Origin of the sequence: Qipengyuania huizhouensis, assembly GCF_019711635.1 — a bacterium.
Taxonomy (GTDB): Bacteria; Pseudomonadota; Alphaproteobacteria; order Sphingomonadales; family Sphingomonadaceae; genus Qipengyuania; species Qipengyuania huizhouensis.
The window spans coordinates 1-55,847 of the sequence record NZ_JAIGNT010000015.1; the positions used below are offsets into that span (position 1 = coordinate 1).

Annotated in this window: 58 protein-coding genes and 2 tRNA genes (1 of these 60 running past the window's edge); 26 read left to right on the top strand and 34 right to left on the bottom strand. The window is 60.2% G+C overall.

Annotated features, from left to right (window positions below; genetic code table 11):
* Positions 1-84 precede the first annotated feature (84 nt).
* Positions 85-882: a crotonase/enoyl-CoA hydratase family protein gene (locus K3180_RS11455; protein WP_221541010.1), complete on the bottom strand. Its 798-nt coding sequence runs from the start codon at positions 880-882 to the stop codon at positions 85-87.
* Between the two features lie 12 nt (positions 883-894).
* Positions 895-2,079, bottom strand: coding sequence for an LL-diaminopimelate aminotransferase (locus tag K3180_RS11460; RefSeq protein ID WP_221541013.1), 1,185 nt, complete (start codon positions 2,077-2,079; stop codon positions 895-897).
* Between the two features lie 138 nt (positions 2,080-2,217).
* On the opposite strand from K3180_RS11460, the gene K3180_RS11465 reads away from it, so the two are divergent.
* From K3180_RS11465 to K3180_RS11495, 7 genes are all read left to right on the top strand, one after another.
* Positions 2,218-4,095, top strand: a complete 1,878-nt coding sequence (locus tag K3180_RS11465) for a PHA/PHB synthase family protein (protein WP_221541137.1) — start codon at positions 2,218-2,220, stop codon at positions 4,093-4,095.
* 118 nt (positions 4,096-4,213) lie between these two features.
* Entirely contained in the window at positions 4,214-5,038 is an 825-nt protein-coding gene (locus K3180_RS11470; protein WP_221541015.1) for a phasin family protein, read from the top strand.
* Positions 5,039-5,250: 212 nt separating this feature from the next.
* Positions 5,251-5,613 (top strand): ATP-dependent Clp protease adapter ClpS, encoded by a 363-nt coding sequence (gene clpS / locus K3180_RS11475; RefSeq protein ID WP_247710514.1) that lies wholly within the window; start codon positions 5,251-5,253, stop codon positions 5,611-5,613.
* 83 nt (positions 5,614-5,696) lie between these two features.
* Complete coding sequence (locus tag K3180_RS11480) at positions 5,697-6,917, top strand: LptF/LptG family permease (RefSeq protein WP_221541017.1); 1,221 nt, start codon at positions 5,697-5,699, stop codon at positions 6,915-6,917.
* The gene (gene lptG / locus K3180_RS11485; RefSeq protein WP_221541019.1) at positions 6,917-8,014 is read left to right on the top strand and encodes an LPS export ABC transporter permease LptG; all 1,098 of its coding nucleotides are present in this window, start codon (positions 6,917-6,919) and stop codon (positions 8,012-8,014) included. The genes K3180_RS11480 and lptG overlap by 1 nt, the downstream gene beginning before the upstream one ends.
* Complete coding sequence (locus K3180_RS11490; protein WP_221541022.1) at positions 8,011-8,529, top strand: GNAT family N-acetyltransferase; 519 nt, start codon at positions 8,011-8,013, stop codon at positions 8,527-8,529. Before lptG ends, K3180_RS11490 begins: the two co-directional genes overlap by 4 nt.
* A 68-nt stretch (positions 8,530-8,597) precedes the next feature.
* On the top strand, positions 8,598-8,855 hold the full coding sequence (locus K3180_RS11495; protein ID WP_221541023.1) for a hypothetical protein: 258 nt from the start codon (positions 8,598-8,600) through the stop codon (positions 8,853-8,855).
* Positions 8,856-8,938: 83 nt separating this feature from the next.
* Here the strand turns inward: K3180_RS11495 and K3180_RS11500 are convergent, their stop codons facing one another.
* On the bottom strand, positions 8,939-10,030 hold the full coding sequence (locus tag K3180_RS11500; RefSeq protein ID WP_221541025.1) for a fatty acid desaturase family protein: 1,092 nt from the start codon (positions 10,028-10,030) through the stop codon (positions 8,939-8,941).
* Between the two features lie 147 nt (positions 10,031-10,177).
* Between K3180_RS11500 and K3180_RS11505 the strand changes: the two genes are divergently transcribed.
* Positions 10,178-11,344: an N-acetyltransferase gene (locus K3180_RS11505; RefSeq protein WP_345719472.1), complete on the top strand. Its 1,167-nt coding sequence runs from the start codon at positions 10,178-10,180 to the stop codon at positions 11,342-11,344.
* A 131-nt stretch (positions 11,345-11,475) separates the two neighbouring features.
* Positions 11,476-11,904 carry a response regulator gene (locus K3180_RS11510; RefSeq protein ID WP_221541027.1) on the top strand — a complete coding sequence of 143 codons (429 nt, stop codon included), beginning with the start codon at positions 11,476-11,478 and terminating at the stop codon, positions 11,902-11,904.
* 247 nt (positions 11,905-12,151) lie between these two features.
* Here the strand turns inward: K3180_RS11510 and K3180_RS11515 are convergent, their stop codons facing one another.
* Positions 12,152-12,898, bottom strand: a complete 747-nt coding sequence (locus tag K3180_RS11515; RefSeq protein WP_221541030.1) for a Crp/Fnr family transcriptional regulator — start codon at positions 12,896-12,898, stop codon at positions 12,152-12,154.
* A gap of 152 nt (positions 12,899-13,050) precedes the next feature.
* On the opposite strand from K3180_RS11515, the gene K3180_RS11520 reads away from it, so the two are divergent.
* On the top strand, positions 13,051-13,842 hold the full coding sequence (locus tag K3180_RS11520) for a response regulator (RefSeq protein WP_221541032.1): 792 nt from the start codon (positions 13,051-13,053) through the stop codon (positions 13,840-13,842).
* 168 nt (positions 13,843-14,010) lie between these two features.
* On the opposite strand, the gene K3180_RS11525 is transcribed toward K3180_RS11520, so the two are convergent.
* On the bottom strand, positions 14,011-15,642 hold the full coding sequence (locus tag K3180_RS11525) for a CHASE domain-containing protein (protein WP_345719473.1): 1,632 nt from the start codon (positions 15,640-15,642) through the stop codon (positions 14,011-14,013).
* A 262-nt stretch (positions 15,643-15,904) separates the two neighbouring features.
* Between K3180_RS11525 and K3180_RS11530 the strand changes: the two genes are divergently transcribed.
* The 3 genes from K3180_RS11530 to K3180_RS11540 are packed head-to-tail and all read left to right on the top strand — an operon-like array spanning position 15,905 to position 17,925.
* Positions 15,905-16,087, top strand: a complete 183-nt coding sequence (locus K3180_RS11530) for a NepR family anti-sigma factor (RefSeq protein WP_221541035.1) — start codon at positions 15,905-15,907, stop codon at positions 16,085-16,087.
* On the top strand, positions 16,087-16,695 hold the full coding sequence (locus K3180_RS11535) for a sigma-70 family RNA polymerase sigma factor (RefSeq protein ID WP_221541036.1): 609 nt from the start codon (positions 16,087-16,089) through the stop codon (positions 16,693-16,695). The genes K3180_RS11530 and K3180_RS11535 overlap by 1 nt, the downstream gene beginning before the upstream one ends.
* A gap of 54 nt (positions 16,696-16,749) precedes the next feature.
* Positions 16,750-17,925, top strand: coding sequence for an AI-2E family transporter (locus tag K3180_RS11540; protein WP_221541038.1), 1,176 nt, complete (start codon positions 16,750-16,752; stop codon positions 17,923-17,925).
* A 57-nt stretch (positions 17,926-17,982) separates the two neighbouring features.
* On the opposite strand, the gene K3180_RS11545 is transcribed toward K3180_RS11540, so the two are convergent.
* Positions 17,983-18,594: a superoxide dismutase gene (locus K3180_RS11545; RefSeq protein WP_221541039.1), complete on the bottom strand. Its 612-nt coding sequence runs from the start codon at positions 18,592-18,594 to the stop codon at positions 17,983-17,985.
* Between the two features lie 172 nt (positions 18,595-18,766).
* Between K3180_RS11545 and glmM the strand changes: the two genes are divergently transcribed.
* Genes glmM through thiD form a run of 3 tightly spaced genes read left to right on the top strand, consistent with a single transcriptional unit; the run spans position 18,767 to position 21,146 of the window.
* On the top strand, positions 18,767-20,104 hold the full coding sequence (gene glmM / locus K3180_RS11550) for a phosphoglucosamine mutase (protein WP_221541041.1): 1,338 nt from the start codon (positions 18,767-18,769) through the stop codon (positions 20,102-20,104).
* Complete coding sequence (locus K3180_RS11555; RefSeq protein WP_221541043.1) at positions 20,104-20,328, top strand: DUF1272 domain-containing protein; 225 nt, start codon at positions 20,104-20,106, stop codon at positions 20,326-20,328. Before glmM ends, K3180_RS11555 begins: the two co-directional genes overlap by 1 nt.
* Positions 20,325-21,146 (top strand): bifunctional hydroxymethylpyrimidine kinase/phosphomethylpyrimidine kinase, encoded by an 822-nt coding sequence (gene thiD / locus K3180_RS11560; protein ID WP_221541045.1) that lies wholly within the window; start codon positions 20,325-20,327, stop codon positions 21,144-21,146. The genes K3180_RS11555 and thiD overlap by 4 nt, the downstream gene beginning before the upstream one ends.
* On the opposite strand, the gene K3180_RS11565 is transcribed toward thiD, so the two are convergent.
* A complete protein-coding gene (locus K3180_RS11565; protein ID WP_221541046.1) occupies positions 21,143-22,033 on the bottom strand; it encodes an LOG family protein in 891 nt (296 codons plus the stop codon). The genes thiD and K3180_RS11565 overlap by 4 nt on opposite strands.
* Positions 22,034-22,086: 53 nt before the next feature.
* Positions 22,087-22,162, bottom strand: a tRNA-Trp gene (locus K3180_RS11570).
* An 86-nt stretch (positions 22,163-22,248) separates the two neighbouring features.
* Between K3180_RS11570 and aat the strand changes: the two genes are divergently transcribed.
* Positions 22,249-22,932, top strand: a complete 684-nt coding sequence (aat, locus tag K3180_RS11575) for a leucyl/phenylalanyl-tRNA--protein transferase (protein WP_221541048.1) — start codon at positions 22,249-22,251, stop codon at positions 22,930-22,932.
* Here aat and K3180_RS11580 read toward each other — a convergent pair.
* The 4 genes from K3180_RS11580 to K3180_RS11595 all read right to left on the bottom strand — a co-directional run bounded on the left by K3180_RS11580 (position 22,881) and on the right by K3180_RS11595 (position 24,853).
* The gene (locus K3180_RS11580) at positions 22,881-23,366 is read right to left on the bottom strand and encodes a DUF2155 domain-containing protein (protein WP_221541050.1); all 486 of its coding nucleotides are present in this window, start codon (positions 23,364-23,366) and stop codon (positions 22,881-22,883) included. The two genes, aat and K3180_RS11580, sit on opposite strands and share 52 nt — an antisense overlap.
* A gap of 2 nt (positions 23,367-23,368) precedes the next feature.
* Positions 23,369-23,764: an NADH:ubiquinone oxidoreductase subunit NDUFA12 gene (locus K3180_RS11585; RefSeq protein ID WP_221541052.1), complete on the bottom strand. Its 396-nt coding sequence runs from the start codon at positions 23,762-23,764 to the stop codon at positions 23,369-23,371.
* Between the two features lie 40 nt (positions 23,765-23,804).
* Positions 23,805-24,155: a DUF192 domain-containing protein gene (locus tag K3180_RS11590; protein WP_345719474.1), complete on the bottom strand. Its 351-nt coding sequence runs from the start codon at positions 24,153-24,155 to the stop codon at positions 23,805-23,807.
* 119 nt (positions 24,156-24,274) lie between these two features.
* Entirely contained in the window at positions 24,275-24,853 is a 579-nt protein-coding gene (locus tag K3180_RS11595) for a regulatory protein RecX (RefSeq protein WP_221541056.1), read from the bottom strand.
* A 129-nt stretch (positions 24,854-24,982) separates the two neighbouring features.
* Here K3180_RS11595 and K3180_RS11600 point away from each other — a divergent pair, with 129 nt between their 5' ends.
* From K3180_RS11600 to K3180_RS11615, 4 genes are all read left to right on the top strand, one after another.
* Entirely contained in the window at positions 24,983-26,716 is a 1,734-nt protein-coding gene (locus K3180_RS11600) for a fatty acyl-AMP ligase (protein WP_221541058.1), read from the top strand.
* A gap of 294 nt (positions 26,717-27,010) precedes the next feature.
* Positions 27,011-28,258, top strand: a complete 1,248-nt coding sequence (locus K3180_RS11605; RefSeq protein WP_221541059.1) for a toxic anion resistance protein — start codon at positions 27,011-27,013, stop codon at positions 28,256-28,258.
* Positions 28,259-28,260: 2 nt separating this feature from the next.
* Positions 28,261-29,019, top strand: a complete 759-nt coding sequence (locus K3180_RS11610) for a hypothetical protein (RefSeq protein WP_221541061.1) — start codon at positions 28,261-28,263, stop codon at positions 29,017-29,019.
* The gene (locus K3180_RS11615; protein WP_221541063.1) at positions 29,019-29,321 is read left to right on the top strand and encodes a polyhydroxyalkanoic acid system family protein; all 303 of its coding nucleotides are present in this window, start codon (positions 29,019-29,021) and stop codon (positions 29,319-29,321) included. Before K3180_RS11610 ends, K3180_RS11615 begins: the two co-directional genes overlap by 1 nt.
* 65 nt (positions 29,322-29,386) lie before the next feature.
* On the opposite strand, the gene K3180_RS11620 is transcribed toward K3180_RS11615, so the two are convergent.
* The 6 genes from K3180_RS11620 to K3180_RS11645 all read right to left on the bottom strand — a co-directional run bounded on the left by K3180_RS11620 (position 29,387) and on the right by K3180_RS11645 (position 37,149).
* Positions 29,387-29,956, bottom strand: a complete 570-nt coding sequence (locus tag K3180_RS11620) for a class I mannose-6-phosphate isomerase (RefSeq protein ID WP_221541065.1) — start codon at positions 29,954-29,956, stop codon at positions 29,387-29,389.
* Positions 29,957-30,192: 236 nt separating this feature from the next.
* The gene (locus K3180_RS11625) at positions 30,193-31,215 is read right to left on the bottom strand and encodes a mannose-1-phosphate guanylyltransferase (protein WP_345719475.1); all 1,023 of its coding nucleotides are present in this window, start codon (positions 31,213-31,215) and stop codon (positions 30,193-30,195) included.
* A 58-nt stretch (positions 31,216-31,273) separates the two neighbouring features.
* Complete coding sequence (locus tag K3180_RS11630) at positions 31,274-31,999, bottom strand: energy transducer TonB (protein WP_221541069.1); 726 nt, start codon at positions 31,997-31,999, stop codon at positions 31,274-31,276.
* Positions 32,000-32,095: 96 nt separating this feature from the next.
* Entirely contained in the window at positions 32,096-34,603 is a 2,508-nt protein-coding gene (locus tag K3180_RS11635; RefSeq protein ID WP_221541071.1) for a TonB-dependent receptor, read from the bottom strand.
* Positions 34,604-34,846: 243 nt separating this feature from the next.
* Positions 34,847-35,788 carry an isopenicillin N synthase family dioxygenase gene (locus tag K3180_RS11640; RefSeq protein ID WP_221541073.1) on the bottom strand — a complete coding sequence of 314 codons (942 nt, stop codon included), beginning with the start codon at positions 35,786-35,788 and terminating at the stop codon, positions 34,847-34,849.
* A 14-nt stretch (positions 35,789-35,802) separates the two neighbouring features.
* Positions 35,803-37,149 carry a NupC/NupG family nucleoside CNT transporter gene (locus tag K3180_RS11645; RefSeq protein ID WP_221541075.1) on the bottom strand — a complete coding sequence of 449 codons (1,347 nt, stop codon included), beginning with the start codon at positions 37,147-37,149 and terminating at the stop codon, positions 35,803-35,805.
* A 147-nt stretch (positions 37,150-37,296) separates the two neighbouring features.
* Between K3180_RS11645 and K3180_RS11650 the strand changes: the two genes are divergently transcribed.
* Positions 37,297-37,986, top strand: a complete 690-nt coding sequence (locus tag K3180_RS11650) for a queuosine precursor transporter (RefSeq protein WP_221541077.1) — start codon at positions 37,297-37,299, stop codon at positions 37,984-37,986.
* Here K3180_RS11650 and K3180_RS11655 read toward each other — a convergent pair.
* The 3 genes from K3180_RS11655 to K3180_RS11665 all read right to left on the bottom strand — a co-directional run bounded on the left by K3180_RS11655 (position 37,983) and on the right by K3180_RS11665 (position 40,942).
* Complete coding sequence (locus K3180_RS11655) at positions 37,983-38,498, bottom strand: DUF421 domain-containing protein (protein WP_221541079.1); 516 nt, start codon at positions 38,496-38,498, stop codon at positions 37,983-37,985. The genes K3180_RS11650 and K3180_RS11655 overlap by 4 nt on opposite strands.
* 27 nt (positions 38,499-38,525) lie before the next feature.
* On the bottom strand, positions 38,526-39,383 hold the full coding sequence (locus tag K3180_RS11660) for a radical SAM protein (RefSeq protein ID WP_345719476.1): 858 nt from the start codon (positions 39,381-39,383) through the stop codon (positions 38,526-38,528).
* A 143-nt stretch (positions 39,384-39,526) separates the two neighbouring features.
* Positions 39,527-40,942, bottom strand: coding sequence for a dihydrolipoyl dehydrogenase family protein (locus K3180_RS11665; RefSeq protein WP_221541083.1), 1,416 nt, complete (start codon positions 40,940-40,942; stop codon positions 39,527-39,529).
* A 74-nt stretch (positions 40,943-41,016) separates the two neighbouring features.
* Between K3180_RS11665 and K3180_RS11670 the strand changes: the two genes are divergently transcribed.
* Entirely contained in the window at positions 41,017-42,030 is a 1,014-nt protein-coding gene (locus K3180_RS11670) for an SDR family oxidoreductase (protein ID WP_345719477.1), read from the top strand.
* Here K3180_RS11670 and K3180_RS11675 read toward each other — a convergent pair.
* The 7 genes from K3180_RS11675 to K3180_RS11705 all read right to left on the bottom strand — a co-directional run bounded on the left by K3180_RS11675 (position 42,027) and on the right by K3180_RS11705 (position 46,186).
* A complete protein-coding gene (locus K3180_RS11675) occupies positions 42,027-42,749 on the bottom strand; it encodes a glycosyltransferase (protein ID WP_221541086.1) in 723 nt (240 codons plus the stop codon). The two genes, K3180_RS11670 and K3180_RS11675, sit on opposite strands and share 4 nt — an antisense overlap.
* Positions 42,746-43,321, bottom strand: a complete 576-nt coding sequence (locus K3180_RS11680) for a TIGR04282 family arsenosugar biosynthesis glycosyltransferase (RefSeq protein ID WP_221541088.1) — start codon at positions 43,319-43,321, stop codon at positions 42,746-42,748. The genes K3180_RS11675 and K3180_RS11680 overlap by 4 nt, the downstream gene beginning before the upstream one ends.
* A 56-nt stretch (positions 43,322-43,377) precedes the next feature.
* Positions 43,378-43,453, bottom strand: a tRNA-Lys gene (locus tag K3180_RS11685).
* A 66-nt stretch (positions 43,454-43,519) separates the two neighbouring features.
* Entirely contained in the window at positions 43,520-43,996 is a 477-nt protein-coding gene (folK, locus tag K3180_RS11690; protein ID WP_345719478.1) for a 2-amino-4-hydroxy-6-hydroxymethyldihydropteridine diphosphokinase, read from the bottom strand.
* Complete coding sequence (locus tag K3180_RS11695) at positions 43,993-44,430, bottom strand: hypothetical protein (RefSeq protein ID WP_221541090.1); 438 nt, start codon at positions 44,428-44,430, stop codon at positions 43,993-43,995. Before K3180_RS11695 ends, folK begins: the two co-directional genes overlap by 4 nt.
* 2 nt (positions 44,431-44,432) lie before the next feature.
* Complete coding sequence (gene aguB / locus K3180_RS11700) at positions 44,433-45,296, bottom strand: N-carbamoylputrescine amidase (RefSeq protein WP_221541092.1); 864 nt, start codon at positions 45,294-45,296, stop codon at positions 44,433-44,435.
* A gap of 38 nt (positions 45,297-45,334) precedes the next feature.
* Positions 45,335-46,186: a class I SAM-dependent methyltransferase gene (locus tag K3180_RS11705; protein ID WP_221541094.1), complete on the bottom strand. Its 852-nt coding sequence runs from the start codon at positions 46,184-46,186 to the stop codon at positions 45,335-45,337.
* A gap of 106 nt (positions 46,187-46,292) precedes the next feature.
* Between K3180_RS11705 and msrA the strand changes: the two genes are divergently transcribed.
* On the top strand, positions 46,293-46,829 hold the full coding sequence (gene msrA, locus K3180_RS11710; protein ID WP_221541097.1) for a peptide-methionine (S)-S-oxide reductase MsrA: 537 nt from the start codon (positions 46,293-46,295) through the stop codon (positions 46,827-46,829).
* 57 nt (positions 46,830-46,886) lie between these two features.
* On the opposite strand, the gene K3180_RS11715 is transcribed toward msrA, so the two are convergent.
* Both K3180_RS11715 and K3180_RS11720 read right to left on the bottom strand, forming a co-directional pair.
* The gene (locus tag K3180_RS11715; protein ID WP_345719479.1) at positions 46,887-47,756 is read right to left on the bottom strand and encodes an OmpA family protein; all 870 of its coding nucleotides are present in this window, start codon (positions 47,754-47,756) and stop codon (positions 46,887-46,889) included.
* Positions 47,757-48,017: 261 nt separating this feature from the next.
* A complete protein-coding gene (locus tag K3180_RS11720; protein WP_221541099.1) occupies positions 48,018-49,253 on the bottom strand; it encodes an RsmB/NOP family class I SAM-dependent RNA methyltransferase in 1,236 nt (411 codons plus the stop codon).
* A gap of 57 nt (positions 49,254-49,310) precedes the next feature.
* On the opposite strand from K3180_RS11720, the gene K3180_RS11725 reads away from it, so the two are divergent.
* Positions 49,311-49,469: a DUF1674 domain-containing protein gene (locus K3180_RS11725; RefSeq protein WP_221541100.1), complete on the top strand. Its 159-nt coding sequence runs from the start codon at positions 49,311-49,313 to the stop codon at positions 49,467-49,469.
* On the opposite strand, the gene K3180_RS11730 is transcribed toward K3180_RS11725, so the two are convergent.
* The 4 genes from K3180_RS11730 to K3180_RS11745 are packed head-to-tail and all read right to left on the bottom strand — an operon-like array spanning position 49,466 to position 55,150.
* Positions 49,466-50,854, bottom strand: a complete 1,389-nt coding sequence (locus K3180_RS11730) for a cytochrome P450 (RefSeq protein ID WP_221541102.1) — start codon at positions 50,852-50,854, stop codon at positions 49,466-49,468. The genes K3180_RS11725 and K3180_RS11730 overlap by 4 nt on opposite strands.
* A gap of 35 nt (positions 50,855-50,889) precedes the next feature.
* A complete protein-coding gene (hemH, locus tag K3180_RS11735; protein WP_221541104.1) occupies positions 50,890-51,918 on the bottom strand; it encodes a ferrochelatase in 1,029 nt (342 codons plus the stop codon).
* Complete coding sequence (locus K3180_RS11740) at positions 51,915-54,206, bottom strand: molybdopterin cofactor-binding domain-containing protein (RefSeq protein WP_221541106.1); 2,292 nt, start codon at positions 54,204-54,206, stop codon at positions 51,915-51,917. The genes hemH and K3180_RS11740 overlap by 4 nt, the downstream gene beginning before the upstream one ends.
* Positions 54,185-55,150, bottom strand: coding sequence for a P-loop NTPase (locus K3180_RS11745; protein ID WP_425594527.1), 966 nt, complete (start codon positions 55,148-55,150; stop codon positions 54,185-54,187). The genes K3180_RS11740 and K3180_RS11745 overlap by 22 nt, the downstream gene beginning before the upstream one ends.
* A gap of 117 nt (positions 55,151-55,267) precedes the next feature.
* Here K3180_RS11745 and hflK point away from each other — a divergent pair, with 117 nt between their 5' ends.
* Positions 55,268-55,847 carry the 5' portion of a protease modulator HflK gene (hflK, locus tag K3180_RS11750; protein WP_247710515.1) on the top strand. The gene runs 542 nt beyond the window's last position, so the window shows 580 of its 1,122 coding nt (coding positions 1-580); its start codon is at positions 55,268-55,270; its stop codon lies off the right edge, out of view.

Here is a 55,847-nt window from a genome sequence, read left to right on the forward strand (position 1 = left end):
CTCAACAAGCTAAGCTCAGTTCAAATTATCCCTTGCCAACGGAGAGCCGTCCACACAGGCGTCGTTAGCCGACATTCCCGCCGCTTACCCGTCGATGAAGTTCGCCGCCCGTTTCTGCATTCCCGCCATCACCGCCTCGATCTGGTTCGGCGTGCGGATCACCGCGGCCTGTTCGACGCTTTCGGCCATCAGGATGTCGTCGCCCGATTGTTCGAGCATCGCTTCGGAAAGGCGTTTCGCTCCGCGGATCGCTTCGGGATTTCGGTTGGCGATCTCGTTGGCGATCTCGCTTGCCTTACCCAGCGGATCTTCGGTGACGTGCGTGGCGAGGCCGAGGCTGAGCGCCTCCTGCCCGGAGAATTCACGGTTGGTATAGACCAGTTCGCGCAAGTGATCGTCGCGCACCAACCCGCGCCAGAGGTGGTAGCCACCCATGTCGGGCACCAGCCCCCACTTCATTTCCATAATCGCCATGCGCGTTGCAGGGTGGATCACGCGAATGTCGGCACCGCTGGCGATCTGCAGCCCTCCACCGAAACACACGCCGTGGACCGCCGCGATCACCGGCACGGGGCATTTGCGCCAGGTCATGGCGACTTCCTGGAACAGGTTGGCATTGCCGTGGGTGCGCTCGGTCAGCGGCTTGCGCTCATCATCGGGCGCGGCGGTGAAGTTCGACAGGTCGAGCCCGGCGCAGAAGGCCCGCCCTTCGCCCGCCAGCACCACGGCGCGCAGGCCCTTCATCGTCCTTAGCTCCTCGCCTGCGGCGATAATCGCCTCGAACTGCGCCGGATCGAGCGCATTCATCTTGTCGGGGCGGTTGAAGCGGACCTGTGCGACGCCATTGTCGGCAAGGTCGATCGTGACGCGGTCGGTGCTCATCGCTTTCTCCAGTTACCGTGCATGCTCGGCGAGGAATTTCTTCACGTTTCGGGCGGCCTGGCGGATGCGTTGCTCGTTCTCAACCATGGCGATGCGGACATAGCCTTCGCCCTCTTCGCCATAGCCCACGCCTGCCGCCACGGCGACGCCGGCGTGCTCGAGCAATTGCTTGGAAAATTCGAGGCTGCCCATGTCTTCGAACCCCGGCGGCAGGGGCGCCCAGGCGAACATGCTGGCAGCCGGAACGGGAATTTCCCAGCCTGCGCGGCCAAAACTTTCGACCATCACGTCACGCCGGTGCTGGTAACGCTGCCGGTTCTGCTCGACCACGTCTTGCGGACCGTTGAGCGCGGCGCAGGCGGCGGCCTGGATCGGGGTGAAGGCGCCGTAGTCGAGATAGGATTTGACCCGCGTAAGCGCCGAAATCAGTTGCCGGTTGCCGACTGCAAAGCCCATACGCCAGCCGGCCATCGAGTATGTCTTTGACATGGAGGTAAACTCGACCGCGACCTCCTTCGCCCCCTCGGCCTGCAGGATCGAGGGCGTCGGTCTGCCGTCATAATAGAGTTCCGAATAGGCAAGATCGGACATGATCCAGACCTTGTTTTCGCGCGCCCAGTCGACCAGCCGCTGGTAGAATTCGGCATCGACCACCTCTGCAGTGGGGTTGCTAGGGTAATTCACCACCAGCACGGTAGGGCGCGGCACGGTATAGGCCATGGCGCTGTCGAGCGCGCGCCAGTAGCGCTCGTCGGGCGTCGTCGGCACGCTGCGGATCGTGGCGCCGGCAATGATGAAGCCGAAGGTGTGGATCGGGTAGCTCGGGCTCGGCGCCAGCACCACGTCACCCGGTGCGGTGATCGCCGTGGCCATCGAGGACAGCCCCTCTTTCGACCCCATGGTCACGACGACTTCGCTTTCCGGATCGAGATCGACGCCGAAACGGGTCTGGTAATACTTCGCCTGGGCCTTGCGCAGGCCCGGAATGCCCTTGGACTGCGAATATCCATGCGCGCTGGGCTTGCCCGCCACTTCGCACAATTTGTCGATCACATGCTGCGGCGGGGGCTGGTCGGGATTGCCCATGCCGAGATCGATTATGTCGCGCCCAGCCCGTCGCGCCGCGTGCCGCATCGCGTTGACCTCTGCAATCACATAGGGAGGCAGGCGTTTGATGCGGTAGAATTCGTCGGACATTTAGGCTCCGTGGCGCATTGGTTAGGTCATACTGATTACCTATTCAGGCGGCAGGCGCAAACGGGATAGATGCGCAGGCTTGCGGATTCTTCTAGGTCCGTGACAAACAGCGCTTGGCCCACGCGCGAAGGAACGATGATGACCGAAACGCCCGATCCATTCACCAACCTCTACGAGCACCCGGCCAAACTGGTGCGTGCGATGTTCGCGCCGATGACGGGCGCGATCGATCCTTCCGCGATGACGGGCGCCGCCATGACGCCGGAAGATGTGCAGGCCTGGGCGGAGACGAACACCAGGCTGCAGGCGCTGTGGGCCGAATATCAGGCGGAGCAGATGAGCAATCCGCAGGCGCTGGTGCCGTATTTCGATCCGGCGCGCTGGATGGCGCTTGCTACCGACTGGTACCGGCAGATGCCACTCGCGCAGACGGAACAGCAGCAGGCACTGTGGGACGAAGGCATGAAGTTGTGGCAGGACGTGCTGGGTCAGTACGGCCTGGGTCCCAAAGCCTCGGACAAGTCCGGTGACGATATCGAACTGCCGCGCAAGGACCGGCGGTTCGCCGACGAGAAATGGCGCGCGCATCCTGCCTATGCATTGATCCACCAGACCTATCTTTTCCTTGCCGAGCGCGTCGGCGAGATGGTCGACCGGATGGAAGGGCTAAGCCCTCACCAGCGCGACCAGCTGCGCTTTACCACCAAGGCCATCACCGAGGCGGCAAGCCCGGCGAATTTTCCCCTCCTGAATCCGGTGGTGATGGAACGCACCATGGAGACGCGTGGCCGGAACCTGGTGAAAGGCATGGAGCATCTCCTGGCCGATATGCGGCGCGGGCAGCTTTCGCACACCGATGCATCGGCTTTCACGCTGGGCGAGAATATCGCCACCACTCCGGGCAAGGTCGTGCATGAAACCCCGCTGTACCAGCTGATCCAGTACACCCCGACCACCGAGAAGGTGCTGGCGACCCCGCTGGTGATCTTCCCGCCCTGGATCAACCGGTTCTACATTCTCGACCTCAACGAGAAGAAGAGCTTCGTGAAATGGGCTGTCGAACAGGGCGTGACCGTGTTCATGGTCAGCTGGAAATCGGCCGATGCGAGCATGAAGGATGTGGTATGGGACGATTATGTCCGCGCGCAGATAGATGCGATCGACCATATCCGCGCGCGTCTCGACGTGCCGAACGTTCATATGATCGGATATTGTGTCGCTGGCACTACGCTGGCCGCCACGCTGGCACTGCTTCACCGGCGGGGAGAAGAGGATAAAATCAAGAGCGCGACCTTTTTCACCGCGCAGGTCGACTTCGAGAAGGCGGGCGAACTGCTCAACTTCGTCGACGACCAGCAATTGGGTGCCATCAAGGCATTGTCCCCCGATGGCTATCTGGACGGACGCTATATGGCGGCGACGTTCAACCTGCTGCGCGGGACGGACCTGATCTGGAACTACGTCGTCAACAACTACTTGTTGGGCGAAGACTATCCGGCTTTCGACCTGCTCCACTGGAACGGCGATGTCACCAACCTGCCTGCCAAATGGCACGAGCAGTATCTGCGCGATCTTTACAGGGACAATCGCCTGGTGGAGGCCGATGCGCTGAGCATCGACAATACGCCGATCGACCTGGGGCTGGTGAAAACGCCCACCTATGTGCAGGCGGGCAAGGAAGACCATATCGCCCCCGCCGAAAGCGTGTGGCGCCTCAAGGACCATTTCACCGGGCCGATAAGATTCGTGCTCGCCGGGTCGGGTCATATCGCAGGCGTCGTGAACCCGCCTACCTCCGGCAAGTACCAGTACTGGACCAATGACGGCGAGCCTCGCAGCCTTGCCGAATTCCGTGAAGGTGCCGAAGAACATCCCGGTAGCTGGTGGCCCGACTGGATCGACTGGCTGCGCGAACAGGACGGCGAGACCGTCGCCGCCAGCGGCAAGCGGAAGCCCGGCGGCAAGGGTGACAAGGTGATAGAGGATGCACCCGGGCGCTATGTGGCGACCCGGTAAATCCAGATAACACTCTGGAATTCGGCACATTTTCCGCCTATGTTGCAGCGCACAAAAAATCCTTGACTTCGCACCTGCAATGCCTATTTTGTGCACTGCAACAAAAGCGAGGTTTCCCATGGCCGAGAGCCAGACCAAAATCGATGCCGCTGCAGAGAAGGCTTATGCCGAGGCTGCCGCCAAGAAGACGTCCGAGGTTAGCGCCAAGGCTGTCGAGAAGGCCGTGGACGCTGATAAGACTGCACCCGTGAAGACGGACGCGGTCGCCAAGGCGGTTGCCGCTCCTGCCGAAAAGCCCGCCGCCAAGGCGGCTCCGGCTAAGGCGAAGAAGGTCGCCGCCAAGAAAGTGCCGGCAAAGAAGAAGCCGGTTGCCAAGAAGGCAGCACCGAAAAAGACAGCCCCGAAAAAAATTGCCGCGAAGAAGGCTGTTCCGGCCAAAAAGGCCGCCACCAAGACCTCGAAGACCCCGATCATCAAATTGAAGGATACCATCATGGCCACCGCCAAGAACGCCAAGACCACCGATTACACCGCCAAGGCGAAGGAAATGGCTGCAGACCTGCAGACCCGCGCCAAGGCAGCTTACGACAAGGGCAGCGAAATCACCCAGGACGCAGTCGAATTCCAGAAGGGCAACATCGAAGCTCTGATCGAATCGGGCAAGATTCTCGCCTCGGGCGTGCAGGACATGGGCCGCACCTATGTCGAAGAAGCCAAGTCGGCCGCCGAAACCGTCCAGGGCGATGTGAAGAAGTTCGCCGCGATCAAGTCGCCGACCGAGCTCTTCCAGCTGCAGGGCGAAATCGCGCGCCGCAACTTCGACGCCATGGTTTCGACTACCTCGAAGAACACCGAAGCCATGCTCAAGCTGGCCAACGAAGCCTTCGCTCCGCTGTCGAGCCGCATGAGCCTCGCCGCAGAAAAGATCCGCAAGGCCGCATAACCAATACGAACTTCAACCCGCCGGGCATCTCTCTCCTCTCTCCCTTGCCCGGCAGTTGGAAACGGCGGGTCGGATGGCACAATCGTGTCGTCCGGCCCGTTTGCTTTTAGGGGGCGCTCGATCGTCTCTTGACGTTTTCTTGACCCTGATCAGCCATTGCCTGTCGCTCACCGCTTGCGATTTTGGACAGGCTTACGATATTGGCGCCTGCGATGACCCACCCCACACGTCTCCAATCGATCCGCGCCGGGAAAGGCGATGACGATACTCGCGAAGGCGACGGCCAGGTCGGCATCGCCACCAAGACGCGCGCCAAACCCAAGAAACCCAGCCAGTACAAGGTGCTGCTGCTGAACGACGATTACACTCCGATGGAATTCGTCGTCATCGTGCTGAAGCGCTTTTTCCGCATGGATATGGAAGAGGCCACGCGCGTGATGCTCCACGTTCACCAGAAGGGCGTCGGCGTCTGCGGCATCTTCCCCTACGAAGTTGCCGAAACCAAGGTAAACCAGGTGATGGATTTCGCCCGCCAGAACCAGCACCCGCTCCAGTGCACACTGGAGAAGGCGTAAAGCCATCAGCGCAGCTAGGACATGACGCATTGGGATTTTCGCGCTAGGGCCTTTGGCCAAGCGACCCAAAGTCCGGAAACCGAGTGCTTAATTTCCTTCCCGCAATCGACCGCTACATCTTCCGGCTGGTGATCGTACCCATGCTGGGCGTGTTCGCGCTGGCGGCCTCGCTGCTGGTGCTGGACAAGATGCTGCGGCTCCTCGATTTCGTAGCCGTCGAAGGCGGCCCGGTAGGCGTGGTATTCAAGATGCTGGCCACGCTCCTGCCCGAATATGCCAGTCTCGCCATCCCGCTGGGACTGTTGCTGGGCATATTGCTGGCCTTCCGCAAACTCGCCACCACCAGCGAACTCGACGTCCTGCGCGCCGTCGGCATGAGCTACGGACGGCTCCTGCGGGTGCCCTTCGCGATTACTGCCGTGCTGATGGCGGTCAATGTGGCGCTGGTGTTCTTCGTCCAGCCGGTCAGTCGCTTCACCTATGAAAGATTGGAATACGACCTGCGCTCCGGCGCGCTGGGCGCTTCCATCAAGGTAGGCGAATTCAATACCATCGCCGATCGCATGGCGCTGCGTATCGAGGAGAGCGAGAACGACGGTCGTCGATTAATGGGGATTTTCGCCCGCGTCGCCAACGACCGGGGCCAGGTGCTTTCGATCAGTGCAAGGGAAGGCTCCTTCCTGGCGACGACCGATGATCCGGACACGATCATCCTGCGCCTGACCGACGGCACGATCGTGCAGGATACCGGCAGCCAGACGCCCCGTGTGTTGACCTTCACCCGGCACGACCTCCCGATCGACCTTCCCGCGATCGAGGAATTCCGCGCCCGCGGCGAAGACGAGCGCGAGTATATCCTGCCCGAACTCCTGCGTATCGGCTGGGCGGACGAGGCCAGCGAAACGAAGCGCGATGCCTCCCAGGCAAGCTTCAACTTCCGGCTCGTGGAAGTGGTGATGATGGCCCTGATGCCGCTGCTGGCAGTGGCGCTCGGCATACCGCCCAAACGAAGTACCAGCGCACTTGGCGTGTTTCTTTCCATCGTGATGGTCGTAGCCTATCACAAGGTGAACCAGTACGGGGAGGATGTCGGCGCGCTGGGTATAGTCGACCCGCTGATCGCCCTGTGGCTGCCCTTCTTCATTTTCGCAGCCCTGATCCTGTGGATGTATCACCGCGTGGCATTTGTGCCCGGCGGGCAGGCGATCGAGGCGCTCGAAAACTGGCTTGCCAAAATGACGAAACGCCTGGGCCGATTGTTTCGCCGTCGGCAGCGTGTCGTCCAAGATGAGGCAGAAGCCTGATGCAGCTGGACTTTTTTCCTTCGGCCACCCTGACCAAATATCTCGCCAAGATGTTCGTACTTCGCATTCTGGCAGTGCTGGTCATGCTCGTGCTGGTGCTGCTGATGCTCGACCTGCTGTCCAACAGCGGAAAAATCCTGGCGGTACCGGGTAACGGTCAGGGCGAACTGCTCACCTATGCCGGCATGCGCGCACCGCAGCTGGTGCAACGCTTCCTGCCGTATTCGGTGCTGTTGGCCACACTGATCACCCTGGTGACCCTGAATCAGAACAGCGAAGTCGTCGCGATGAAGGCGGCGGGACTATCCGCACATCAGGTGCTTGCCCCGCTATTGCTCACCGCGCTTGTCGTGGGCGGAGCAAGCTTCGCATTCAACGAACGCGTCGTGACGCGCTCCACAGCAACCCTCAAGGCGTGGGAGGCGGCGGAATGGGGCCCGATACCGGAAGAATCAAGCGTCCGCGCCAATGTGTACCTGGCAGATGGGACCAACGTGCTGACCGCAGCCCAACTGGCGGGTAGCGGGGCAGACATCCGCATGACCGACGTCACGTGGTATCGACGCAGCCCGGATGGTGCGATCATCGAACAGGTGGATGCAGCGCGAGCGACCTATGCAGGTCCGGGCTGGAGGCTCGATGATATCACGCGTTTCGATGTCGCCAGCGCATCATCGAACGAAGCCAGCAGCATCGTGGTAGGCGAAGGCCTGACGCCTGATCAGATCGACCTTGCGCAGATCGATCCCGACGCAGTTCCCTTCTGGACGCTGGGTGCGCAGATCGACGCATTCGAGGAAGCCGGGCGCCGCACCGGCGAAATGCGCGCGAAATGGTGGCACAAGCTGTCCGGCCCGCTGTCGTCCTTTCTGATGCCGTTGCTGGGCGCTGTCGCCGCATTCGGTCTCGCCCGGTCGGGCCAGCTCTTCGTGCGCGCACTGATCGGCATGGCTCTGGGCTTCGCTTATTTCGTGGTCGACAATGCCGCACTCGCCATGGGCAATTTCGGCGGCTATCCTCCATTGCTGGCAGCCTGGGGACCCTTCTTCCTGTTTGCGCTGATCGGTGAAACCGTGCTTATCCGCACGGAAGAATGAACGAATTCTCGATCAGGCTGGCGCGGCCGGATGATGCCGATGCGTTCCATCGGGTCGAAGAAGATGCGGCCAGCCTCTTGCGTGAGGAGCCCTCACTGGAAGGAATTCCGGTGCCGCCGTCGAAGAGCGCAGAACACTACCGAGGGGTGATTGCCAGGGGCAATTGCCTTGCTGCCACCATCGAAGGCCAGGTTGTGGGTTTTGCTGCTGCGGGCAGGGTCGGACGCGAACTCCACCTGCATGAACTCAGCGTCGCCCGGGAGCAACAAGGGCGCGGGATCGGCGGAACATTGCTCCGCGCACTGATAATCGATGCGCGCAATTGTGGGTTGAGCGCAATAACGCTCGATACCTATCGCGACATCCCCTGGAACGGACCCTTCTACGCACGCCATGGATTCGTCGAGATAGAGAACCTCGAAGACCGCCCTCATCTGTTGCGATCGCTCGAAGCGGCAGCCGATGCAGGGCTTCCGCGCGAACGCCGCTGCGCAATGGTCAAGTTTCTCGACTGACACATTCTCGGGAACCGCCTCATTTGCGGCGCATTACTGCCACAATGCTGCCACAAAGGAGATTTGGCATGAAGAAGTTTGTTATTCCCGCCCTCGCCGCTGCGATCACCCTTGGCGCCTGCGCCGAAGCCAATGCGCCGGCCGACGAAGGCACCGACGGCACCGACACCACCGTGGTGACCGAACCTGCGCCTACCGAAACCACCGTCGTTACCGAGCCTGCGCAGGTTGAAGACGAAGAAGGATCGAGCGTGACCATCGATGGCGCCGATGTCGACGCCACGATCAGCGAAGACGGCGTTCAGGCAGAGGTCGACGCCGACTGATAAAGTTAGGCCACTGGATCGCATGGCCCGTGTTCGGAAAGAGCCGCTTCCAATCACCGAGTGGAGCGGCTCTTTTTTCGTATTTAACGCATACGGCCCATGGTGCTGCGGGCAATTCTGGCGACGAGCACGCCCATTCCGGCATGGTTGGCCCCGTGATAGGTCGAATCTTCGCCCAGTTCGCCAACCAGTCGGCGGTGCGCTTCGGGCAGGGAGTGGTAGGGCATTGACGGCATCAGGTGATGCAGCGCGTGATACCTCAGGCCGACCGGTGCCCAGATCTCAGCGATCATGCCGGGCGGCGGTACGTTGACGCTGTCGAGAAACTGGGCAGTCACGGTCATCGCCTCGCCCTCGTTTTCCCATAAATGGGCTACCAGCGTGCGCAACTGGTTAAGCGTTGCCGTTACGGAGACAACGGCCAGAGCGATCAGCAACGGCCGCCAGCCAAACGCGAAAACGCTACCGATCAAGACCCAGGACCAGATGAAACCGCCTGCTTCCTGCCAGAACACGCGGCGCTTCAGATTACCTTCGGGCGGACGCCGGCGAAATTCCGGATTGATAGCGAGCGCCGAGAAGCGCTGCCAGGTCACCTGACGGATCCGGGGGATGACCGCACCAAGCGGTACCAGCACGGCAAATCGGAACAGCAGCGCGACCGGCGCCAGCAGCGCGATCAGCACGAAGAGCGGCAGGCTCCATGGTTTCATCAGCGCCAGTGGCAGGTACTCCGGATCTTCCACGGTGCCGTATTGGGTGCGCTTGTGATGCAGCGTGTGCACGCCTTCATACATGAAGGAAGGCGTCAGCATCGGTATGCCCACGAACAGGTTCCAGCCCATGCGAAAGCCGGGCAGCGCGTCACGGTGAAGATGCGAAATCTCGTGAATGAACAAGAGTGCGCGGTACAGCGTCAGCGCCGAAACGATCCCCAGCACAACCGCCAAGGCAGTATTTTCGATCAGGATTGCCGCTGCCAGCGTGACATAACCGACCAGCGCCGATCCCAACATGTCCGGCCAGTAGATGGCGGCCCGCGCCTCCGCGATATCCTTGGTCAGGTCGCGGGCAGCGCGCAGCATCGCCTTGTCGTCTGCGATCTGCGAATGCCAGCCGCGCTCGCGCGGTGCGCTCGCGTCGCTGGAGGCAATGATGGGCTGTTCGGCATTCATGGTCGATTTTCCTGAGGGTGCCTTTAGGTCAGATACGCGAGAAAATACAGTGTCCGCTGTCGATCATAGTGATCGCGTTCGCGCGATTCCTTGACAAAGATCAATTGCCCAACACAGGGCTAACCGCGGCTGAATGAAGGAATACAGGTGTCGGACGCAAATATTGTTATCGAACCGGTCGAAGGCAAGCAGGGCCGTGCAGCCTTCGTCGATCTCGGACGCCAATTCGCCGCGCGGGAAGAGCATTCGATCCCGCAGTTACGTTCCGAACAGCTTGAGCTGGTCGATCCGGACAAGAACCCGTTTTTCGGACACGCCACCGTTGGGTTTTTCATCGCCTACAGGGATGGCCGGCCGGTCGGTCGCATCGCCGCACATATCGACCATCTCGCGCTCGAACTGCCGGTCGAACAGGGTATGGGGCCCGGCACAGGCATGTTCGGATATTTCGATGCCGAGGACGAAACCGTGGCAGGCGCCCTGCTCACCCGCGCCGAGGAATGGCTGCGCGAAAGACGGATGACGCGCATGATCGGCCCCATCTCCCTCTCCATCTGGGAAGAGCCCGGCCTGCTTGTGAAAGGGCATGACCATTCACCAATGATCATGATGGGCCACCATCCCGCCCATTACGCAGTCTGGATCGAGAAAAAAGGCTTCACCGAATCCAAGCGTCTGCTGACCTACGATCTCGACATCACCTCGGGCTTCCCCAAGCTCGTGCAGCGCATCGTCGCGTCGGGGGAACGGAACGAGCGTATTCGTATCCGGCCCATCGAGATGAAGCGATGGGATGAAGAAATCCGCGTCGTGCTCCACATCCTCAACGATGCCTGGTCGGGCAATTGGGGATTTGTCCCGTTTACAGAGGCCGAAATAGATCACGCCGCAAAAAAGATGAAGCCGATCATCAAGCCGCGCCTGAACATGATCGCCGAACTCGACGGCCGTCCGGTTGCCTTCATGATGGTCCTGCCAGACATGAACGAGACACTGAAGAAAGTGAACGGGAGGCTGTTTCCCTTTGGATGGTTCCACCTGCTGCGCTGGCTCCGCAAACCGATGGGTGCGGGAATGCGAGTGCCGTTGATGGGCGTGCTCAGGGAATTCCAGAACTCACGGCTAGCCAGTCAGTTGGCTTTCATGATGATCGAACACATCCGCCGCAACGCAGTGGCCGATTACGGAAGCAAGCGCGGCGAAATCGGATGGATCCTGGACGACAACAAGGGAATGATAGCGATCGCCGATACGATCGAAAGCAAGATCAATCGCGAATACGCGATTTACGAAAAGGCGATAAGTCCGGCCTGACGGTGTTGCGACATGGACACGCACCGGTTGCAGATTGATCGCTGCGGGAACTCCTCGGTCTTCGCTGCCGTTCCGATGATGAGGAAGCTCCAGCGTTAGGGGCCGACACCTTACGGATCGATAGGGACCGCGTGAAAAAGCCGAAAACATCCTCAGCCTTTCCCGGCCATGTTCTGGTAGTTGAAGATGATGCGATAATCGGCCTTACCATCGAACAGGCCTTGCTCGACGCAGGCGTTCCCTTGGTGGAGATCTGCCCGACGACCGAGGAGGCGCTAGATGCGCTACGCCGCAAGCAGCCTGACGTGATCGTTCTGGATGTCCATCTTGCCGACCGTGACGATGGCTGGGCGATAGCAGAGCTGGTCCGTACACTCGGCCCGGACAGCCCGAGAATTATCTTCTCGACCGGCATGCCCCGCGATATTCCGGAAGATGTCGCGGCCATGGGTTGCATACTCGAAAAGCCCTATGAACCCGAGATCCTGATTGCGCTTCTGCACGAACCGAAACGCAGGGGCATCATCTCGCGACTGCGCGGCGCGCTCAGCACGGATTGACAATCACTCCACACCAACCTTTGCATCGCCTCTCGGCAATGGCGGCTCGCTGGGTTAACAGGATTGAGCCCCAGCCTAAAAAAAGGCCTTCGCTCTCTTGAAGCGAAGGCCTTTCGGGATCGTATCACCAGCCGCTTGGACGGGAGGGGGGGTCTCGGCGGTGACATAGCCTAAATGAGCCAGCTCGGTACGGGTTCCCGCCCGGTCGAAAAATTTTCGCTCTCGCCGCTTGCGTTCTCGCTGCGCTCTAGATGAAGGGCCGCCGCCCATTGCGCGATAGTTCGAAACTGGCGAAATCGGAGGCCTTCTTCATGTCCGGCACACAGATTTCACGCTTATCCCATTGAACCAGATTCTCCCGATCCAGGGCCCGCATCGTGCGGTTGGTGTGAACCAGGGACAGCCCGAGCATATCCGCGATCTGCGACTGCGTGACGGGAATCCGGAGGACGTTGCCCTCCTGCACTATGTCGGTCGAAATCGCGCGATCGAGCAACCAGACGGCAAGAAATACCACGCGCTCTTTGGCGCTTCGCTGACCGAGCGAGACGATATGACCTTCAAGCGCTGTCTCTTCCTTTGCGGCCAGCCAGGTGACATCATAGCCGAGACGCGGATTTTCCGTGATCAGGTGAACGAAATCGCTCCGCTTGAATACGCACAGACGCGCATCGGTCAGCGCTTCTACCGAGTGGCTGGAAGGCTCGTCGAACGCTCCTTGCAAACCCACCAGATCGCCGGGGAACATGAAATTGACAATCTGACGGCGTCCGTCCTCCAGCGAAAGGTAGCGGATCAATACGCCTTCCAGCACGGTATAAAGAAATCCGGCATCTTCCTCTTCGCGAAGGATGGTATCTCCCCGCCCGAACAGCTGCTCACCCTGCTTGATGGAATTCATATAGGCGCGTTGCCCCGGCTCGAGCGGACGCAATTCGCGGCAATCCTGCAGCGGACAATTCATGCAATCATATGGATTGGTTACTTCGGTCAATTTGCGCCCCCTGACCTCTCCGATGGCTACCACCGAGCCTGCAATTCGTTGTCGCAATTCAGTCCATTGTCAATTCGAACGTTTTAGCTGATCCGACCGGAACCGAACCCGATGCGGGGCGTTCTCCACGCGCAAACCACGGAAGGGGTTATATGTCGCTTGGTGACCAGATTGCTAAAAACTTACCTTATCTCCGCCGTTATGCCCGTGCTCTGACCGGATCGCAGGCAACCGGAGATGCCTTTGTCCGCGCCACCCTCGAAGCGGCACTCGCGGACGAGCAGCTCAAATCCTCGCTGGAGGGCGGACGTGTGCCGTTGTATCGCGCCTTCAACAAGGTGTGGTCGAGCGCATATATGGACGTGCCCGAAAGCGAAGGCGATACCGGTCACGAAGGTGCGGCGCAGGATCGCCTGAAATCGATCACGCCGCTCAACCGTCAAGCCCTGCTGCTGACCACACTGGAAGATTTCTCGATCGAACAGGCAGGCGAGATCATGGAGCTGGAACCGGACAAAATAGAAAATCTCGTCCAGGAAGCAGTCGGCGAAATCGACCGCGAAAGCGCGACCAGCGTACTCATCATCGAGGACGAACCGCTGATCTCGATGCAGCTCGAGGACCTCGTGACGTCGCTCGGCCACGAAGTTTGCGGCACCGCCGCCACCCGCACCCAGGCGCAGGAAGTCGTGGCGCAGAAGACGCCCGGGCTCGTACTCGCCGATATCCAGTTGGCCGACGGTTCATCGGGGCTCGACGCGGTCGACGATATTCTCGCCATCGACAGCGTGCCGGTGATCTTTATCACCGCCTATCCGGAGCGTCTGCTTACCGGCGACCGTCCCGAGCCCACCTACCTCGTGACGAAGCCGTTCCAGGAACAGACCGTTCGCGCGGCTATCAGCCAGGCATTGTTCTTCGGCTCCAGTCGCCCACTGGGCTGAACTCCACCGAAATAAAAAGGGAAAGGGCCGTCTGGAGATATCCGGGCGGCCCTTCTTTGTGTTTCCGGTCAAGTCGGCCAGCCTGAGCGTTCACCGAAGGGGCAGCTGAAGCACTATAGCTCTGCTTATGTGAAATCAGGCCGCATAGACTACGCTTGCTGCTACGCTTCAATGGCCGCGCGTAGCCGTTCGGCGATTGCTTCTCAGTGCGAACTCGCTCGGCTCGCGTACGGGAACGAGCAGGGTGCAGCGGACACCTTCGGGGTGGAACTCCAGTTCGACGGGGTGGCGCAACTCATGTGCCACGATTTTTTCGATCAAGTCGGTCCCGAACCCGCGCTTTTGAGGCAGGTTCACTTTCGGCCCGTTGCTTTCGATCCACTCGATCCGCGCGAGGCTCTCGTTGACGAGTTCCCAAGTGATCGAGACCTTGCCGCCCGGCATCGACAGAGCGCCAAACTTTGCAGCATTGGTAGCGAGTTCGTGAACCGCCAGCCCAAGCGACAATGCATCGTTCGGGGCGAGTTCCACCTCCGGCCCTTCTGTCACGACTTCGTGATCCCGCTCGTTCGTATAGGGCGCCAGCTCGACCGAGATGACCGAACGGACGGGCGTCGTTCCCCACTCCGACTGGGTCAGCAGATCATGGGTCGCCGACAGAGCGCGAATGCGGTTGTCGATGCCTTCCGCAAATTCGTCGAGCGAAGTCGCGCGGCGGCGCGTCAGCGAGACGATCGAGAGGACATTGGCGAGAGTATTCTTCACCCGGTGGTTCAGCTCGCGCGTCAGGGAATTCCTGATGGAATTCTGCTGCGCGAACCATTCGAGCGAGCGGCTGTCCTCCTGTGCCTGCTGCGTCAGCAATCGGGCGACGACCAGCAACAGGCTCGCAACGGCAAGTCCGAAGAGAAGTGTGATCATCGACAGGGAAGAAAGTGCCGCGTCGCGCGTGGATTGGACGACCAGCAGCATTGGGCGATTGGCAAGATCTATCTCACGCTCGACGGTTTCACCTTCCGCGCTCCACCCACCTGTCTCGGCCATCAGCAAACGCTCATCGCCATCGATGTCGTACAGCCGGACGCTGGCCTGCCCGGAAGTGCTGAGCTCGGCAGCTGAATCGAGGAATTGCGACGCGTTGAACGGACTGTAGACAAATCCCTTCAACGAGCGGTTCGCTCCTGCACCATCGAAAACGGGCATGTAGATGAGAAAGCCGCTCTCGTCGTTGCCGCTTTCCTGCATAAGGGTGACCCGCCCGCTCGCCGTCGGGCGAACGGTTCGGGTCGCCTGATCCATCGCCGCTCTGCGGGTCGGTTCCGAATACATGTCATATCCGAGCGCGCGGCGATTGCGCAGTGTGTCGGGCTGGAGATACAGGATCGGCACAAGCTGCTGACGATATTGCTCTGCAAGTGTGGGCTGAACGTGCGCAAGGCCGATTTTCCCGCGGTTCAGTTGCTGCTCGAACCGCTCGATCTGGTCGGAGGAAATGGCCGGGGCCCACCCGATACCTTCGGCCCCCCGGTAATCCGCATCGAGGCGTAATTCGGAAACGAACTGCCGAAAGAGATCGGCCGTTATCTCGTCCTGCGCCCCGAACAGTGCCGCGCCGGCTCTGAGGAAGGAAGAGTTCGAATAGGCACGGCGCTCCACCGCCGAAACCATCAACTGTGCCTGACGCTGGAGTTCCGCGCTGGCTCGGACCCGTTCACCGCGCTCGATCGAAAAAACACTGAGGACGGTTACGGCTGCGACAAGCAGGAAAATGACGAGCGGCACCGCACGCGGAAAGTCCACCAGCCACCGTCTCCGCCTCCCCCTGCGCATGAGATCGTTTTGTGCCAGTGGTTGCCTCTATACGTTCTGCCCCAGTCGTGCCTACTATCCGCCGAAACATCGAAAGTTCCACGGTTCACCGCAGTTTTCCACGCTATTTCCGAAATTGGGTGGAACCAATCCACAAAAGTCTCGTTTTGCGTGAACCACTGGGATCGAATGGCGAGGCTACGCGCATGACGCGCCGTTGCGTTCGCCGAGGCAAGGACATATTCTTCAAACAATGACCGTAGATTCATCTTCCGGACACAAGCCCGTTCCGGGTTCTGGCAAGGAAGCGAAACACGAAGGCAAGGACCGGCCCGATTGGACCAACGGTCTTCGCCGTCTGTACGATTCCGTCGTGGAGGAAGAACTCCCCGACAGCTTCAAGGATCTTCTCTCGCAACTGGATACAAAGGACTGATGGGGGTCGAAAAACGTACGGCCTCGGAAAAGGCCGATTTCAAGCGAGAGCTCACGGACGTGGTTCCGCACCTGCGCGCTTTTGCACGCGGGCTGTGCGGACGCGCAGACATGGCAGATGACCTCGTTCAGGAAACCTTGCTCAAGGCCTGGGCGGCGCAGGAGCGCTTCCAGCCCGGTACGAGCATGCGCGCGTGGACGTTTGTCATCCTGCGCAATGCCTACCTTACCGATATGCGGCGCAATCGCTTTCGGGGCGAATATGACGAAACGGTTGCCGAGCGGATTCTCACTGCCCCTGCGGGGCAGGAAGAGCCGATCCACCTTTCGGACATGCACCGCGCACTTCTGACCCTCCCCCCCGAACGGCGCGAGGCGCTGCTTCTCGTCGGGGCGGGCGGATTCTCTTACGAGGAAGCCGCGAATATCTGCGGCTGCGCCGTCGGCACGATAAAAAGCCGTGTCGGTCGCGCCCGTGCCGCTCTCAACACTATGCTGGCAGAAGGGGCTATCCCCCGCCGTTCGCTTGACGATGACACTGCTCACCGGGCCATTCTCGAAGAGCTTGACGATGTCGCTGCGGGACAAGGTGTCACAGCGCGCAACTGATGGAGAGCGTGACCGGCTTGCCCCGGTCATGTCTTCACGGCAGATAGGATGGGGATGAGCGAGGTCGATCCCGAGCCAAAGGCCGCCACTCCGCCCGCGGCGGGTGCACATGGACGGCGCTTTACCTTTGCCGAACAGGAATTGCGGCTGATTTCGGCATTGGTCGTCCTGATCGGCCTCGGCCTATTCCTGGCCCTTCCCTTCGTCCTTTCCATCGGCTCGGTCGTATTCCTACCGGTTGTCACCGCCATTATCCTGACGGTGATCCTTTCGCCTTTGGCAGACAAACTTACCGGCTTCGGGCTACCCAACGCGCTCGCATCGCTGATCTCCCTGCTGGTGTTCTTCGCGATTCTGCTCTTGGCGCTGGCGCTCATACTACAGCCTGCCATCGTGCTGTTCGAGGAACTGCCCGACTTGTTGCAACAGGTGGGCGAGCGGTTCACCCAATTGCGCAACCAGTTTGCCTGGATAGCCCAGATCAACGAGCAGCTGGCCGAGCTGGTCGAAAGCGAGGGGTCGCAGGAGGTGGTTGTCGCCACCCCGAGCCTGCTTGAGGAACTCGCCTTCGCAACGCCGAGCTTTGTGATCGAGACGATCCTGACCCTTCTCATGGCCTTCTTTATGATCGAGGCGCGCGTCCGGCTGCGACAGCGCCTTCTATTCGGCCGCAGCAGCTTCGGTACCAGCATCAAGGCCGCCCGGGTCCTGCGTGAAGTGCAGGATCGCGTGGCCGCCTATATTCTTACTGTCGGTCTCATAAACGCCTTCGTCGGGATATTCGTTGCGCTCGGCGCCTGGGCGCTCGGCGTCGAGGCGCCGATCATGTGGGGCGGGCTTGCCGCGATCCTGAATTTCCTGCCCTATATCGGACCGACGATCATGGTCGGATTGCTGGCCCTGTTCGGAATCGGCACGGCGGAAACGGTGTTTCTCGGCCTGATCCCCGCCGCAGCCTACCTCGCACTCCATACTGTCGAGGCCAATGTCGTCACCCCATCCGTGCTTGGAGCGCGGTTCACCATGAACCCTGTCATGATTCTTATCGCCCTGTCCTACTTTACATGGATATGGGGTGTGTTCGGGGCTCTCCTGTCGGTCCCGATCCTGCTGATGCTCACAGCACTTTTCGACCATGTCGGCCGGCCGAACCTGGTGGGATTCATCTTCGGAGAGCCGCTGTTCGCCAACAACATCCTCGATATGTCGCAGGAAGAAGAGCGGTCATGAAAAAGCCCGCTACGCCTGAAAGCGCAGCGGGCTTTTCGCATTTCACCAGTCTGGTGATCAGCCGGGATACTGCCAGGTAGTACCACGGGCCAGATTCTCACTGGCGAAGCTCCAGTCCAGTTTGGAACTCACTGCTTCAAGGTAGGACGGACGCGCGTTCTGGTGATCGAGATAATAGGCGTGTTCCCACAGGTCGATGACCAGCAGCGGAGTTACGCCGTCCTGATCCGCCAGCGTATCGCCATCATGCGTTTCCTCGATAGAGAGTTTGCCGTCCTTGACCGCAAGCCAGACCCATCCGCTTGCAAAATGGCCGGCGCCGCGTTCTTTCAGCTTGTCCTTCAGACCGTCGATCGAACCGAATGCTTCGTCGATCATACTCTTCAGCTCGTCCGAAGCGGAAGTCTCCTTTGCCGCCATAGAGTGCCAGTAGAAACCGTGGTTCCAGCTCTGCGCAGCGTTGTTGAACAGGCCCTGGTCGCTGCCGCGCGCAGCCGCAATAACCTCTTCCAGACTCTTGTCGGCAAGGTCGCCGCCTTCAACGGCTGCATTGGTCTTGTCGATATAGGCCTTGTGGTGCTTGCCGTGATGGTAGCTCAGCGTCTTGGCCGAGACGGCAGGCTCTAGTGCGGTATCTTCGTAAGGAAGGTCGATCAGCTCGAAAGCCATTGAGTGGTCCCCTTGTAGGTTCGTGTGAAAAATTCCGTACTCGCGACCCTAACGCACGGAAGCGTGCGAGGTTGCACTAGGCTGCGACAACCGGAACGGAAAGGGGGTTGAGCGGTCTTTTCTTGGGGCGCCAATCGCGTCACAAGGCAACCGGCAAAAACGAAAGGTATTCATGGCTCGCAAGTTCTTCGGCACCGACGGCATTCGCGGACGCACCAATGGCGGTATCATGACCGCTGAGATCGCGATGAAAGTCGGCCAGGCGGCAGGCACGCATTTCCTGCGTGGCGAACATCGTCATCGCGTGGTCATCGGCAAGGATACCCGCCTGTCGGGCTATATGATCGAAAGCGCGCTGGTCGCCGGCTTCACCAGCGTGGGCATGGACGTTACGATGACCGGTCCGCTCCCCACACCCGCCATCGCCCTGCTGACACGCGAGATGCGCGCCGATCTCGGTGTGATGATCTCGGCAAGCCATAATCCATTCGAGGACAACGGCATCAAGCTGTTCGGGCCCGATGGCTATAAGCTGTCGGACCAGGCCGAAAGCGCGATCGAATCGCTGATGGAGCAGGAACCACAACTGGTCAGCCCGGACAAGATCGGCCGTGCAGAGCGGATCGAGGATGCCCGTGGGCGCTACATCCACGCGGTAAAGCAATCGGTGGCGAGCGACATTCGCTTCGATGGGCTGAAGGTGGTGGTCGATTGCGCCAATGGAGCTGCCTATCACGTCGCGCCTTCCGCCATCTGGGAACTGGGCGCGGATGTCATAGCGATGGGCGTCGCACCCAACGGGACCAACATAAATCGGGGTGTCGGGTCCACCTCTCTCGACGCGATCAGGGCGAAAGTGATCGAAGAAGGCGCACATATCGGCATAGCGCTCGATGGCGACGCCGATCGGCTGATTGTGATCGACGAGAAAGGCAGGGCCGTCGATGGCGACCAGATCATGGCGCTCATTGCCTCGCGCCTGCTCGAACGAGGCAATTTGAAGGGCGGCGGCGTGGTGGCCACCGTGATGAGCAACCTCGGCCTCGAACGCTATCTTGAAAGCATCGGCCTGACGCTGGAGCGAACTAAAGTGGGGGATCGCTACGTGCTCGAGCGGATGCGCGAGGGAGGCTTCAATTTGGGCGGAGAACAGTCGGGCCACATGATCCTGTCCGACTACGGCACCACAGGCGACGGTACCGTGGCTGCGCTACGCGTCCTCGCCAGTCTGGTTCGCTCTGGCAAGCCAGCCAGCGAGTTGCTTCATGTTTTCGAGCCCGTCCCGCAACTGCTCAAGAACGTGCGCTATTCTGGCGGAAAGCCACTCGAAGATGAGACCGTAAAATCGGTCATCGCCGACGTCGAGACGGAACTTGAGGGCAGGGGGCGCCTTGTCATCCGTCCATCGGGGACTGAACCAGTAATTCGGGTAATGGCGGAAGGCGACGATGAGGCGCAGGTGAAGGCTGTTGTGGATCGCATCTGCGCTGCCGTGACAGAGGCTGTCTGATGCTGGAAATGCGTCCCGATTGCGAGCGCTGCGGCACAGACCTGCCGGCTGATAATCCCGGCGCCTTCATCTGCAGTTTCGAGTGTACGTTTTGCGCCGATTGCGCGGACCAACTCGACGATCTCTGTCCGAATTGCGGTGGCGAACTGATGGATCGTCCGACCAGGTCGAAGCAGCTCCAGGCCAAATATCCGCCCAGCGCCCAGCGAAAGCACAAGGGATGAGCGTCACACCCGCGCCGCCCCGCGTGCTGTCCATTGCCGGCTCAGATTCTTCCGGAGGAGCGGGAATTCAGGCCGACATCAAGACCATCACCATGCTCGGCGGCTATGCCATGAGCGCGATCACCGCCCTTACCGCGCAGAACACGCGTGGTGTGCAGGCAGTCGAGGCGTTGAACCCCGACCTGGTCATGGGCCAGGTAGACAGCTGCCTGTCCGATATCGGTGCCGATGCGATCAAGATCGGCATGCTTGGTTCGCCCGAGATCGCCATGCGCCTCGCCGAGCGGCTCGATACTTTTGCGGGTGCAATCGTTTTCGACCCGGTGATGGTGGCCACCAGCGGATCGACACTGGCCGACAACGCCACCATCGGTGCCTTTAGCGCACTGATGCAGATCGCGACCGTCGTCACGCCCAACCTTCCCGAACTGGCCGCGCTTACTGGGCGCGAGGAAATCAGGCCGGACGAAGTATTCGAAGCAGCGCGCGAATTGGCCGAGGAACAGGACACCATCGTTCTGGCCAAGGGAGGACATGGCGATGGCGACCAGGTCATCGACTATGTCGTTTCCTCGAGCGGCAAGATCGCGAGCTTCGGCCATCAGCGGATCGAGACACGCCACACGCATGGCACGGGCTGCACATTGTCCTCTGCGCTCGCAACCATGCTCGCCCACGGCCAGCCGCTTACCCATGCCATCCGCATTTCACGTGCCTTCACCCGCGCTGCAATCGAACAGGCGCCGGGCTTCGGCAGCGGCAACGGCCCGCTCGGTCATCAAGCGGTCCGCAAGTTAAAGAGGGACGAGGAAGACTAGCGTTCGAGTTCGTAGAAGCCAGCAATATGCTCCCATGCCTCGTCGGCGGTTTCACACCAGCGAAACAGGTCGAGGTCCTTTTTCGAGATCGTGCCCTCTTCGGCCAGAGCTTCGAAATTCACCACGCGGGTCCAGAAATCCTTGCCGAAAAGCAGGATCGGCATGGGCTTCATCTTGCCGGTCTGGATCAGTGTAAGCAGCTCGAAGAATTCGTCGAAAGTGCCGAAGCCGCCAGGGAACACGGCCACCGCCTTGGCGCGAAGCAGGAAGTGCATCTTGCGCAGGGCGAAGTAGTGGAAGTTGAGCGAGAGATAGGGAGTCACATACTGGTTGGGCGCCTGCTCGTGCGGCAGGATGATATTGAGGCCGATGCTCTCGCCGCCAGCGTCGCTGGCACCTCTGTTGGCCGCTTCCATGATCGAGGGTCCGCCGCCCGAGCAAACGACAAACTGCCGCTTGCCATCCTCGATTATCGACTTTTCGGTAACCATCCGAGCGAGCTTGCGGGCCTCACCGTAATACTTGCTCTTGGCCACGAGGCTTTCGACGACCTTGCGTTCGTCGTCAGGCAGGTCTTTCGCTCCTTCGAGCGCCGTTTCCACCGATTCCGGCGGGGGAATACGCGCACTGCCGTACATGACCATGGTCGAACCGACGCCGGCCTCGTCGAGAATCATTTCCGGTTTGAGCAGTTCGAGCTGGAAGCGAACCGGCCGCAATTCCTCGCGAAGGAGGAATTCCGTATCCTGGAATGCCAGCTTGTAGGAAGGGTGCGCCGTCTGCGGAGTGTGCTTCGCGAGGCCCTTTTTCTCGAACTCGGCCTCTTTTTCGGCGGGATAAAACTTGCGGTCCTTGAGATCGCGCTTTTGCTTTTCTTCTTCTGTCATGGCGCGCCCGATACTGCGGGCACGTCTCATCGACAAGTCATCGAAGAGGAAAATGGCAGGGGTGACAGGATTCGAACCCGTGGCCCTCGGTTTTGGAGACCGATGCTCTACCAGCTGAGCTACACCCCTGCAGCTTGGAGCGCGCGCATTAGTAGAGCCGCGCGCGCTTGGCAAGACGCGTATCGCGGCGAAGCGCAAAGTGCTAGGATGCGAGGATGCATGCCCCCGTGCCCGAGACGATCCCCGTAGAGTTGCTGCTGCGTGCCTATCGCAGTGGGGTCTTTCCCATGGCCGACCATCGCAGCGACCGCGAAGTCTATTGGGTCGAACCGCGCGAACGGGCTGTCATTCCGCTCGACGGCTTCCACTTGTCGAAAAGTCTTCGCAAGGTCATCCGCCAGGATCGATATCGCGTCAGCTGCGACGAGGACTTCCCCGCTGTCATTGCCGCCTGCGCCGAACCGCGGGAGGAACATGCCGAGAGCTGGATCAGCCACCAGATCGAAGCGAGTTACATCGCTCTTCAGCGAGCAGGCCATGCCCACTCGGTGGAAGTCTGGCGAGGCGAAGCTCTCATAGGCGGCCTCTATGGGGTCGCCTTCGACAGGGTGTTCTGCGGTGAGAGCATGTTCAGCCGCGCAGACAATGCCAGCAAGGTTGCGCTCGCCTGGCTGGTCGCGGCCATGCGGAATGCAGGCTATGTGCTGCTGGACTGCCAGTTCATGACAGAGCACCTGGGCACGCTCGGTGCGGTGGAAATGCCGCAGGCCGCGTATCTGGAACGGCTGTTCACTGCGCGAGGGCAGCCATCATCCACTATTCCGGCTGCAATTGCGGCAGCCAACGCTCACTCTTCGCCGGGAAATTCCATTGCGCAGGATTTGACCCAGACATCGTAAATCGGATGCTCGACGACGTTGATCGAGGGCTTGTTCTTGAACAGCCAGCCGGAAAATATCCGACGGAAATCGCTTTGCGAACCGCGCTCACGCACCAGCACCTGAACGAATGCGCCTTCATCCTTGTCGAATTCCCAGGGGGCGGTCCGCTCACAGGCGCGCAGGCGGATGATGACATCTCCGACGCGTTGCTGATCGCCGGGGCTCAGTTCCAATTCCTGGCTTAGATTGTTGCGCTTGTTGAGCAGGCCGATAGTAGCGACCCGTTCTTCCATGGGCGTCCCGATAGCGGCCTCTTCGGAAACGTCCTCCGGCAGTTCGACGTCCTGCAGGCTCTCCGGAATTTCGGTTTCGACCGCTTCGGGTTCCGGAGAATCTTCCGTACAGGCCGCAAGCATGGCCAGCGGAGCGAGAAGCGCGACTGCGCGGACCATCCTCAGGCGTCCGGCGACCAGGCTTCGTAATCGCCCACTGCAGGGGCGCGCTTGCCACCCCGTTCGAGTGCGCCCTGAGGCCGATATGCCGTCGCGGTACCAGTCGCGTTGGGCGAATAATCGGCTTCCCAGATATGTGGTGGCGGCAGGTTGCTTTCGGGTACGTCGTCGAAAGCGCCGTGCAACCAGCCATGCCATTCGCTCGGCACCCGGCTGGCATCGTTCGACCCTTCGTAGATTACCCAACGGCGCTCGCGCTGTCCCTTCTTGGGCTTCGAGCGATAATAGCTGTTGCCCTGTGCATCGGTGCCGACATGTTCGCCATTGCGCCAGCTCCAGAGAAGCGTGCCGAGGGTCGCACCTTCCCACCAGGTGAAGATCTTGCCGAGGAAATTCATGAGGCCGCGCCTAGCCGATTCGCGCGCGCGCGCCAAGCGCTTACCACGATACCCGATCGCCCGGCTCAATCCCGAGTTCTTCGGCCCGGCCGCCGGAAATTTCCAGCACAGCACTTGTCGAGCCGATCGAATAGACCGGCTCCTCCGAATAAGGTTCCGCCATTGCGGCGATATTGGCAATCCGCCCATCCAGCCCGACAAAAATGATATCGAGCGGGATCGGAGTATTCTTCATCCAGAAGCTGCGTGCAGTGGGCTCCTCGTTAGGGAAAAGCATGGCTTCGTCCGGCCCCAACTCCGTGCGGAACATCAGTCCCTTTTTCTGAAGCTCGGGTGTGTCTGCCAGCTCTGCGTGGAATTCGTGCGAAGCCTCGTCGGACGAAACCGTCACGGGAATGATCTCAAGTCCGGAAACCGGGTGTACGGCTGGTCGCGCCTGCTCTGCTATAGCATTATCTGCACCGGGCTGCGGTGAGCAGGCAATTGCGAGAGCAGCGCATAACCCGGCTATTAATCCAGTGCTTCCGCGACCCATTCCTCTAGCTCCACCTGTGTCTTCGCCTCGACTGCGCGCCGGGCATGTTCGAACGAATGGCCTGCCCGCAAGATTGCAGCAAGCTGCTTTTCGCGTGCTTTGCGTGCGGTTTCCGGGCCTTGATCCTGCGCCGGGACAGCGAAGGGGCCGAAACGCCGTCGGCGTAGATACGCGACCAAGGCCTCGCGTACTTCTTTCTCGTCCGGAGCATTCGCTTGCCGAACGTCATCGTCCAGCCCGTCGACGCGCAGTCTTTCCTCCACCCTCCGCGCGCCATAGCCTCGGGAAAGCAAACCACCCGCCTTCATGCGTGCATAGGCTTCGTCATCGACGTAGTTCTTTTCGGCAAATCGGGTCACGAGCTCCTTGATATCGGGCTCGCCCTCACCTTCCCAACCACGCTCGCGCAGCTTACGCTTTAGGTAGTTCTCGAGCTTGCCCGAGGAGGTGGCGAAGCGGGCGACATAATGTAGCGCGAGGTCGTTCAACCGGGTGCAGTCGAGCGGTTTTGGAGTGCGACGGGTACGCCTTGGAGTTGCATGACGGTCGGGCATCGGCCATATTCGTGCCATAAACCTTATCGAATGGGAAAGTTCGATTGGCTGCCGTGTGTGGGAGTTCGGCAGCCAACTGCGTGAGGGTCGCCGCAAGGCATTGTTTTCAAAAGGTATACAAGAGAAAATATGACCGACGCCGTTTTGACGCCGACGCCGAACGATTGCGATCTGCCCCGCCGCCGGAGCGATTTCGCTACGTTCAACGACGCTATCAATTACGCTGCGCGCAGCGCAAAGGGCCTTAATTTTCACGATATGCGGGGCGCTCTCGAAAAGGTGTACCCCTATTCCGAAATGCGCGAGGACGCCCTCTCGCTCGCCTACAAGATGGTCGCCGCGGGGATCGGCAAGGAAGATCGCGTGGCGCTTGTCGCCGAAACCAGCGCCGAATTTGCCGCATTGTTCTGCGCCTGCATCTATGCCGGCGCGTGGCCGGTGCCGCTACCCTTGCCGACGACATTCGGCGGCAAGGACAGCTATATAGACCAGCTCTCGGTGCAACTTGAAAGCAGCGATCCGAAGATCCTCCTTTATCCTCCCGAAATCGCAGAAATGGCCAAGGCAGCCGCTGACAAGCAGGGCTGCGACGGCGAAAGCTGGGATGTGTTTGCCAAGCGCGAAGGGCCGGAATGCGATTTGCCCAAGGCAAGCCCGGACGACATCAGCTATCTGCAATATTCCAGCGGATCGACCCGTTTCCCGACCGGGGTTGCAGTGACCCACGAGGCACTGCTTCACAATCTTTTCGGCCACGCGACCGGCGTAGATCTCGGCGAGAACGATCGGGTAGTCAGCTGGCTGCCCTGGTACCACGACATGGGGTTGGTCGGTTGCTTTTTGTCGCCGATCGCGAACCAGGCGTCGGTAGACTATATTCGTACCGAACATTTCGCCCGCCGCCCCCTGGCCTGGCTCGATCTCATCAGCCGCAACAAAGGTAACACGCTGAGTTATTCGCCGACTTTCGGTTACGACATCTGCGCTCGCCGCATCTCCAGTCAGAGCAGCGTGTCAGAGCGTTTCGATCTCTCACGCTGGCGAACTGCGGGCAATGGTGCAGATATGATCCGCCCCGACGTGATGCAGAATTTCGTCAATGCCTTCGCGGAAGCAGGCTTCAAAGCAAGTGCCTTCACTCCGAGCTACGGCCTTGCCGAAGCAACCCTGGCGGTGACCGTCATGCCGCCTGGCGAGGGTATCCGTGTGGAACTGGTCGAGGAGGAGCGATTGTCCGGTCGTCCCCGCGACCTGTCCAAACCGGCGCGCTATCGTGCCATCGTCAATTGCGGCAAGGCGCTTCCGGGCATGGAGGTCGAGATCCGCGACGAGCAGGGCATGGTCAAGGGCGATCACCAGATCGGCAAGATATGGTGCCGCGGCAAAAGCGTGATGCACTCATATTTCCGCAACGAGGAGGCGACCCGGGACTGTCTCGTCGGCGGCTGGCTCGACACCGGCGACATGGGCTATCTTGGGGATGGCTATCTGTTCGTCGTCGGCCGCGCGAAGGATATGATCATCATCAACGGCAAGAACCTCTGGCCGCAGGATATCGAATGGGCGGTCGAACAATTGCCCGGCTTCAACCATGGCGATATCGCTGCCTTCAGCATCGATACCGAAAATGGCGAGGAAGCCCCGGCAGTACTGGTCCACTGCCGTGTGTCCGAGCCCGAGGAACGGATCAGGCTGCGTGACCAGATCGCCGATAAGGTCCGCGGGGTTACTGGAATGAGCTGCGTCGTGGAACTCGTCCCACCCCGCACGCTGCCGCGCACGAGTTCGGGTAAGCTGAGCCGCGCAAAAGCCAAACGCCTCTATCTTGCGGGTGAGATTCAACCGCTCGACCTCGCCGCCTGACCCGGCAGGCGATGGATCCCCGCGCTGCCGGAAATATCCTGGTGGAGATTTCGCGCCTACATTGCAGTGTGCCGACAGAATGTAACTGCCGGGCCGGTGGCGAACCCTGCGCGGATGCCTTGGGGGATCCGCATCGGGGAATTTAGCTGCAATCCGCCGAAGATCGGCGATTCATCTATAGTATGGATTGTTCTTTGTACCGAGGCATTTGACCTCTAGGCTCGGTTCGCCTTGAAGAATGCGTCTTACGCACCTAATACAGGCAAAGGATTCATACGGAGGTTATCGCCAGTCATGAGTGACGCAAAATCGCAGGCAGAAACCGCCCGCGCGACCAAGTCCGCCCCGGCTACGACGGCGGCTCCGCCCGAGTTCGACCTGACACCGCCAGATCCTGTGCCGGCAGTCTCCGCGGAAAAAGCGGCCGGCCTGGTGCCCGTATCGGAAGATGTGAAGAGCAAGCTCGAAACCAAGGTCGACGGTTTCATCGAAGATCTGATCGCGCAGGATGCCAATTCTCCCGAATTCGGAAAGAAGGTCGATCAGCTCACCAATATGGGCCGCAAGGAAATCATGGCTGCGGCGGGTATGTCCAACCGCTTTCTGGACCGCCCGGTACGCGCGATGGACAAGGACGAGGGCGTCGGCGCCAATCTCGCCGAATTGCGCCGCGTCGTAGAAGATCTCGATCCGGGCAAGCGCGGGAAGCTTTCGGGTACGCGCAAGATCCTGGGCATTATCCCTTTCGGTAACAAGCTGACCAATTACTTTCGAAGCTACCAGAGCGCGCAGACGCACATCCAGTCGATCCTCTCCAATCTCGCCAGCGGGAAAGACGAGCTGATCATGGACAATGCCGCGATCGACGTCGAACGGCAGAAGCTGTGGGAAGCCATGGGCAATCTGGAACAGATGATCCATATCTCCAACACGCTCGATGCAAAGCTGGAGGATAAGGCAGCCGAGCTCGACGCGACCGATCCGGCCAAGGCCAAGGCGATACGGGAAACCGCGCTCTTCTATGTCCGCCAGCGCACTCAGGATTTGCTTACGCAGATGGCGGTCAGCGTACAGGGCTATCTCGCGCTGGACCTGGTCAAGAAAAACAATATCGAGCTGGTAAAGGGGGTCGACCGCGCCAGCACTACGACCGTCGGAGCATTGCGCACGGCAGTGACTGTAGCCGAGGCAATGACCAACCAGCGTCTCGTCCTCAACCAGATCACCGCGCTCAACGATACGACTGCGGGTATCATCGACAGTACGTCTACCATGCTCCGCGATCAGACCGGCAAGATTCACGAGCAGGCTGCTGCCAGCACCATTCCGCTGGAGACCCTGCAGCGTGCCTTCCAGAACATCTACGACACGATGGACGAAGTGGACGAGTTCAAGATCCGTGCACTCGAAAGCATGAAGCAGACGGTCACCGTTCTGTCCGACGAGGTCGAGAAGTCGAAGGGTTATATTGCGCGTGCCGAGGGGCAATTTCAGGCGCAGAAGCAAGTGGCCGAAAGCGGCCTCTTGAGCATCGAAGGCTGACTATGGGCGATCTTACCCGTGACAGCGAACGGATCATTCAGGACGCGCGCACTGTGCGCGACGACAACCGTTCGGGCGGGCGGCATCGCCGCGCACCTTCGATCGGTGCGGGCTCCGCCAAGATCAAGCGAGACCTGTGGACCCGCCGAATTCGCAACGTCCTGATTGCCCTGTTCGGGATTTGGGTAGCTGCCGGTGTAGCGGGCATGGTGATCGACGGGATAGGTTTCGCCGGAGTGATGGCCGTGCTCGTCGCCAGCGTCATCGCCATTGCGGTATTGGGCAATTATCCAAAACTACGCACCCCTAAGAGAGAGAGCCTCAACAAGGGGAATGTGAAGGATATGGTCGCGCGGACCGAGCTTTGGCTGGAAAATCAGCGCCCCGCTCTGCCTGCCCCGGCTGCCAAAATCGTCAGCGATATGGGCGTCCAGCTCGATGCGCTCGGCCTGCAACTCCAGGGCGTCGATCAAAACCATCCCAAGGCGCGTGAAGTACGCAGCCTGATAGGCGAGCAGTTGCCGGAAATGATCGACAGCTATCGGAAGATTCCCGCTCATTTGCGCTCCGAAAAGCGTGCGGGAACCACCCCGGACCAACAACTGACCGACAGCCTTGGCAAGATCAGCGGAGAAATCGACAGTATCACCCGTCAGCTGGCAGAAGGCTCGCTTGACGATCTGGCGATCAAGCACCGCTATCTCGACTACAAATTCGGGGAAGGCGTGCAAACCTCGCCGCAGCTGGAGAACAAGGACTGATGCGAGTTCCGTTGCAGCATAATCTCGGCAAGGAAGAGGTACGTCGCCGCCTCCATGCACGCAGCCATGAAATCGGCGATGCTATTCCGGGCGGGATGGCGAATGTGACTACCAGCTGGCCCGACGAGGACCGCATGGCGCTGGATATCGATGCCATGGGAAATGTAACGCGGGCACAGGTGTTGATCGAGGAGACGCAAGTGGTTTTCGAGGTCAACCTGCCACCTGCCCTCTCGTTCGTCGAACCGATCATTGCCGGGGCAATCCGCAAGAAGGGTCAGAAGCTGTTGGCAGCAGAATAGATTGCAACCCGCGGCGAACCGATCGGATGCTGCCAAATTTTCACGATCATACGTAAACCAGTCGGCTAGATCGGCAACGGATTAGCGACGATGAGGCAGCGTCCGTGATCCAAAAAGTCGATATGGTCGAGTCGTTCACTCCAACCCGATGCGCCCGGCTCGATAGCGACTCCATCGATGCTGCAGTTGCCATCCACGGGCAATATCTGCACCGGCCCCGGAAGACGCGCCAGCAAACCTTGCGATGGTTTGCCGATACTTTGTGCGACAGCAAAGTAAGGCCCTTCGACGAGGAGCTGTTCGGCGCTTGCGTCTATACGTCTCCGCAATTCGGGCGGGTGCGGATCAAGGCAGATCGAGGCCATGGCTTGGTCTAGATGCAAAGTACGATCGCGCCCGTAATCGTACAGCCGGTATGTAATGTCGGTGTTCTGCTGGATTTCGATCAGCGTGAGCCCCGCCCCCATCGAATGTACCGTTCCTGCAGGGACATAAATGAAATCGTTCTTTTTCACGTCGATCCAGTTGAGCATGGACAGGATCGACCCATCAATAGCACCATCGCGGACGGCATCCGCGTCAGCAGTTTCACGAAACCCGACCGCCAGTCTCGCACCCGGCCGCGCGTCGGTCACGAGCCAGCATTCGTCCTTGCCAGAGCCTGTTTGAGAGTTCGCGGCAATAGGATGGACCTGAACCGATAGACGCTCCTCTGTGAAGAGGTATTTGGCCAGAATTGTTGCGAGTGGCGGGGGGCTTTCGAACCAGATTTCGCCAACCGGTTCGTTGCCTGGGTCCGCGAACACGGCAGGTTGATTGCAGCGCCCCCAAGGCTTGGCCAGTCGGGTCGTCGAGAGAATTCCGCATCGGGTCACTCCCCCTTGATTCCTCTGAGCTTCGCGACGTTCGAGGCCGATCCGTGTGCGACAACCAACACCTCGTCTCCATCGACCACGATTGTGACATCCCTCAGACCGACTGCCGAAACCCTGGGCCCATCACTTTCGATCATGACGCCGCGGCAATCGATCAGCTCGGCATTGCCGGCCGAAACAACTTTGCGCTTCCCGTCGGCCGTTCGTGCAGTCCGCAGGGCGTCCCAGTTGCCCACGTCGGTCCAGCCCATATCGGCAGAAACAACGGCGGCACGCTGCGTATTCTCCATCACTGCGTAATCAACGCTTTCGCCTTCGATGGCGCAAAATTCCTGCACTGCTGGATGGAATGCACCGCGGTCTTCATGCCCGCCGTCCACCGCCAGCCTGACCCAGCGCGCCATCTCCGGACGCTGCTTCTCCAGTTCGCTTAAATAATCTCCGGCCCGCAGCACGAAGATCCCCGCGTTCCAGACAAAATCGCCCCGCGCTACATAGCTGCGTGCAGTATCGGCATCGGGTTTCTCCACGAACCGCGCAATCCGGTTTCCCTGCCTTAAGCTGTCACCCAGTTCGATATAACCATAACCGGTTTCGGCCCGGTCGGGGTTGACGCCAAAACAAACCAGCCACCCCTCGGCCGCCAGAGTTTCCGCGCTCGCGACCCCCCGCAGGAAGGCTTCCCTATCGGCGATATAATGATCGCTGGGGCAGACGAGCAGAACGGTTTCGGGCGAAAGGCGTGCGGCGGCCAATGCTATTGCGGGTGCCGTATCACGCGCCTCGGGTTCCACGATCAGCGAATGGAGAACGGCCTGTTCTGCAACGAGATTCGCGTGATCCCTACCCGCAACCACAATCGGTTGCGCGAAATGTGCAGGATCGGCGACACGATCCAGCGCCTGCTGGAACAGGGTACGCTCCCCAAGGAGTTTGAGGAACGCCTTGGGCCGGTTCGGCCGACTAAGCGGCCACAGCCGCGTTCCATAACCGCCGCACAGGATAACCGGCTGTATCACTTGCGACGTGTCCCCATGATTGGCGTTACGGGCTAGATAGCTGTGCAGAGGCGCGCTGTCAGTTGAAGAAGCGTTGCTGGTAATAGAAGATCGCGGGCACCGGATTTCCTTGCGTATCGCGCGCAGGTTCGAAGCGGATCTGATCGTAGGATAGTCGGCAGACAACGGCATCCGTCTCGGGAAAGGGGCTCGGACGATGAACCGAACAGGCAGTCACCCGTCCTTCAGCCGAAACCGCCAGCCTGACGATAACCGACTCCCCAATGCGCGCCTGCCGACCACCAGGTGGAATCGGAAAGGCACGAACATCGGTGATCGTGCGGGTCAGGACCGGCTTGGTCGCCGCGACGCCGCCTTGGCCACCGCCACCCCGTCCTGCACCGGTTCCCTGGCCGCTTCCTGCGGCCCCGGTGCCCTCGCCCGACTGTGTAGCCCCAGAGGTGCTTGCAGCACCGGTCGAAGAGGCACGGGGAACGGGACGGTCTTCGCGCACCTGCCGCCGGGGAGTAGGGGCGGTGACGGGCTGCGGCACTGCCTCCTCACCCGGATCGCCTTGTGCGCCCTCATCCGGCTGAGGTTCAACTACCGGCATTTCTTCCTCCGGTGTGGTGACCGTGACGGTAAAAGCCGACACGACCGATCGCTCCACGCTAGCGACCGATTCGGGCGCCAATGCCCGTGCAAGGCCGTAGAGCACAAGCAAGTGGAAGAGGACGATCACGAGGATCGTCCAAGGATTGGGCCGTTTCTTACTCGAACTGAAATTGGTCGCCGGTTTCGCCATGGTATAAGAACAGGGTAATAACCTTAGGCGTTCCTGCAAACGAAAAGGGCGGCCCCGAAGGACCGCCCTTTCCTGCGTAATGATCTGAAAGTCGGCTTAGTAGCCGATTACCAGCGAGATGCTGCCGGCGCGCGGAGCGCCGATCTGCGCGAAGCCGAAGCCGTCGAGCGAACCGCCGAAGTAGCCGATATAGTATTCATCGAACACGTTGGTCAGGTTCAACTGGAGTGCAACGTCGCCACCAGTCGGGAATTCCCCGAGCAGTACGCGAGCGTCGAGATCGACGATCGTATATCCAGGAGCTTCATCGGTGTTCAGGTCGTTGATAAACCGCGGACCGGTACGCTTGACTTGCGCGCCCAGATCGAAGTTTCCGAACGAGACCTGGCCACGACCACCGAAGGAGAAACGGGGAGTGCCAGATTCGGCATTTCCTGCTGTGGCGAGGAAGCCATCTTCAGTCTGTACGTCGTCCTTGATTTCGGAGTCGTTGTAGGAACCGAAAACATACAACAGTGTGTTGTTCGTCGGACGCCATGCGATCGAGCCGTCAATGCCGTATTTATCGACCTCGCCGAGGTTACGGAAAACAGTTGCGCCTTCACCATTGTTCGCCGTCGGGTCGAACGCCGAAGCCAGACGGTTGTTATAACGAGTGAAGTACGTGCCGATCTGAGCTTCGATGCGGCCCATGGTGTAACGCAGGCCGAGGTCGAAGCTGTCGGTCGTTTCCGGAACCGGGCGTGCACGCTCGTCGTCTGGGATGTACAGCGAGTCGTAAAGCGGGTCGGTACCGGGGACCGAAAGGCCCTTGGCATAATTGCCGAATACCGAGAAACCGCTGCCACCGAAATCGTAGATCAGTCCGACGTTCGGAAGCAGTTCGTCATACTTGTATTCGCGCGACAGAGGCGCAACGTGATCTGGGTTCGCTTCCTCGTAGGCAGTCACGTCGAAGCCCGGATTGGGGCAATCGACGAAGCCATTCTCCGACGTCGTGTAGCAATTCTGGTTCAGTTCGCGCGTGAAGAACGGTGCTCGAAGACCGAGAATGGCGGTGAGATCGCCAAACTCGCCGCGGTACTCACCCGAAACCTGATGCAGGATCGCGAAGGACAAGCGGTCACGCTTGTTTACTTCGTTGCCGTTCACATCAAGCAACGGATTGTCGATGGCGAACGGATCGCTGATTTCGCCATTGCCGAGCATGTAAGTGATCTGACCCGTCTGACGGTGACGCGCGCGGTCCCAGGTGTAAGCGAGACGAACGCGGTGATCCGGGTTGATATCATAGATAAGGTTCGCGACCACGCCGTAACGATTGGTTCGCGTCTGACTTGGGTCGTTTCCGGCAATCTCGTCGTCCAGATCACCGTCGCCATTGAGATCACGGCCGAAGAAGTAGCCGCCATTGAAGGCTCCGGTGTAGTCCGTGCCGCCCACATTGAAGAACGATTCACGCAGGTCGTCGGGACCGCCGCCATTTGCCTTGACGTACTGATAGCTCGGATCAAACGTGAAGGTCAGATTGTCAGTGATCGAGAAGAGCGACGAACCGCGGATGTTGCCGGTGTCCGAGGGGTTGTAGCGGCGATAAAAGGCTGCGCCACAGCTCGGCTCGCGATCGCTGTAGTCGAGGCCTTCACCAGGGCTACCCACGCCGCCAGCCTCGACAGCCAGAACCCGTGGGTCGACCGAGCAAGGATATTCGCCAGCGCCTTCATAAGCGCTGAAACGGTCTTCTTTGCTGAAATCGCCCTCGTAGTAGCCGAGCAGATCGCCAATGAATTCCGAACCAGCGAAATTATTGCGGTTTTGGTTGAAGTGGCCAGAAATAGAGATGAAGTCGCCATTCGTACCGATATCCTGCCAGATACGGCCGTTTACCTGCGTCTTGTTGACACGGCCATACGGATTGTACGGAACGCCATAGGTGGTGTAGCTGGCCGAAACGAAAGCCTTAGTGCCCATTCCGGTGAAGTCGCCGGTGTCGATCATGCCGAAACCGCGAACGTAGAGGGTGTCTTCTGCGCCTTCGGCAAGAACGTCGCCATAGGTCATCGTAGCAGTGATGCCCGGTGCGTCGCCCGGCTCACGTGTGCGAATGTTGATCGTGCCCCCGGTCGCCGAAGCGGTCGGGCTGTCGACGTCGGTGGTACCGAGGTTGACGTTAACCTCTTCGAGTACTTCCGGGTCCACCTGCTGGTTAGTGTAAAGTGCGTAGTTGCCCGAATCGTTCAGCGGAAGACCGTCAAGTGTCTGCGAAACGCGGTCGGAGCCAAAGCCGCGAATGGTGAAGCCACCGCCAGAAGAACCCCAAGGATCGTTGTTCTGGAAACTGACGCCAGGCACCAAGTTGACGATGTCATTTACGGTTTGCCCAGGGCGCTGGCGACGGATGACCTCTTCATTCAGAACTTGCTTTGCCTTCGACGTGTCGGGAACCTCGACCCCGCCCACGCCGTCGAAGCGTGCGCCGGTGACAACGATGACTTCATCGTCTTCTTCGAAATCGACGGAACCCGTCGACTGGGCGAAAGCAGGCGTCGCTGCCACTGCAGATAGACCAACCACAGAGGTGGCCAAAAGATACTTGAACTTCATCGGAGAAGACCCCTTCGTCTCTTCGGATTGAAAACATGGTAGCACTGGAGATGCGCCGCCCCGCTAGGCTGACGATGTTTCGGCAAAGCTATCGTTTTATGACAGAGTCAAGACAACCGTGACAGTAATGTGGACAATACCTCGCGGACCACAAAACTCCCCTTGGATTTCAGAGGTTTACTGCTGTTGCAAAAAGCACACAGCTTTAGAAAAGTTTGCCTGCGCCTGTCGACAGACCGTGCATCAGGCGAGATTGATCTCGCGCAAGCGTTGCATCAGGTAGTCGTGACTCGAAATGGGAGCTGGATGATCCGACGGGTTTTCCGGGTCGATGCACGAGGGTAAGGTTTCGATCACGTAATCCGGTCGGAAGTGCAGGAAAAACGGCATCGAGTAGCGTGCCCGGTATGCCGCTTCGCCGCGCGGGTTCACGACGCGATGCGTGGTCGAGCGCAGTTTTCCATTGGTCAAACGATCGAGCATGTCGCCCACGTTGATGACCAGCGCACCTTCCGGCACCTCGACGGCTTTCCACTTTCCCTGCCGGGTCAGCAGCTCGAGGCCCGCCTCTTCTGCGCCTAGGAGCAGAGTGATGGTGTTGATGTCGCCATGGGCGGCGGCCCGGATTGCCCCTTCGGCCTCCTCCCCTTCCAGCGGAGGATAGCGCAGAAGACGCATGACCGAATTGCCGTCTTCTACCGTCGGCGCAAAGAATTCACGCGGCAGGCCGAGGTGGATGGCGATCGCCTCGAGCACGCGACCCCCGGCCTCTTCGAAAGCGGCGTATAGTTTCGTGAAGGTCTCGCGAAATCCTTCGACCTCGTCGGGCCAGACATTGTCCGCCATATATTCGGACAGCGGATGACCTTCGGGCAGTTCGCGACCGACATGCCAGAATTCCTTCAAGTCGTGAACGTTCGCGTCTTTCGCCTTCTCGGTACCGAAGGGCGTATAACCGCGTGCCCCGCCCCCACCGACAATGTGGTAAGCCTTTTTCACATCTTCGGGCAGAGCGAAAAATTCCTTCGACATAGCCTCGGCCCTGTCGATCAGCCCCTGCGGAATGCCATGGTCGCGGATTACCGCAAATCCATATTCCTCGAAGCTCCGGCCGAGTTCTTCGGCAATGCTGTCCAACGGCTGCGCCAGCGACACAACCGCGATATCGGTGTTAGAATCGGTCATAATGTCTGCGCCCTTTAATACGGAAGGAAGAGCCCCGCCAGCGCCGCACTCATTAAGTTGGCGAGACTGCCGGCAGCCAGCGCTCTGATGCCCAGCTTAGCAATAACCGGCCTCTGGTTCGGCGCGAGGCCGCCCGTCACCGCCATCTGGATCGCGATCGAACTGAAATTGGCAAAACCGCACAGCGCGAAAGTGACGATGGCGCGGCTGCGATCGCTCAGGATACCGGCATCCATGCCGCCCAGCTGGATGAAAGCGACGAATTCGTTGAGCACGATCTTGGTACCGAACAAACCACCTGCGGCGCCAGCCTGATCCCAGGGGATGCCTATCAGGAACATCACGGGTGCGAAGATCCAGCCAAGGATCAACTGGAATGTCAGATCGGGATAGCCGAACAATCCACCGATCCCGCCGAGAACGCCGTTGGCGAGCGCAACCAGCGCAACAAAGGTCAGCACCATCGCGCCAACTGCCACGGCCAGCTTGACACCGGTCTGCGTGCCCTGCGCGGCCGCCTCGATCACGTTGGCGGGCGTGTGACCTTCCTCGAAAGTTTCGGCAACCGTGACCTCGTGCGGCTTACCGCTCTCGGTAATGGCAGCAGGCCCCTCGGCACTGATGCGGGTCTTCGGCAGAACGATTTCGTCTTCGGGCTCGACGCCGGAAAGTTCCGCCGCATCGCGGGCCAGCGGGCTATCGTCGTCGGGCATAATGATCTTTGCCATCAATATGCCACCGGGCGCCGACATGAAGGCCGCCGCGAGCAGGAAAGGAACGGCATCCTCGCCGATAAAGCTGGCATAGGCGGCAAGGATCGTTCCGGCCACGCCGGCCATCCCCACTGCCATCAGGGTGAAAAGACGGCTCGGCGTCAGCGCAGCCAGATAGGGGCGCACCACCAGCGGGCTTTCGGACTGGCCCACAAAAATGTTCGCCGCACTGCCGAGCGCCTCGACCTTGCTGATCCCGGTGATCCAGCCGATCGCCCCGCCGACCCAACGGACCAGCCGCTGCATTATGCCCCAGTGATACAATATGGAAACCAGAGCGGCAAAGAAGATGATCACCGGCAGTGCCGCGATGACGAAGGTATTGGCGAAGGGGTTGGCATCCATCGGGCCAAAAACGGATTCGATCCCCACCTTGGAGTAATCCAGCAATGCGATAACGCCGTTCGACATCGCCTGGATCGCCTCTACTCCCCACGGTGTCCGTAATACGAGCAACGCCATGATCGCCTGAAGCGCAAACGCAGCGCCTACCACGCGCAGCTTGATCCGCCTTTTACCTGTGGAAAGAAGGAAGGCGATGGCCAGGATCGCGACGATCCCGAGAATATTGATAACGACAGCTGGCATGCGGACCCCTTCGCATTGCACTGGAGCAACAAAGACTAGTTGCGGATGAAATCGGCCGCTACCTTGCGCGGCGGCTCCGCTTAGTCAATTTACGGTCGCACTTCCAGCTTCGGCTATCACCAGTCACGAGACAGCGCTTCCAGAACCATGATCGAGCAACCGGCCAATCAAACCCGCATCGCCGCAGCCACCGTGCCGCTGGGCCTGTTCGTATTCCTGGTCCTTTATGGCGGCCTGACCGTGATCGCGGGCGTGCTGGCATTCAAACAGGTGCAGCTGTGGCCTACCCGGCTTGCCGTGGAGTCCGGCATTTTCGCCTTTCTCGGCCTGGTGGTAATTTCCAGCACGATCGCACAGCTTTACGGAGAAAAGCTCGCGCAGAGGCTGGTCTGGTGGGGCTTTCTCCCACTCGCCTTTTCCGCCGCGCTCATATTCCTGGTCTTGTGGTTACCTGCTTCTTCCGAGATGCTTGAATACCGTGGCTCAGACCTCAATGCCTTCGAGACAGTCCTTGCGCAAACTCCCCGCATCATGGCGGCCGGTCCTGCAGCCTATATTGTCTCGCTACTATTGAACGTCTGGATATTTTCCCGCCTGAGGGGATCAGGAGACGGTAACACTCTCGGACTCATGGCCCGCGGCGCGATTGCCAGCGCGCTGAGCCAGGCAATCGATTCGGTGATTTTCGTAACACTGGCGTTTTATGGCGAATTCGACATCGCCCCGCTTCTCATCGGGCAGGTAATCGCCAAGGTCGCCCTCAGCATAGTGCTCGTGCCCTTCCTCATCACGGGCGGAGTAGCGCTGGCGAAATGGCTGGACAGACGCCACCTCTAAAGCGTTTTCACACCCTTGAGCAGTGTTTCTTCCAGCTTGTTCCCGTGAAGCACCGAAATGTCGCCGGTCGTTTCCAGCACGACGGCTCTCACTTCGGAAAGGTCCAAGACATTCGCTTCACGAAGCTTGGCGACGAGATCGTTTTCCGGAACGCGCGTCGTCTTCAAGGCCTCGCGAATGATTTTCCCGTCGCGCATGAGAATAACCGGATTGTTCTGCAACATATCTTCAATCCGGTCCGAAGAATTCCGGAGGCGTCCTGCCAGATGCTGAAGCAGGAAAAGCCCTGCCATACCCGCTACGGGTTGTAGCCATTCCCGCCAATCTGCCGCCTGTGCAGCATTGGCGATCAAACTTCCCAGCGCGATGGTCATGATGAAATCGAAGTTTGTCATCTTCGAGAGCGAGCGCAAACCGTTGATGCGCACCAGGGCGACCGCCCAACTCAGGGCGAGCATCGCCAATAGCAGTCCCCGAAGAACCGCATCGAATTCGGGAGAGGATACGAACATAACGGCCCAACGAATGCGCCGCGCGATTTATCCCTCCTGCGCTCCGCCGGAACAGCTGGCTCCACCGAGCACGCAGAAACGGGCGCAGTGAGGGTGATTAAGAACGATATCGCAGGATGCTTCTTCCAGCGTTTCACCGAGATCGAAGCCCTCATCATACGGGATGAGCGTGCAAGCGACCACGCGCGGTGACGCTTCGCCTTTGCGATGGACGATCATGCGGCTGTTACTGCACATTACATCGGCAGGGGACTTGCCGAGGATTGTCCAGCACTCGGTCGTGATTTCCGCAATATCCTTTTCGGCATCCATTTCTGGAAAGAGGACGAGCCGGGAGCGATCATATGCATCGATTGCAATCCCCTCGCGCTCGAACAGCGCCGCGTAGCGCTCTCGCGCAAGAGCATCGCCTTCTTCGGGGAGCAAACGTCCGGCGACTGCAATGGAAAAGCCATTCTTGGACAACCAGCACAGTCCCTCGATAGCTGGCTGCCAGCTACGTAAGCCGCGCTCGGATTCGTGAACGCGCTGGCTGTGGTGGTCGAGGCTGACTCGCAAGGTCAGACGGTCGCCATACGTTTCGCGAAGCCGCAGCAACGCCGCTTCATGCCGACGCATCGGCTTCATCGCATTGGTCAGGACAAGAGCTTCGAAACCTCGATCGAGCGCACCATCCATCATCCTGACAATGTCGGGGTTCATGAAGGGTTCGCCGCCGGTGAAACCGATCTCGCGGGCTCCCAATCCTGCCGCCTCATCAAGGAAGCGTACGGCATCGCTTGCAGTAAGATATACCAGCGCATCGTTCGTGGGACTGCTCTCGATATAGCAGGTCGTGCAGGCCAGATTGCACAAGGTGCCGGTATTCAGCCACAGCGTATCCAATCTTGAAAAGGGCACATGAGCGCGCTTCTCCCCTTTCGCAGTTAATTGCGGATCGCTGAATTTTTCTCGGGATAAGGGCGCAGCCTCGACCGCGAACGGTGAGGGTCCGGCAGGTGCGTTGCGCGATCCCATGCGGGCTCTACTCACGCGAAACGCCTGCGCAGCCTTGCCACCAGCTGCGCCCATTTCTTGGGGATAGCTCCGAAAACCGTCGGCTCCCAGGCACTGAACGAGGCTGCTTTGGATATTTCGCTACGTGTGGGGTAGGCGATGATCGCCGAGCCGAGCGCAAAAGTGCTGCTCTTGCCGGTAATCGCCTGCGCGAAGGGCAGCAGCAATTCTCCAGCATCCTTTCCGACCATGCTCGCACCGAGAACTTTCTTGCCCTTCAATACGAGTTTGAGATGCCCCTTGTCCTTGCCTTCGGCGAGGGCCCGCTCATTGTCGCGGAAAGCTTCCTTCACGATCCTGATCGTATCGCCGTATTTCCTGCGCGCATCCTTTTCGGTGAGGCCAATTTGTGCGACTTCGGGATCGGTATAGGTGCACCATGGCAGTGCGGACCAGTCTACCTTCGTCGGGATGCCCAAAGTAATCTCTAGCGCGACGTTCGAGCCTTCATAGCCCGAAACATGAGTAAGCCGCGGCCCGTCTCGGCAATCGCCAATGGCATAGATGCCTTTGACCGAAGTGCGTCGGCGTGCGTCGACTGCAATCCCGTTGGCTCCCATCTTCACACCGATTTCTTCAAGCCCGAAGCCTGTGCATCTCGCCTTGCGCCCGGTCGCGAGGAGGAGGCGGCTGCCCTCGATTGTCTCGCCGCCAGCGAACAGACGGATCGTTCCCCCACGGCTTTCGACTCTTTCCGCCTTGCCCTCGACGAACCGGACGCCCTCGTCCTCCAGAACCTCGCGTATTACCGCGACACTTTCGGGATCGTCGCGGGCCAATAAACTGCCCGGCTCTATGACCGTAACTTCGCTGCCCAACCGCCGGAAGGCCTGCGCCATTTCCATACCAATCGCCCCGCCGCCCACGATTACTAGATGGTCGGGGAGCTCTTCGAGATCGAACAGGTTTTCATTGGTCAGATACGGAACCTCATCCAATCCCTCGACGGGTGGAAGTGCAGGTTCTGAGCCTGTAGCTATGACGATGCGCGGCGCAGTCAGTGTGCGCCATGCCACCTCGACGGATTGCGGGCCGGTCACTTGGGCCCAGTCACGGATGACTTCACAACCAATCTGCTCGAAACGTTCCTCGCTGTCGTGCGGTGCAATGGCAGCAATCGCATCGTGGATGTGCCTGTGCACGCCCGCCCACTCTACAACGGGCTTGGCCAAGGTAACGCCATACCGGGTTCTTTCTCGCGCTTCTGCGGCGCGCTTCGCGGCAGCCAGTAGTGCTTTCGACGGCACGCAGCCATCGTTCAGACACTCACCACCCATCTTGCGGGCTTCGATCAGCGCCACGTCCAGGCCGAAGAGCGCACAGCCTCCTGCAGCGGTGAGCCCGGCGGCCCCGCCACCGATCACGATCACGTCATGGGTGAATTTCATCGCTTGCTGCCTAACGCACAATGCTGCCATTGCGAAGGAATGTTCGCTACTCCGCCTTCGACGGCCGATATCACGTGAGAATTCTCGTCACCGGGGCAGCTGGTTTATTGGGCGGCGAGATCTGCGCGCTGCTTGCGGCGGCCGGGTACGAGGTCACCGGCCTCGTACATCGCAACCCCACTATTCTTGGCAACGACGGTTCACACGTACCGGTCCGGTCCCTGCCTGGCGACGTATCGCTCCCGCGCTTCGGATGGAGCAAGGATAGATTCGCCAAGATAGCTGCGAGCCACGAATTGCTGGTTCACTGTGCCGCCACAGTACGCTTCGATCTCGCAGAAGCGGATTATCGTGCAGTCAATGTAGGCGGCGTTACCCATGCACTCGCCCTGGCCGAGGCGGGCGACATGGATTTCCTGCATGTCTCGACCGCCTATGCCTGCGGCACGCGCGATGGCTTGATCCGCGAGACCGATCCCCTGCCGGAAACGGGATTTGCAAACGGTTACGAAGCAAGCAAGGCCGAGGGCGAGCGGCTGGTACGGGAAAGCCAACTACGCTGGGTCATAGCGCGACCCTCCATCGTCGTAGGCGAATACGACAGCGGGCAAATCCGCCAGTTCGATACGACCTATGCCGCTTTCAAACTGATTGCCGGGGGGCGGGTCCGCCACATGCCTGCTCGCCTCGACGCGACGCTGGATTTCGTGCCGATCGATCATGTCGCAGGCGGAATTTTCAGATTATTGCAGGCAATGGGCAAAGCGGCGGGAGGCACCTTCCACCTAGTATCGGGTCAGCCGCTGCCCGTTGCGGCATTCACCGGCACGATTGGGACCTATCCACAATTCCAGGAACCCGAGCTCGTCTCGCCTGAGCTTTTCGATCCGGCCAAACTGCCCGCAATCGAACGACGGCTCTTCAGGCAGGTCGCTGGCCTCTACGCGAGCTATTTCCAGCGCAATCCGCATTTCGACGATGCTGCATTCCGGGAAGTCACCGGCCTCGAATGCCCGGCGACCGGGCAAGCCTATATCCGGCGATTGATAGATTATTGTATCGGTGAGGGCTTTCTGCCCGACGCCTAGCGCACATCCGGATAGTTTTCGGCCATCCGGTGCCTGAGGCCGATGGCCCAGAGCATGCCGACCTTGAAATATATCCAGTTGGCCTTGACCGGACCCCACGCGACGATCCGGCGGTCGGACGTAGATACGCACCGCAGCACCATTTTCACCCGGCCCAGCGCGGCGAGTTTCACACACAGATCCGCCTCCTCCATCACTGCATCTCCCGGCGTGCAACCACCAACCCGGAGGAAATCGCTGCGTCTGAAAAACATCACGTGATCTCCGAACAGCAGTCGCACTCCGCGAAAGAACAAGTGAGGCCGGGTAATAAGCGGAGCGTACCAGGTTTTGGCCCAATTATGGACGGTCGTAACCCACCGGGTCTTCTCCGTCCCGCGAATGATCGGGGTAAAGCTGGCGAGCGCAATTCGCCGATCCGCCAGCGTATCCTCGATCACACGGACCATATCGCTTGGTGGGATCGTGTCGGCATGAACAACACAGACAATCTCGCCCATCGCTCGATCTACGCCGAGATTAATCTGTCGTGCCCGGCCTGTGTCGCATTCCAGGATACGCCATCCCGCTTCGCGCGCCATGTCAATCGTCCTGTCGCAGCTTCCGCCATCGACCAAGAGGATTTCCTGCGGCCGGGGATCGAGTTTGTCGAAGGCCTCGATCAATTCCGGAAGAGCCTTCTCCTCATCCAGCGTCGGGACGAGTAAAGTGACGCTCATTCGAATTCTGGCCACTGAGCGAGGTCTTCGGCTGTGTCGATATCGGCCAGTTCGGGCAATATCGCCGGACCGATCCCGTGCGTGGCCAGCCGCGCGAGCGTTTCCGGAAACACGTGCGGCGTACTCCACTCCATCTCTTCGAACAGGAATGATACGGGCTCGCGAAAGCCGATGAGATAGTAACCGCCGTCGTTTGCGGGACCCAGCACCACTCGCCGATCCTCCAGTGCGCCGGATGCAGCTTGCAGAAGTGGCACAGTGACACCCGGACAATCGCTCCCGATCAAGAGAGCGGGCGCTTCCACCCGCGCCATTCTCGCCCCGAGATCGCCCTCGCCCTGATCAACCACCGCAACATCATCGCCAAACAAATCATGAAATGCAGCCACTTCGCCGCCGGTGACGCGAAGTTCGAACTCGAGTCCGCTTTCCTTCGCGACCTCCACAGTCCGCGCCAGCATTCTTGCATAAAGCCTTGCCGCACCTTCTTCGCCAAGCGCCGGAAACAAGCGTGTCTTCACCTTGCCGGGCACAGGCAGGCGAGCGAAAATCGAAAGTCTCGGAGAAGCCATCACCGTGCAGGATAGCGCACTGGCAGCGCGGGGAAAGAGGCGATGGGTGGAAATGGTGGTGAGCCGTGCTGGGTTCGAACCAGCGACCTACTGATTAAAAGTCAGTTGCTCTACCGACTGAGCTAACGGCCCGACCACGGGCGCTCACCTAGGCAGGTGATGACAGCGGGTCAAGCATCCATCGCTGCCATCCGACAATCAATCGCGCGACCCGTGATTTGCAATTTGCCGAAGCGTAAGGCCGGTTACCGGGTCGCGCCACTCGGGGGCTATTTCTGCCGCCGGTCCGATGACGAAGGGACGTTCGCGAAACAGGGGGTGCGGAATAATCAGGTCGCGGGATTCCCAAAAGCCACCACTCCACAGCACGATATCCAGATCGAGTGGCCGTGCGCGCCATGCCGCTCCGCGCCGCCGTCTGCCAAAACGCAGTTCAAGCTGCTGCAACTGCCTCAAAAAATGCGGCGGCTCGACCGCTGTCTCCACCAGAGCCGCGGAATTCGCATAGAGGCGCTGGGAAGGACCGATTGGGCGGCTGCTGCCGGTAGACGAGACCGCTGTAACATTCCCGGCCTCCGCCAAAGCAATTGCGGCTGCATACACGACACGATGCGGCGCGCCGATACCCGGCACCCGCATGTTCGACCCGATCGCGACCAGATAGCGATGGATCACGCTGGCGTACCAAACAGATTATTCCGCGCCGGTCGATGCGAAAACTCGCCCAGATTGATCCTGCGCTTTCGCTTGAAAACACCGGTAGTTTCCATTGTGAAAGGCACACGGATATCGCTTGAATAATTGGCAGCGCGTACCTGGACCTCCAGGACGGCAGAGGATGAATGAAGCAAGGCAATAGCGACGCCATAGATAGTTCCACATTGCGCCCGCGGCCTGAGCAGGTCGAAGAGCCTTTCGACAGGACCTCGCTCGTCGTTCACCTCGCCGGTTTCGAGAAGGACTATTGCCTGGATCGCCCCATTGTAGCGCAATTCGAAGACCAGCGGGTGAAAATGGCCATCTTTCTCGACCCGTCCGATCGCTGCTTCGAGCGCAGCGGTGAAGAGCCGGTCAAGCTGATCTTGACGGATAACACGATCCTTGGCCAAGCCTAGATATCCTCGCTGATCCGCCCGTACAGCTGTGGGCGACGGTCGCGGAAAAATCCCATACCCGCGCGATGCCTCGCCGCCTGATCGAGGTCGAGCGTGGCAACCAGAGTTCCGGAATCCGATGCGCCATATTCTTCCAGCAAGTCGCCCCACTCGTTGCTAATGAAGCTGTGACCATAGAAACTCTGCTGGCGGTCGGCGGGACCTTCATGACCTATCCGATTGGCGGCGCAGACCGGCATGCAGTTCGACACCGCATGACCGATCATCGCCCTGCGCCACATGCGACTGGTATCGAGATCCGCATCATAGGGTTCGGAGCCTATGGCCGTAGGGTAGAACAGCACTTCGGCCCCCTTGAGCGCCATCACGCGTGCGCATTCGGGATACCACTGGTCCCAGCAGATGCCGACGCCAATCCGGGCGCCGAAGACATCCCAAACCTTGAAGCCGTCATTGCCCGGACGGAAATAGTATTTTTCCTCGTAACCCGGTCCGTCGGGAATGTGGCTCTTGCGATAGGTGCCCATGATCTCGCCATCGGGGCCGATCATGGCCAGCGTGTTGTAGTAGTGATGCCCGTCACGCTCGAAGAAACTGGTCGGGATTGCAACACCAAGCTTTCGTGCCGATTTCTGCATCGCCAGCACACTCGGAGACGCAGCCGTCGGGTGCGCCAGAGCGAACAACTCCTCCTCTTCCTCTCGGCAGAAATACTCGCCCGAAAACAGTTCCGGCGGCAGGATCACCTGGGCGCCCTTCCCCGCCGCTTCCTCGACCAGCGACGAAACGGCAGCGATATTGTCTGCCGCTTGCGAACGGGCGAGCGGCAGTTGCAGGACGGCGACGGTCAGCTTTCTCATGCGCGCGAGATAGGGTGCCGCCGCCGTTCAGGCAATGATTACGGGCGCTTGCGGAAAAGCAGCGTCATGCGGTCACTTTCTCCAAGATCGCGCGTGCGGGCGTCCGTTTCATCGTCGCCGCCCAGGCTAGGCGGCATCATCCATACGCCCCCTTCCCAGTTGGCGGGATCGTTCGGGTTAGCATTGACTTCGCTGCTACCAACGAATTCGAAGCCGAGCGCCTCGACGAAACCAACCACGTCGTCTTGCCGCAGATAACCTTTCGAACCGTTTGCATAGTCCGCGCTCGCATCCTGAGGCGCGCGATGCTGGACGATGCCGAGCATTCCGCCCGGCTTCAGCAATTCGCGCATTCTCTTCAGCTCGCTGTCGGCATTGTTCCAACGCATCATGTTGTGCAGCATGCGGATCACCAGCACCCTATCGAAGGTGCCCGTCTCTCCCTCGGGCACGGCATCCAGCGTCATGGCGGAGAAATTCTCGGCGGGGAGGCCAGTGAACTCCGCTGCTTCGGCTGGAAAACCTGCGGCGCCGGCACGAATACCCTGCTGCGATTCAGCGTTGAACGGACCACTGGTCGGATCGAAATAGAGGCCGACGAGCTGGCCCTCACCCCCAAGGTAATGACCCAGGACGCGGGTATACCAACCGCCCCCCGGAGCATATTCGCCGACTTTCATATCCGGTTCGACGCGGAAGAAAGCGAGGGTTTCGGCTGGGTTACGAAACTCATCTCGCGCTCGGTCTTCGGCGCGGCTGGGGTGATTGATCGCACTCGAAAGCGCTTCTGCATGGGTGGCAGCGAACTCGGCCGGATCCGCCAGTTCGTGATGGTCGGCGGCGGCGGGAACGGCCAGTGTCAGCACGGCGGCGGCAAGCAGGTAGCGCATCGATTTTCTCCCTCGGTATGGTGCGGCGAGTTCTGCACGCGCACGTCCCGGATGACAAGCGAGAGACGGCTTCCTATCTGCCCCTCCAACAAGGAGATCGATCGAGATGGCAAAAGAGCAGGTAATAGTTGCGGGCGGGTGCTTCTGGTGCACCGAGGCGGTGATGAAGGACGTGATCGGCGTGAGCGAGGTCGAAAGCGGCTATATCGGAGGTGACAAGCCGAACCCCACCTACAAGGAGGTCTGCACCGGCAATACCGGCCATGCCGAAGGCGTTCGCGTAACCTTCGACAGCGAGCAGATCACGCTGGACCAGATCCTCGATATATTCATGGGAACGCATGACCCGACCCAGCTCAACCGCCAAGGCAACGATGTCGGAACGCAATATCGCAGCGCAATCTTCCCGTTGAAGGATCAGCGCGCAGCCGCCGAGAACGCGATTACCCGCTGGAACGATGATCATCCGGGGCAGACCGCGGTCACCACCATCGAAGGCGGCGAATGGTATCCCGCAGAGGACTACCATCAGGAATATTGGGAAGGCGAAGGCCAGCGGAACCCCTACTGCCTCGCCGTTATACCACCGAAGCTGATGAAGCTGCGCAAGAGCTTTCAGAAATACCTCAAAGACGATGCATGAATAAAAAGGGGCGAGCCCGAAGGCCCGCCCCTGATCTTTCAACATCTCGCGTCAGATTTAGCCTTCTTCGGCGGCCTTGCTGACGAGGATGTTTACCGAAACGCGGCGGTTCTGTGCCTTACCTTCGGCAGTGCTGTTGTCCGCCACTGGATCCGCTTCCGCCATGCCGGTCGGGGTCAACATACGCCACGGCTCCCAGCCGCATTCCTGCTGGAGGTAATTGACGACGCGGCTTGCTCGGCGCTCGCTCAGGACCTGGTTGTAATCCTGATCGCCGACCGAGTCGGTATAGCCGACGACGAGCAGCAGGGCATTGTCCATCTGCTCCGCCTGCGAGGCAATGTTGCATATCTCACGCTGGCCTTCGCCTGTCAGGTTCCACTTGCCGGAGTCGAAATAGACGTTGGTGACGCCGCGGACATTATACTGGTCGATATTGCCCATGCGGCCACGCAGTGCCTCGGCAGCGGCAGTATTTTCGTCGATATCAGCGCGGTGCTCGGCGAACTGCTGCTGGGTCGCGCCGCGGATCATCGACGCGGTTTCGAGGTCGCTCGACTTGAGTTTCACCTGTTTGGCGACGAGGCCACCCTGAAACTGGAGCGTCTCCACTTCGACAGGGAGGCCATTCATCAACTGGGCATTGTTGAGGGTCTTGCTACCGAGTCCGAGGAAGCCACCCGAGGCTTTGACCTCGGTGCCCTCGTCCACGATGATTGTGGTGGCCTGCCCGTTTTCGGTGGTCACCTGAATCCGGTCGTTTTCACGCGCGGTGATCATGCCCTCGACCTTGGGGCCTTCGGTAAGCGCCGAACCATAGACGTCGATGCCACTATCGGCTTCCTGCGCCGCAAGCGGTGCGACTATCGGAAGGGCCATTGCGGATAGCAGAAGGGGGATACCTGCCTTCTTAGTAAATGCAGTCACTTTGGTACTCCTTATTAAACGATGACGACGCCTTGAGGGGGAAGGGCGAAGTCATGACCGGCGACCCGGTGCTCGAAATCCTACGTCATTGCCTCCACGCCGAAACGGCGCAGGGCCCGGGGCTTGGCGCCACGAGAGGAGAGCGGTGTTGAGAATGGCCTTGCTCGCAAATGAACAATGGCCGGAATGTGGCGAGACTGGGGCCGGTTCGGTCGGTCGGTGCGACGAGTTGAAACCTGCGCCGCTCCATCAGACCCCATATCAAGCGGCTTTGCGCCGCCTCGTGATATAGAAACCATCGAGTCCACCAAGATGAGCAAGCATGCCGGGATCGGTGCGCAGGCTTCCATTTGTGTCCGGAGAGAGGCCCGCTGGCAGATCGCCTGGTGCGATCGGAACCGTTTGCAGGCCTGTAAATGTCTGTTGCTCGCCTTCGGCGGGTTCGAGTGAACAGGTGGCATAGACCAATAGCCCCCCCGGCTTCAGCCATTGGCCGGCTCTCTCGATCAGCGAGGCCTGGAGTTCGACCATCTCCTCGATCTGACGCTGACCGATGCGATGGATGACGTCGGGATGGCGTCGGGCCGTCCCCGTTGCGGTGCAAGGGGCATCGAGCAGGATCGCATCGAAATGGTGCTTCGGCTCCCAGACAAGTGCGTCAGCACGAACCACGCCTGCCTTGAGGCCGGTACGTTTGAGATTTGCCTTGAGCAGATCGAGGCGGCGTTTGGAGATATCGAGCGCAGTTACCTGCCAGCCCTGCGCCGCCAGTTGCAGCGTCTTTCCTCCAGGTGCGGCGCACAGGTCGAGCACATGGCGCCCCTCACCGTTTCCGAGCAACCGCGCGGGCAATGAAGCAGCCAGATCCTGCACCCACCATTCGCCCTCGGCAAACCCGGCCAGCTTTCCTACATTTTCACCGCGCGGAAGGCGCAGGTGCCCAGGCATGATGCTATCGGCGGCAAGCTTCGCCTTCCAGATCTCGGTCTGTGCCGGGTCCTTCAACGTGATATCGAGCGGTGGCGGCTCGGCAAGTCCTCGCGCGATCGAAGCACTTCGCCCACCCCAGCGCTCGGCAACTTCGGCAGGCAGTGTCGGCATGTCCGGCAGGACCACTTCGCGCTTGGCCAGTGCCGAGAAGACACCGTGCGCCAACTTGCGCGGTCCCCCAGCGAGCAGAGGCAGGCATGTCGCGATGACCGCATGTGGCGGGGTCTGCAGGCGCAGCCACTGGGCCAGCATCATGCGCAGCACAACTCGCGCCTTGGCATCCTCGGGCAGCGGCTTCTTCGTCGTGCTGTCTATGAGGGCATCGAGGTCGATCAGCCAGCGCAAGACTTCACTGGCAATTGCCCGCGCGAGCGCCTTGTCCTCGAATTTTCGCAAATCCTTGGTCGCGGAGGCGAAGGCGATATCGAGCGTCTCGCCCCGGCGCAGGACGGCATCGAGCAGGCGAAGCGCGGCGCGGCGCGCATGTATTCCGGTGGGCTGGACCATGAGACAGCGCCCCTACCCGCTCTTGCGCAAAGCCGCCAGCGTGCTCATCTTGCACTCATGACAAAACGCGCCACCAAGCGGCCCGAGACTTTCGAGAAGCCGAAGCATTGGAACAGCGAACCGCCGCCAGAACCGAAAAAGGGTAGCGACGACGAAGACCTCAGCCCCACCCGCTACGGCGACTGGGTCAAGGATGGCATCGCGATCGATTTCTAGATTTTCTCGAGCCGGACCTTGAGCCCGTCTTTTGGCTTGGGAATCGGCCAGGGCTGCCAGTCCGGCTCCTGCTCGAGGCTGACGCGATAGCGCGGCAGGAACTGCGCGAGCAGGATCTTCACCTGCATATAGGCGAAGTGAAGACCCAGGCACATATGCGCGCCGCCGCCGAACGGCACCCATGCATATTTGTGACGGGCCTTCACCTTGTCGGGCGTGAATCGCATCGGATCGAAGGCAAAGGGATCGTCCCAATGCTCTTCTTCATGGTGAACGAAGTACTGGTTGATATTGACATGGCTGCCCGCCGGGATGCGATATCCGCCAAACTCGAATTCTCGTAGCGCACGGCGCGGCATCGATGGGACAGGCGGTACCATACGCAGCGCTTCCTTGAAGGCCATTTCGCAGAGTTCGAGTTTGCCCATGTCCTCATAGGCAAGATCGCGCGGCTTGCCGTCCGAACCCGCGCCGCCAGTTACGCTTTCGACTTCCTGCCGCAGTTTTTCCTGCCATTCGGGGTGCTTCGCGAGCAGCCAGATGAGCGAGGTCGCCGAGCTGGTAATCGTGTCATGGGCAGCCATCATAAGAAAGTTCATGTGATCGACGACTTCATCGACCGGCATGAGACTGCCATCCTCATATTCGGCCGTAGCGAACTGGCTGAACATATCCTGCCCGCCGCCCTCGGCCCGGCGGCGATGCGTTTCCCGGGTGAAAAAATCCACTAGGAAGGCACGACCATCCACGCCGCGTTTCATCTGGGTGAAGGGCAATGGCTTGCGCACCGGTGCTACGCTCGCCTGAACCATATCGATGAAAGCGGTGTTGATCCGATCGGCTTCCGGCCCCCACTCGATGCCGATGAAACTGTCTGCGGCAAGATCGAGCGTCAGCGTCTTGATCTCCGGATAGAAGCGCATCGACCCTTCGCCCCAATTCTCCACCTTCTTCGCAATCCCGCGATTGAGGCTGCCCGAATAATGCCGCATCGGCTCAGGCTTGAAGGCGATGGAAAGAGCGCGACGATCTGCGCGGTGGTGATCGAAATCGAGCAGCATGAGCCCGCGCGGGAAGAGCTGGTCGAGGATCGGACCCCACCCCTGTTCGCTGCTGAAATTCCTGCCTCGGTCGAACAGTACCAGTTCGTTGGCATCGGCACCGATCAGCGCGATGTTCCAGCCCCCGAAAGCCTTGTTCTTGTACACCCGACCATAGGTCCGGACCATGTGCCGGGTGAAGGCGTGCGGGTCCTTGAGCATCCTGAAAGTGTTACCGACCAGCGGCCAGCCCCCTTCGCCGGGGATGTGGGCTAACTGATCGTCGTTCAGATTGCCTTCGGTCCAGTGCGTCGGGATGGGATCGTGTGCTGCCGAGGTTGCCATGGGACGACTATGCCTCAGCAGGGATTAAGTAGCAATTAGCAATCTATCCAGCCGGACAGCTCACGCCGAAGGATGGTTTCGAGCATGATCAGACCCGCCTCCGAGGTATTGAGGCAGGAAAGAGCAGCGAAACTTTCGCCCCCACCTTCAAGGAATTGGTCGCGCCCCTGGATCGCCAGCTCTTCCAAGGTTTCGAGGCAATCCGCGGAAAACCCAGGAGCCGCGATGGCCAGTCGTTTCGTCCCTTTCGCAGCTTCTTCGCCGATGACTGTATCTGTCGCTGGCTCGAGCCATTTGGCCGGGCCGAAACGGGACTGGAAAGTTGTGCGAATTCGCAAGTTTCTGCCTGTCAGCCGTTCTTGCAGCAGCCGCGAAGTCTTCTGGCAGTGACAGTGGTAGGGATCGCCAAGATGCAGCGTTCGCTCAGGCATCCCATGAAAGCTCAGGAGCAGGACTTCTGGTTGAAAATCGAGCGCATCCAGTTGGCGGGTCAGGTCTCTTTCCAGCGCATAGATATAGGCCGGATCGTCGTGATAGGCCGGCAAAGTGCGTAGCGCAGGTTGCCAACGCATTGTCCGCAACTTGTCCGCAGCCTTGTCCACAACCGTAGCCGTCGTCGCAGCTGAATATTGCGGGTAGAGCGGGGCGATCAGGATACGCTCGCAGCCAGCGTCCATCAGCGCCTGCAAACGGTCAGGGATTGACGGCGTGCCGTAACGCATTGCCCAATCGACCTTCACGCCTTCGCCGAATGCCTCCTGCATGGCCTCCGCCTGTTTACGGGTAATGACTGCGAGAGGCGAACCCTCCTTTGTCCAGACCTGCGAATAGGCGTGCGCGCTCTTCTTGGGCCGGGTGTTGAGGATTATCCCGCGCAGGATGGGCTGCCAGGCGATGGGCGGAATCTCGACCACGCGGCGATCTGACAGAAACTCCGCAAGATAGCGCCTGACGGGACCGACTTCGGGGGCATCGGGTGTGCCGAGATTGACGAGCAGCAAGCCCACCCGTCCCGATTGCACGGGGGGATGGTCTGTGGGGAGCTTCTGTGGCTGCAAGGTCATGGGGCCAGCGGCAGACGGTAAGATCGCTCACCCGTCAAGGCAAAGAGCGCATTGGCTATGGCCGGCGCGGCAACGGAGACACCGATTTCTCCCGGATCGAAGGGCTCCGCATCACTCGCCACAAAGTCGATCAGCATGTCGGGCATATGCGAGAGACCCGGCAGCCTCATGCCGCCCAATGTCCTCGGCACCGGATGCCCGCTGTCGAAGCTCAGCGGCGCGCCCAGAGCGATGCCCATACCGTATAGAAGGCCACCTTCTATCTGCTGGCGCGCTATATCAAGGTTCACAATACGCCCGATATCGACGACCGCACTCAATTGCCGCACAGCTATACCGCCCTCGCCGCGCCGAACATGGGCGACACAGGCAATATGGCCTGCCCGCTCGGGATCCCGGCCCATACGGACCATGGCAAGGCCTTCGCCTGACCCTTGCTGCCCCCCATCCCAGTCCCCGAGCCGCGTGGCCCGTCTCAGAACTTCGGCCATGCGCGGAGCTCCGCCCAGCATGGCCATCCGGTAGAGAAACGGGTCACGTCCTGCATTCCTTGCGAGTTCGTCGACAAAACACTCGGTGAAGAAGGAGGTGTATGCCTGCGCCCCTCCGCGCATACGACCAGTCGGCAGACCGATGCTGGCAGGCACATGCTCCACGGCGACATGCGCGATCCGATAAGAGGGGATCGCGCCCTCCACTACATAGCTGTCGGGCTCGCCCGCACTTTCGCGCTGCGCAGCTTCGACCACGTAATTGTCGAACAACCTGTGGCCGGTTTCACGCATCCAGGCGGGAGCCGTGATGCGGGAGCGCCAGGCGACGGGCTGACCCTGCGCGCCCAGGACCGCAGCAATGTCCGCCGAGACCGGAGCGCGTGGCGGTACGGACTGGAACTCCTGCGCACGGGTCCAAGTCAGCTGGACGGGTCTACCTACCTGTGCCGCAATCTGTGCCACCTCGATCGCATGCTGCTTTTCGAGCCGAGCATCGAAGCTCCCACCAGCCGACATGGGGTAGAGGATTACGTCCTCCGCCGAGAGCCCAATGGCCTTTGCTGCCGCATCGCGCGCGGCGGCCGGAGCCTGGGTAGCGATCCAGAGCTCGAGCCGCCCGTCGGACAGCCGCGCAGTCGCCGAAGCGGTTTCGAGTGGAGCATGCGCGGCCGCGGCTACATCATAGCGCCGCGTAAACTGCACATCTGCGAGCAGACCATCGGGCTCTCCGATCGTTTCGATGCGTTCGGCAAGGTCCTCCGCCGCTTCGACCGCTCTCTCCATTTCACTCTCAATCACAACCTGCTCGAGCGCGCCGGGTCCGGTGAATTGCGGGCGCATTCTTGCCAGGGCCTGGTCCGCGATCCACCAGCTTTCGGCGACAGCTGCCAACCAGCGCCTGGATCGTACCACTGCAACCAGTCCTTGCGTCCCGGCTGCAGCGTCCTCGTCGAACCGCAAGAGTTCCGGCAGACCATGCGGCCCGTGACGGATTGAAGCGTAGACCAAGCCCGGCAGGCGAATATCCCCCGCGAACAGATGGCTGCCGTCCACTTTCGACGGCAAGTCGAGCCGCGTAAAAAGCGTTTGCGCACCTCCTTCGCCGGGTATGGGCTCCTCGAAGGCCGGCAACGGCCGGAGTGGTGGCGGATCGGGTGGATCGTAGTCTGCCGCCTCCTCCACCAGATCGCCGAAAGGCAGGCGGTTGGATCCGCGAATTACGAAGCCTTCCGCTACTTCGCATTCTTCCGGCTCGATTTCCCAGCGGTCGGCCGCAACCCGGGTCAGCATGTCGCGCGCGCTGGCTGCGGCCTCTCGCAAAGGCAATTCATACGCCGCCAGGCTAGTGCCTGCAGCGGTCAGAGTGAAATCGTTCGACCGTGCGAATCTCTTCACCGTGCCATCCTGCGGATGATCCCCGGCACCGAGGAATCCCTCCCACAGCGGCGCCCATTCGGCGGCGAGCGGAAGATTGGCGAAAAAGCCCGCAGGCGGAACGGGTTCGATCCCCACCTGGCGCCAGTCCGCACCGAGCTCGGTCGCCGCGACCTGCGCCAGCACCGTACCCACGCCCTGCCCCATTTCGAGTTGCGGAAGAGCTACCGTGATTACCCCGTCCCGCCCGATGACAAGCCAACCGCCAAACTCGGTCTCATCTTCACGGGCAGCCAACGGGCTCGCATAGCTGCGCGGCCAGAGCGACCATGCAAGGAGCAGCCCCCCGCCCGCCGCTGCGCCGACCAGCAGCTTGCGGCGGGATACTGGAAGGCCGCTCAGTTTTTCGCGGAGATCCATGCCTGCAATCTTTCGGCAATCCGCAGGAAGGGTTCGGCAATGGAGCTGTCACCTGCCGCCGGTGGATCGCCGGCATCGCTACCTTGCCTGATCGCGATATCGAGCGGGATACGGCCGAGGAATGGCAGGTCGAGCTTTCCGGCCGCCGCTTCCACACCGCCCGCGCCGAAGGGATCGGACAGTTCACCGCAATGAGGGCAGGCATAGCCCGACATATTTTCGACCAGCCCGATGACTTCCACGCCTGCGGTATCGAACAACTGTCCGGCGCGAGCGGCATCGATCAGCGCCAAATCCTGCGGTGTCGAAACCAGTATCGCGCCGGCCGGTTTGAACTTCTGGATCATGGTGAGCTGCACATCGCCCGTTCCCGGAGGCAAATCCACCAGCAAGACCTCGGTGTCCTTGCTCCAGTGCGCTTCGATCAACTGCCCGAGTGCGCTGGCCGCCATCGGCCCGCGCCAGGCCAACGCCTTGCCTGGTGTAACGAGGTGACCCATCGAGAGATGCGGAACATCGAACTTGCCTTCGATCGGAACCGGTTTGTTGTCGCGGGCAACGGGCTTTTGGCCCTGTGTGCCAAAGATCATCGGCTGCGAAGGCCCATAGATATCGGCATCTACCAGCCCGACTTTCACACCGCTGCGCGCCAGGGCGATGGCGAGATTGGCGGTCAGCGTCGACTTACCCACGCCGCCCTTGCCCGAACCGACGGCAATTATCATCGGCTCCTTTCGTTCGGCTGTCATGACAACGCGTACGTCGCCGACATCTTCGCGCACTTCGAGTTTGTCGTGGATCAAGCGTTCCATATCGGCACGCTCTTCGTCGGAGAGGCCTGCAACGTCGAGCACCACCGTCGCCCGTCCTTCGTTGAGGACCGATCCCGTGATGCGGGCTGCGATTTCGGGTGAAAACTGGTCGGAAAAGTCGGCTCGGCTCATGTCGACCGCTGCTGTAGCATCGAAAAGCGCGCTGCAACCCCTGTTTTTCCGCCAAAGCCTTCCTATAAGACACTTATGAGAATTTTGGACGGGCTTGGACAGAGGATCCGCCTCGCAATGGCAGGAAACAATCCGTGGGGTTCGGGGAGCGAAGGCTCTTCGGGCTCGGGTGATGACGGAGATAAGGGAGGCAACGACAAGCCCAAGGGGCCGCGCAATCCTTGGCTTCCACCAGGTTCCGGCGGCACAGGCGGCGATGGACGTCGCGGCCCGAATATCGAGGAAATTTTCAGGAATCGCGGGCCTGAAGGCCCGCGTCGTCGCGGTGGCGGCGGAACGGGCGGACCGGGTTTCCGCATGCCGCAGCGCCCCGGCGGGAAAAGTTGGTTCCCGGTTCTGGTTGTCGGAATCATAGCGCTTGGTCTGCTTGCCACCAGCGTCCACCTCATTGGTCCGCAACAGCAGGCTGTGGTCAAGACACTTGGCAATTATACACGAACGCTCGACTCGGGCCTTCAGTTCTCCGCGCCTTTTCCCATCGAGTCTGTCGAAGTGGAAGATGTCCAGGGGGTGCGCGCCGTGCGCATTCCTGGCAACGATAGCCAGGTAAAGCTCATCCTTACCGGCGACCAGAATCTGGTAGATCTGAGCTACATCGTTCGCTGGAACATCAGAAACCTCTCCGATTTCAAGTTCC

Coding starts and splice junctions, on each gene's coding strand:
- K3180_RS11455 (WP_221541010.1), bottom strand. CDS start 882: ATGAGCACCGACCGCGTCACGATCGACCTTGCCGACAATGGCGTCGCA.
- K3180_RS11460 (WP_221541013.1), bottom strand. CDS start 2,079: ATGTCCGACGAATTCTACCGCATCAAACGCCTGCCTCCCTATGTGATT.
- K3180_RS11465 (WP_221541137.1), top strand. CDS start 2,218: ATGACCGAAACGCCCGATCCATTCACCAACCTCTACGAGCACCCGGCC.
- K3180_RS11470 (WP_221541015.1), top strand. CDS start 4,214: ATGGCCGAGAGCCAGACCAAAATCGATGCCGCTGCAGAGAAGGCTTAT.
- clpS (WP_247710514.1), top strand. CDS start 5,251: ATGACCCACCCCACACGTCTCCAATCGATCCGCGCCGGGAAAGGCGAT.
- lptG (WP_221541019.1), top strand. CDS start 6,917: ATGCAGCTGGACTTTTTTCCTTCGGCCACCCTGACCAAATATCTCGCC.
- K3180_RS11490 (WP_221541022.1), top strand. CDS start 8,011: ATGAACGAATTCTCGATCAGGCTGGCGCGGCCGGATGATGCCGATGCG.
- K3180_RS11495 (WP_221541023.1), top strand. CDS start 8,598: ATGAAGAAGTTTGTTATTCCCGCCCTCGCCGCTGCGATCACCCTTGGC.
- K3180_RS11500 (WP_221541025.1), bottom strand. CDS start 10,030: ATGAATGCCGAACAGCCCATCATTGCCTCCAGCGACGCGAGCGCACCG.
- K3180_RS11520 (WP_221541032.1), top strand. CDS start 13,051: ATGTCGCTTGGTGACCAGATTGCTAAAAACTTACCTTATCTCCGCCGT.
- K3180_RS11530 (WP_221541035.1), top strand. CDS start 15,905: ATGACCGTAGATTCATCTTCCGGACACAAGCCCGTTCCGGGTTCTGGC.
- K3180_RS11535 (WP_221541036.1), top strand. CDS start 16,087: ATGGGGGTCGAAAAACGTACGGCCTCGGAAAAGGCCGATTTCAAGCGA.
- K3180_RS11540 (WP_221541038.1), top strand. CDS start 16,750: ATGAGCGAGGTCGATCCCGAGCCAAAGGCCGCCACTCCGCCCGCGGCG.
- K3180_RS11545 (WP_221541039.1), bottom strand. CDS start 18,594: ATGGCTTTCGAGCTGATCGACCTTCCTTACGAAGATACCGCACTAGAG.
- glmM (WP_221541041.1), top strand. CDS start 18,767: ATGGCTCGCAAGTTCTTCGGCACCGACGGCATTCGCGGACGCACCAAT.
- K3180_RS11555 (WP_221541043.1), top strand. CDS start 20,104: ATGCTGGAAATGCGTCCCGATTGCGAGCGCTGCGGCACAGACCTGCCG.
- thiD (WP_221541045.1), top strand. CDS start 20,325: ATGAGCGTCACACCCGCGCCGCCCCGCGTGCTGTCCATTGCCGGCTCA.
- K3180_RS11565 (WP_221541046.1), bottom strand. CDS start 22,033: ATGACAGAAGAAGAAAAGCAAAAGCGCGATCTCAAGGACCGCAAGTTT.
- aat (WP_221541048.1), top strand. CDS start 22,249: ATGCATGCCCCCGTGCCCGAGACGATCCCCGTAGAGTTGCTGCTGCGT.
- K3180_RS11580 (WP_221541050.1), bottom strand. CDS start 23,366: ATGGTCCGCGCAGTCGCGCTTCTCGCTCCGCTGGCCATGCTTGCGGCC.
- K3180_RS11585 (WP_221541052.1), bottom strand. CDS start 23,764: ATGAATTTCCTCGGCAAGATCTTCACCTGGTGGGAAGGTGCGACCCTC.
- K3180_RS11595 (WP_221541056.1), bottom strand. CDS start 24,853: ATGCCCGACCGTCATGCAACTCCAAGGCGTACCCGTCGCACTCCAAAA.
- K3180_RS11600 (WP_221541058.1), top strand. CDS start 24,983: ATGACCGACGCCGTTTTGACGCCGACGCCGAACGATTGCGATCTGCCC.
- K3180_RS11605 (WP_221541059.1), top strand. CDS start 27,011: ATGAGTGACGCAAAATCGCAGGCAGAAACCGCCCGCGCGACCAAGTCC.
- K3180_RS11610 (WP_221541061.1), top strand. CDS start 28,261: ATGGGCGATCTTACCCGTGACAGCGAACGGATCATTCAGGACGCGCGC.
- K3180_RS11615 (WP_221541063.1), top strand. CDS start 29,019: ATGCGAGTTCCGTTGCAGCATAATCTCGGCAAGGAAGAGGTACGTCGC.
- K3180_RS11630 (WP_221541069.1), bottom strand. CDS start 31,999: ATGGCGAAACCGGCGACCAATTTCAGTTCGAGTAAGAAACGGCCCAAT.
- K3180_RS11635 (WP_221541071.1), bottom strand. CDS start 34,603: ATGAAGTTCAAGTATCTTTTGGCCACCTCTGTGGTTGGTCTATCTGCA.
- K3180_RS11640 (WP_221541073.1), bottom strand. CDS start 35,788: ATGACCGATTCTAACACCGATATCGCGGTTGTGTCGCTGGCGCAGCCG.
- K3180_RS11645 (WP_221541075.1), bottom strand. CDS start 37,149: ATGCCAGCTGTCGTTATCAATATTCTCGGGATCGTCGCGATCCTGGCC.
- K3180_RS11650 (WP_221541077.1), top strand. CDS start 37,297: ATGATCGAGCAACCGGCCAATCAAACCCGCATCGCCGCAGCCACCGTG.
- K3180_RS11655 (WP_221541079.1), bottom strand. CDS start 38,498: ATGTTCGTATCCTCTCCCGAATTCGATGCGGTTCTTCGGGGACTGCTA.
- K3180_RS11665 (WP_221541083.1), bottom strand. CDS start 40,942: ATGAAATTCACCCATGACGTGATCGTGATCGGTGGCGGGGCCGCCGGG.
- K3180_RS11675 (WP_221541086.1), bottom strand. CDS start 42,749: ATGAGCGTCACTTTACTCGTCCCGACGCTGGATGAGGAGAAGGCTCTT.
- K3180_RS11680 (WP_221541088.1), bottom strand. CDS start 43,321: ATGGCTTCTCCGAGACTTTCGATTTTCGCTCGCCTGCCTGTGCCCGGC.
- aguB (WP_221541092.1), bottom strand. CDS start 45,296: ATGAGAAAGCTGACCGTCGCCGTCCTGCAACTGCCGCTCGCCCGTTCG.
- K3180_RS11705 (WP_221541094.1), bottom strand. CDS start 46,186: ATGCGCTACCTGCTTGCCGCCGCCGTGCTGACACTGGCCGTTCCCGCC.
- msrA (WP_221541097.1), top strand. CDS start 46,293: ATGGCAAAAGAGCAGGTAATAGTTGCGGGCGGGTGCTTCTGGTGCACC.
- K3180_RS11720 (WP_221541099.1), bottom strand. CDS start 49,253: ATGGTCCAGCCCACCGGAATACATGCGCGCCGCGCCGCGCTTCGCCTG.
- K3180_RS11725 (WP_221541100.1), top strand. CDS start 49,311: ATGACAAAACGCGCCACCAAGCGGCCCGAGACTTTCGAGAAGCCGAAG.
- K3180_RS11730 (WP_221541102.1), bottom strand. CDS start 50,854: ATGGCAACCTCGGCAGCACACGATCCCATCCCGACGCACTGGACCGAA.
- hemH (WP_221541104.1), bottom strand. CDS start 51,918: ATGACCTTGCAGCCACAGAAGCTCCCCACAGACCATCCCCCCGTGCAA.
- K3180_RS11740 (WP_221541106.1), bottom strand. CDS start 54,206: ATGGATCTCCGCGAAAAACTGAGCGGCCTTCCAGTATCCCGCCGCAAG.
- K3180_RS11745 (WP_425594527.1), bottom strand. CDS start 55,150: ATGAGCCGAGCCGACTTTTCCGACCAGTTTTCACCCGAAATCGCAGCC.